The 55,512-nt window shown below is 72.3% G+C and carries 51 protein-coding genes (1 of these 51 cut by a window edge); 25 read left to right on the top strand and 26 right to left on the bottom strand.

Going from position 1 to position 55,512, the window contains the following annotated elements; genetic code table 11:
- Positions 1 to 11 precede the first annotated feature (11 nt).
- Positions 12 to 941: a Gfo/Idh/MocA family protein gene (locus tag ACFQSB_RS00975; RefSeq protein ID WP_380823766.1), complete on the top strand. Its 930-nt coding sequence runs from the start codon at positions 12 to 14 to the stop codon at positions 939 to 941.
- A gap of 83 nt (positions 942 to 1,024) precedes the next feature.
- Here the strand turns inward: ACFQSB_RS00975 and ACFQSB_RS00970 are convergent, their stop codons facing one another.
- From ACFQSB_RS00970 to ACFQSB_RS00950, 5 genes are all read right to left on the bottom strand, one after another.
- The gene (locus ACFQSB_RS00970) at positions 1,025 to 1,285 is read right to left on the bottom strand and encodes a hypothetical protein (RefSeq protein ID WP_380823765.1); all 261 of its coding nucleotides are present in this window, start codon (positions 1,283 to 1,285) and stop codon (positions 1,025 to 1,027) included.
- Positions 1,282 to 1,554: a hypothetical protein gene (locus ACFQSB_RS00965; RefSeq protein WP_380823764.1), complete on the bottom strand. Its 273-nt coding sequence runs from the start codon at positions 1,552 to 1,554 to the stop codon at positions 1,282 to 1,284. The genes ACFQSB_RS00970 and ACFQSB_RS00965 overlap by 4 nt, the downstream gene beginning before the upstream one ends.
- A gap of 241 nt (positions 1,555 to 1,795) precedes the next feature.
- Positions 1,796 to 2,806, bottom strand: a complete 1,011-nt coding sequence (locus ACFQSB_RS00960) for an acetamidase/formamidase family protein (RefSeq protein ID WP_380823763.1) — start codon at positions 2,804 to 2,806, stop codon at positions 1,796 to 1,798.
- Positions 2,803 to 4,254 (bottom strand): APC family permease, encoded by a 1,452-nt coding sequence (locus ACFQSB_RS00955; RefSeq protein WP_380823762.1) that lies wholly within the window; start codon positions 4,252 to 4,254, stop codon positions 2,803 to 2,805. The genes ACFQSB_RS00960 and ACFQSB_RS00955 overlap by 4 nt, the downstream gene beginning before the upstream one ends.
- 246 nt (positions 4,255 to 4,500) lie before the next feature.
- Positions 4,501 to 5,595, bottom strand: coding sequence for a substrate-binding domain-containing protein (locus tag ACFQSB_RS00950; RefSeq protein WP_380823761.1), 1,095 nt, complete (start codon positions 5,593 to 5,595; stop codon positions 4,501 to 4,503).
- A 97-nt stretch (positions 5,596 to 5,692) separates the two neighbouring features.
- On the opposite strand from ACFQSB_RS00950, the gene ACFQSB_RS00945 reads away from it, so the two are divergent.
- Both ACFQSB_RS00945 and ACFQSB_RS00940 read left to right on the top strand, forming a co-directional pair.
- A complete protein-coding gene (locus ACFQSB_RS00945; RefSeq protein WP_354834819.1) occupies positions 5,693 to 6,211 on the top strand; it encodes a MarR family winged helix-turn-helix transcriptional regulator in 519 nt (172 codons plus the stop codon).
- Positions 6,212 to 6,386: 175 nt separating this feature from the next.
- Positions 6,387 to 7,967 carry an alkaline phosphatase D family protein gene (locus tag ACFQSB_RS00940; RefSeq protein WP_380823760.1) on the top strand — a complete coding sequence of 527 codons (1,581 nt, stop codon included), beginning with the start codon at positions 6,387 to 6,389 and terminating at the stop codon, positions 7,965 to 7,967.
- A 167-nt stretch (positions 7,968 to 8,134) separates the two neighbouring features.
- Here ACFQSB_RS00940 and rocD read toward each other — a convergent pair whose 3' ends face one another.
- Together rocD and ddaH are read right to left on the bottom strand one after the other, a co-directional pair.
- A complete protein-coding gene (gene rocD / locus ACFQSB_RS00935) occupies positions 8,135 to 9,436 on the bottom strand; it encodes an ornithine--oxo-acid transaminase (protein ID WP_380823759.1) in 1,302 nt (433 codons plus the stop codon).
- Positions 9,433 to 10,233, bottom strand: a complete 801-nt coding sequence (ddaH, locus tag ACFQSB_RS00930; protein ID WP_380823758.1) for a dimethylargininase — start codon at positions 10,231 to 10,233, stop codon at positions 9,433 to 9,435. The genes rocD and ddaH overlap by 4 nt, the downstream gene beginning before the upstream one ends.
- Positions 10,234 to 10,703: 470 nt before the next feature.
- Between ddaH and ACFQSB_RS00925 the strand changes: the two genes are divergently transcribed.
- A complete protein-coding gene (locus ACFQSB_RS00925) occupies positions 10,704 to 11,354 on the top strand; it encodes a hypothetical protein (RefSeq protein WP_380823757.1) in 651 nt (216 codons plus the stop codon).
- Positions 11,355 to 11,377: 23 nt separating this feature from the next.
- Here the strand turns inward: ACFQSB_RS00925 and ACFQSB_RS00920 are convergent, their stop codons facing one another.
- The gene (locus ACFQSB_RS00920) at positions 11,378 to 11,845 is read right to left on the bottom strand and encodes an Lrp/AsnC family transcriptional regulator (protein ID WP_354834798.1); all 468 of its coding nucleotides are present in this window, start codon (positions 11,843 to 11,845) and stop codon (positions 11,378 to 11,380) included.
- A 93-nt stretch (positions 11,846 to 11,938) separates the two neighbouring features.
- Between ACFQSB_RS00920 and ACFQSB_RS00915 the strand changes: the two genes are divergently transcribed.
- Together ACFQSB_RS00915 and ACFQSB_RS00910 are read left to right on the top strand one after the other, a co-directional pair.
- The gene (locus ACFQSB_RS00915; protein WP_380823756.1) at positions 11,939 to 12,700 is read left to right on the top strand and encodes an ABC transporter ATP-binding protein; all 762 of its coding nucleotides are present in this window, start codon (positions 11,939 to 11,941) and stop codon (positions 12,698 to 12,700) included.
- Positions 12,697 to 13,422, top strand: a complete 726-nt coding sequence (locus ACFQSB_RS00910; RefSeq protein WP_380823755.1) for an ABC transporter permease — start codon at positions 12,697 to 12,699, stop codon at positions 13,420 to 13,422. Before ACFQSB_RS00915 ends, ACFQSB_RS00910 begins: the two co-directional genes overlap by 4 nt.
- A gap of 83 nt (positions 13,423 to 13,505) precedes the next feature.
- On the opposite strand, the gene ACFQSB_RS00905 is transcribed toward ACFQSB_RS00910, so the two are convergent.
- Together ACFQSB_RS00905 and ACFQSB_RS00900 are read right to left on the bottom strand one after the other, a co-directional pair.
- Positions 13,506 to 14,225: a DUF5941 domain-containing protein gene (locus ACFQSB_RS00905; protein ID WP_354834789.1), complete on the bottom strand. Its 720-nt coding sequence runs from the start codon at positions 14,223 to 14,225 to the stop codon at positions 13,506 to 13,508.
- Positions 14,222 to 15,799, bottom strand: a complete 1,578-nt coding sequence (locus ACFQSB_RS00900) for a CDP-alcohol phosphatidyltransferase family protein (protein ID WP_380823754.1) — start codon at positions 15,797 to 15,799, stop codon at positions 14,222 to 14,224. Before ACFQSB_RS00900 ends, ACFQSB_RS00905 begins: the two co-directional genes overlap by 4 nt.
- Before the next feature lie 302 nt (positions 15,800 to 16,101).
- On the opposite strand from ACFQSB_RS00900, the gene recO reads away from it, so the two are divergent.
- Complete coding sequence (gene recO / locus ACFQSB_RS00895; protein ID WP_354834783.1) at positions 16,102 to 16,830, top strand: DNA repair protein RecO; 729 nt, start codon at positions 16,102 to 16,104, stop codon at positions 16,828 to 16,830.
- A 98-nt stretch (positions 16,831 to 16,928) separates the two neighbouring features.
- Positions 16,929 to 17,702 (top strand): isoprenyl transferase, encoded by a 774-nt coding sequence (locus tag ACFQSB_RS00890; RefSeq protein WP_380823753.1) that lies wholly within the window; start codon positions 16,929 to 16,931, stop codon positions 17,700 to 17,702.
- A 121-nt stretch (positions 17,703 to 17,823) separates the two neighbouring features.
- Here the strand turns inward: ACFQSB_RS00890 and ACFQSB_RS00885 are convergent, their stop codons facing one another.
- A complete protein-coding gene (locus ACFQSB_RS00885; protein ID WP_380823752.1) occupies positions 17,824 to 18,372 on the bottom strand; it encodes a CGNR zinc finger domain-containing protein in 549 nt (182 codons plus the stop codon).
- A gap of 208 nt (positions 18,373 to 18,580) precedes the next feature.
- Between ACFQSB_RS00885 and ACFQSB_RS00880 the strand changes: the two genes are divergently transcribed.
- The 4 genes from ACFQSB_RS00880 (at position 18,581) to ACFQSB_RS00865 (ending at position 21,700) form a co-directional block, all read left to right on the top strand.
- Entirely contained in the window at positions 18,581 to 19,573 is a 993-nt protein-coding gene (locus tag ACFQSB_RS00880) for a metal ABC transporter substrate-binding protein (protein WP_380824046.1), read from the top strand.
- The gene (locus ACFQSB_RS00875; RefSeq protein WP_380823751.1) at positions 19,573 to 20,403 is read left to right on the top strand and encodes a metal ABC transporter ATP-binding protein; all 831 of its coding nucleotides are present in this window, start codon (positions 19,573 to 19,575) and stop codon (positions 20,401 to 20,403) included. Before ACFQSB_RS00880 ends, ACFQSB_RS00875 begins: the two co-directional genes overlap by 1 nt.
- Entirely contained in the window at positions 20,400 to 21,233 is an 834-nt protein-coding gene (locus ACFQSB_RS00870) for a metal ABC transporter permease (protein WP_354834772.1), read from the top strand. The genes ACFQSB_RS00875 and ACFQSB_RS00870 overlap by 4 nt, the downstream gene beginning before the upstream one ends.
- A 77-nt stretch (positions 21,234 to 21,310) precedes the next feature.
- A complete protein-coding gene (locus ACFQSB_RS00865) occupies positions 21,311 to 21,700 on the top strand; it encodes a Fur family transcriptional regulator (protein ID WP_354834769.1) in 390 nt (129 codons plus the stop codon).
- A 17-nt stretch (positions 21,701 to 21,717) separates the two neighbouring features.
- Here ACFQSB_RS00865 and ACFQSB_RS00860 read toward each other — a convergent pair whose 3' ends face one another.
- On the bottom strand, positions 21,718 to 22,176 hold the full coding sequence (locus ACFQSB_RS00860) for a DUF6703 family protein (RefSeq protein ID WP_380823750.1): 459 nt from the start codon (positions 22,174 to 22,176) through the stop codon (positions 21,718 to 21,720).
- An 80-nt stretch (positions 22,177 to 22,256) separates the two neighbouring features.
- Here ACFQSB_RS00860 and ACFQSB_RS00855 point away from each other — a divergent pair, with 80 nt between their 5' ends.
- The gene (locus ACFQSB_RS00855) at positions 22,257 to 22,541 is read left to right on the top strand and encodes an antibiotic biosynthesis monooxygenase family protein (protein ID WP_354834763.1); all 285 of its coding nucleotides are present in this window, start codon (positions 22,257 to 22,259) and stop codon (positions 22,539 to 22,541) included.
- Positions 22,542 to 22,731: 190 nt separating this feature from the next.
- Positions 22,732 to 24,120, top strand: a complete 1,389-nt coding sequence (locus tag ACFQSB_RS00850) for a glycine--tRNA ligase (RefSeq protein WP_354834760.1) — start codon at positions 22,732 to 22,734, stop codon at positions 24,118 to 24,120.
- Positions 24,121 to 24,253: 133 nt separating this feature from the next.
- On the opposite strand, the gene ACFQSB_RS00845 is transcribed toward ACFQSB_RS00850, so the two are convergent.
- Positions 24,254 to 26,239, bottom strand: a complete 1,986-nt coding sequence (locus tag ACFQSB_RS00845) for an N-acetylmuramoyl-L-alanine amidase (RefSeq protein ID WP_380823749.1) — start codon at positions 26,237 to 26,239, stop codon at positions 24,254 to 24,256.
- Between the two features lie 263 nt (positions 26,240 to 26,502).
- On the opposite strand from ACFQSB_RS00845, the gene ACFQSB_RS00840 reads away from it, so the two are divergent.
- From ACFQSB_RS00840 to ACFQSB_RS00830, 3 genes are all read left to right on the top strand, one after another.
- Complete coding sequence (locus tag ACFQSB_RS00840) at positions 26,503 to 26,844, top strand: ArsR/SmtB family transcription factor (protein ID WP_354834754.1); 342 nt, start codon at positions 26,503 to 26,505, stop codon at positions 26,842 to 26,844.
- Positions 26,841 to 27,287, top strand: a complete 447-nt coding sequence (locus ACFQSB_RS00835; RefSeq protein WP_354834751.1) for an SRPBCC family protein — start codon at positions 26,841 to 26,843, stop codon at positions 27,285 to 27,287. Before ACFQSB_RS00840 ends, ACFQSB_RS00835 begins: the two co-directional genes overlap by 4 nt.
- Positions 27,288 to 27,413: 126 nt before the next feature.
- Positions 27,414 to 28,007, top strand: coding sequence for a TIGR03086 family metal-binding protein (locus ACFQSB_RS00830; RefSeq protein ID WP_380823748.1), 594 nt, complete (start codon positions 27,414 to 27,416; stop codon positions 28,005 to 28,007).
- A gap of 57 nt (positions 28,008 to 28,064) precedes the next feature.
- On the opposite strand, the gene ACFQSB_RS00825 is transcribed toward ACFQSB_RS00830, so the two are convergent.
- On the bottom strand, positions 28,065 to 29,108 hold the full coding sequence (locus tag ACFQSB_RS00825) for a DUF2293 domain-containing protein (protein WP_380823747.1): 1,044 nt from the start codon (positions 29,106 to 29,108) through the stop codon (positions 28,065 to 28,067).
- A 288-nt stretch (positions 29,109 to 29,396) separates the two neighbouring features.
- Between ACFQSB_RS00825 and manA the strand changes: the two genes are divergently transcribed.
- From manA to ACFQSB_RS00810, 3 genes are all read left to right on the top strand, one after another.
- A complete protein-coding gene (gene manA / locus ACFQSB_RS00820; protein WP_380823746.1) occupies positions 29,397 to 30,482 on the top strand; it encodes a mannose-6-phosphate isomerase, class I in 1,086 nt (361 codons plus the stop codon).
- A 12-nt stretch (positions 30,483 to 30,494) separates the two neighbouring features.
- Positions 30,495 to 31,028 carry a hypothetical protein gene (locus tag ACFQSB_RS00815; RefSeq protein ID WP_380823745.1) on the top strand — a complete coding sequence of 178 codons (534 nt, stop codon included), beginning with the start codon at positions 30,495 to 30,497 and terminating at the stop codon, positions 31,026 to 31,028.
- A gap of 162 nt (positions 31,029 to 31,190) precedes the next feature.
- Positions 31,191 to 31,928, top strand: a complete 738-nt coding sequence (locus ACFQSB_RS00810) for a sulfite exporter TauE/SafE family protein (protein ID WP_380823744.1) — start codon at positions 31,191 to 31,193, stop codon at positions 31,926 to 31,928.
- Positions 31,929 to 31,958: 30 nt separating this feature from the next.
- Here the strand turns inward: ACFQSB_RS00810 and ACFQSB_RS00805 are convergent, their stop codons facing one another.
- The 3 genes from ACFQSB_RS00805 to ACFQSB_RS00795 form a co-directional block, all read right to left on the bottom strand.
- The gene (locus tag ACFQSB_RS00805) at positions 31,959 to 33,146 is read right to left on the bottom strand and encodes a VIT1/CCC1 transporter family protein (protein ID WP_380823743.1); all 1,188 of its coding nucleotides are present in this window, start codon (positions 33,144 to 33,146) and stop codon (positions 31,959 to 31,961) included.
- 124 nt (positions 33,147 to 33,270) lie between these two features.
- Entirely contained in the window at positions 33,271 to 33,705 is a 435-nt protein-coding gene (locus ACFQSB_RS00800) for a Fur family transcriptional regulator (RefSeq protein WP_380823742.1), read from the bottom strand.
- A 124-nt stretch (positions 33,706 to 33,829) separates the two neighbouring features.
- Positions 33,830 to 34,744, bottom strand: coding sequence for a LysR family transcriptional regulator (locus tag ACFQSB_RS00795; protein ID WP_380823741.1), 915 nt, complete (start codon positions 34,742 to 34,744; stop codon positions 33,830 to 33,832).
- A gap of 106 nt (positions 34,745 to 34,850) precedes the next feature.
- Here ACFQSB_RS00795 and ACFQSB_RS00790 point away from each other — a divergent pair, with 106 nt between their 5' ends.
- Positions 34,851 to 35,711, top strand: a complete 861-nt coding sequence (locus ACFQSB_RS00790; RefSeq protein ID WP_380823740.1) for an aldo/keto reductase — start codon at positions 34,851 to 34,853, stop codon at positions 35,709 to 35,711.
- Positions 35,712 to 35,766: 55 nt separating this feature from the next.
- Here the strand turns inward: ACFQSB_RS00790 and ACFQSB_RS00785 are convergent, their stop codons facing one another.
- Complete coding sequence (locus tag ACFQSB_RS00785) at positions 35,767 to 37,914, bottom strand: hypothetical protein (RefSeq protein ID WP_380823739.1); 2,148 nt, start codon at positions 37,912 to 37,914, stop codon at positions 35,767 to 35,769.
- Between the two features lie 178 nt (positions 37,915 to 38,092).
- On the opposite strand from ACFQSB_RS00785, the gene ACFQSB_RS00780 reads away from it, so the two are divergent.
- Together ACFQSB_RS00780 and ACFQSB_RS00775 are read left to right on the top strand one after the other, a co-directional pair.
- Entirely contained in the window at positions 38,093 to 38,572 is a 480-nt protein-coding gene (locus ACFQSB_RS00780; RefSeq protein WP_354915073.1) for a pyridoxamine 5'-phosphate oxidase family protein, read from the top strand.
- 292 nt (positions 38,573 to 38,864) lie between these two features.
- Positions 38,865 to 39,650, top strand: a complete 786-nt coding sequence (locus ACFQSB_RS00775; protein WP_380824045.1) for an SAM-dependent methyltransferase — start codon at positions 38,865 to 38,867, stop codon at positions 39,648 to 39,650.
- Positions 39,651 to 39,739: 89 nt separating this feature from the next.
- On the opposite strand, the gene ACFQSB_RS00770 is transcribed toward ACFQSB_RS00775, so the two are convergent.
- Complete coding sequence (locus tag ACFQSB_RS00770) at positions 39,740 to 41,260, bottom strand: M1 family metallopeptidase (RefSeq protein WP_380823738.1); 1,521 nt, start codon at positions 41,258 to 41,260, stop codon at positions 39,740 to 39,742.
- A 655-nt stretch (positions 41,261 to 41,915) separates the two neighbouring features.
- On the opposite strand from ACFQSB_RS00770, the gene ACFQSB_RS00765 reads away from it, so the two are divergent.
- Complete coding sequence (locus tag ACFQSB_RS00765) at positions 41,916 to 45,035, top strand: glycosyl hydrolase family 95 catalytic domain-containing protein (protein ID WP_380823737.1); 3,120 nt, start codon at positions 41,916 to 41,918, stop codon at positions 45,033 to 45,035.
- 81 nt (positions 45,036 to 45,116) lie between these two features.
- On the opposite strand, the gene aceE is transcribed toward ACFQSB_RS00765, so the two are convergent.
- From aceE to ACFQSB_RS00750, 3 genes are all read right to left on the bottom strand, one after another.
- A complete protein-coding gene (gene aceE, locus ACFQSB_RS00760) occupies positions 45,117 to 47,786 on the bottom strand; it encodes a pyruvate dehydrogenase (acetyl-transferring), homodimeric type (RefSeq protein WP_380823736.1) in 2,670 nt (889 codons plus the stop codon).
- Positions 47,787 to 48,153: 367 nt separating this feature from the next.
- Positions 48,154 to 48,792: a GntR family transcriptional regulator gene (locus tag ACFQSB_RS00755; RefSeq protein WP_354834704.1), complete on the bottom strand. Its 639-nt coding sequence runs from the start codon at positions 48,790 to 48,792 to the stop codon at positions 48,154 to 48,156.
- A gap of 193 nt (positions 48,793 to 48,985) precedes the next feature.
- On the bottom strand, positions 48,986 to 49,477 hold the full coding sequence (locus tag ACFQSB_RS00750) for a MarR family transcriptional regulator (RefSeq protein ID WP_380823735.1): 492 nt from the start codon (positions 49,475 to 49,477) through the stop codon (positions 48,986 to 48,988).
- A 101-nt stretch (positions 49,478 to 49,578) separates the two neighbouring features.
- Between ACFQSB_RS00750 and ACFQSB_RS00745 the strand changes: the two genes are divergently transcribed.
- Positions 49,579 to 50,919 (top strand): FAD-dependent oxidoreductase, encoded by a 1,341-nt coding sequence (locus ACFQSB_RS00745; protein WP_380823734.1) that lies wholly within the window; start codon positions 49,579 to 49,581, stop codon positions 50,917 to 50,919.
- 109 nt (positions 50,920 to 51,028) lie between these two features.
- Here ACFQSB_RS00745 and ACFQSB_RS00740 read toward each other — a convergent pair whose 3' ends face one another.
- The 4 genes from ACFQSB_RS00740 to ACFQSB_RS00725 form a co-directional block, all read right to left on the bottom strand.
- Complete coding sequence (locus ACFQSB_RS00740) at positions 51,029 to 52,096, bottom strand: HAMP domain-containing sensor histidine kinase (RefSeq protein ID WP_380823733.1); 1,068 nt, start codon at positions 52,094 to 52,096, stop codon at positions 51,029 to 51,031.
- A gap of 44 nt (positions 52,097 to 52,140) precedes the next feature.
- On the bottom strand, positions 52,141 to 52,812 hold the full coding sequence (locus ACFQSB_RS00735; RefSeq protein ID WP_380823732.1) for a response regulator transcription factor: 672 nt from the start codon (positions 52,810 to 52,812) through the stop codon (positions 52,141 to 52,143).
- A 16-nt stretch (positions 52,813 to 52,828) separates the two neighbouring features.
- The gene (locus tag ACFQSB_RS00730; RefSeq protein ID WP_380823731.1) at positions 52,829 to 53,533 is read right to left on the bottom strand and encodes a hypothetical protein; all 705 of its coding nucleotides are present in this window, start codon (positions 53,531 to 53,533) and stop codon (positions 52,829 to 52,831) included.
- Positions 53,534 to 53,599: 66 nt separating this feature from the next.
- A protein-coding gene (locus tag ACFQSB_RS00725) for an AfsR/SARP family transcriptional regulator (RefSeq protein WP_380823730.1) crosses the window boundary here: on the bottom strand, positions 53,600 to 55,512 show its 3' portion. It continues 1,030 nt past the right edge of the window; the window shows 1,913 of its 2,943 coding nt (coding positions 1,031-2,943); its start codon lies off the right edge, out of view — the gene reads right to left on this strand; the stop codon is at positions 53,600 to 53,602.

Genomic DNA, 55,512 nt, shown 5'->3' with positions numbered 1-55,512 from the left:
AGTCTCTCGGCATGGATCGGACGCGCGTGGCGATGATCGGGCTCGGGGACATCGCGGAGAAGGCCTACCTGCCGGTGCTGTCGGCCACACCCGGCCTGGAACTGCTGCTGTGCACGCGTGACCGGGGCAGACTGGACCGGCTCGGTGACGCCTACCGCGTTCCGGCGCGGTTCACCTCGGTCGAGCAGGTGGTCGCGGAGGGCGTCGAGGCGGCGTTCGTCCATGCCGCGACCGAGGCGCACGTGGAGATCGTGGAGGCGTTGCTGCGGGCCGGGGCGCACGTGTACGTGGACAAGCCGATCGCGTACGACCTCGCCGGGGCCGAGAAGGTCGCGCGCCTGGCCGAGGAGCGCGGGCTCTCGCTCATGGTGGGGTTCAACCGCAGGTACGCGCCCGGGTACGCGGGGCTGCGGGACCTGCCGCGCGACCTGGTCGTCATGCAGAAGAACCGCACCGGCCTCGCGGACGACCCGCGCCGGGTCGTCTTCGACGACTTCATCCACGTGGTGGACACCCTGCGATTCCTGGCGCCGGGCGAGATCTCGGAAACGTCGGTGGACGTGCGCGTGCGGGACGGCCTGCTGGAGCACGTGGTCCTGCGCCTCACCGGGGACCGTCCGCCCATCGCGGCTCACGGTGGGGGAGGGTTCACGGCGATCGGAATGATGAGCCGGGTCAGCGGGGCGGTCGAGGAGACCTGCGAGGTGATCGGCGGTGGCGTCAAGCGCCGGGTGGTGAACCTCGGCGACGTCGTCGACTTCGACGGCGGAGAGACCCTCGCGCGCAGGCCCGACTGGACGCCGGTCGCCCGGCAACGCGGCATCGAGCAGGCGTGCCAGGACTTCCTCGCCGCCGTCCGCGAGGGACGCCTGATCACCGCCGACGACGCCCTGCGCACCCACGCCCTCTGCGAACAGATCGTCGCCGCCGCCACACTGTGACGTTCGCCAGGCCCGCGGCGCCGTGACGTTCGCCCGGTACGTGCTGCCGCGACGTTCGCCCGGTACACGAGGCGGCCTGGCGGTCACTCCTTCGCGCGGAGGCGCATCCGGGTGTCGTTCGGTTCGACGGTGTGGCGTTCGGCGATGGCGGTGAGCCGTTTGTTGGTCTCCTCGGGGTCCAGGTCGTGAGGCAGGTCGGGGACGTCGATGGTCCCGAGTTCCTCGCCGGGGGCCAATGCCATTCCCGGAACGGCCCCGCCTTCCGGGGCGGTGGCCATCGACTTGATGTTCCCGGCCGGGTCGTACACCACGACGACGCGCATTTCCGTCCCGCTTTCGGTCATGGGGATATCACGCTGGTGTGGACGTAGAAGCCGCCGACGGTTATGGGTCCGTTGTTGGTGACGACGATGTCCAGATAGAAGCGGCCCGCGTAGTCGCCCCGGGTCGCGAGCTGGGTCACCTCGAGATATCTCTCCGGCGCGTAGGTCGCCACGGCGGTGACGGTGACCGCGCCCCTGCCGAACAGGGGGCTCTCCAGCCAGAAGTAGACGTGGCCGTCCGGCCCGCGCGGCGGGATCGTCCAGGCGAAGTCATTGCGAAAAAGTGTCACGGTCGGCATCCGCCACCCCGTTCGCTCCGTTTTGGAGTATTTTGTCCGACGAGCGTGGCCGGAGGTCGGGCATGACGCGGTGGTCATCCGAGAACCGGTTGTTCGTCTGCTCCACTAATACAGCGGCCCGCCCGCCGGGAAAAGACGGCGGCCGGGTCCGTGGCCGCTCGGAAAGAGAAATGTTCCGTCGCGGCCACGCCCGGCCGAATAAGAGAAATGTATTCACATAATCGCGCGCCCCTCAGCGGGAGGCGAGGTACCGCTCGCCGAGGGTGCGGAGGCGGGAGTGGGCGCCTTCGTAGATGTCGGGGGTGCCGAGGTAGGCCTTGGGGAGCTTGGCGACCATCGTGTAGTTGGTGTCGCAGACGTTGCCGACCGGGGCCTCGCCGCCCTGGCTGACGAGCTGGTAGGCGTCGAGCAGGTCGAGGCCGGTGAGCGTGGAGGTCCAGGTCACCAGGTCGTGCTGGCTGATGCGGTAGGCGTCCTCCAGGGGTCGCGCCGACCCGGTGGACATCAGGTGGGCGTCGTCCTCCAGCCGGGGCCACGGCGTGGGCACGCCCTTGATCAGCTCGACGGCGACGACGGTGTTCATGGCGGCCTCCACCGCCGTGCCGCACACCTCGCCGTGCCCCTGCCGGCAGTGGCCGTCGCCGACGGCGAACAGCCCGCCCTCGACGTTGACGCCGAGGTACACGGTGACGCCGGCCCGCAGTTCGGGGGTGTCCATGTTGCCGCCGTGCGCGTCCGGGGTGATCGTCATGCGGGCCTCGGAGGCGCCCGGCGCGACGCCGACGGTGCCGTGCATCGGGTCGAGCGGCATCTCCACGGTGAAGTCGCCGCGCCGCGCCCGGTAGGTGACGGTGCGCCGCTCCTTGTCCACCTCGTACATCCACACGACCTCGTCCAGCGGCGGCTGGAGCATCGCCGTGGTGTGGGTGCCGGTCAGCGCCCCGAAGTGCGGGAACGTCGTGGAGACCGCCCAGTCGCGTGCCGGTTCGATGGAGATGAAGTGCAGGGCGAGCGTGTCGCCCGGCTCGGCGCCCCGGACGTGGAAGGGGCCGGTGACCGGGTTGAGGTAGGGGAACTCGCAGACCGCGGAGGGCAGGTCGTCCACGCCGCGCACACGTCCGCCGAAGCAGTCCTCGGTGTACAGCTCGAGGACGGTGCCGGGCTCGACCGTGCCGACGGCGGGGCGCCCGCCGAAGGTGTAGGACAGCTCGTCGGCGGCGGGACGGTAGGAGACGACGTTCACTCGGAGACCTCCGTGGTCATGGCGGGCAGGGTGGGACGCCGGCCCACGCGGTAGGAGTAGGCGAGGATCGCCAGGCCGACGAGCAGCCAGACGAACCCGAGCACCTGGGCGGCGATGTTGGCGTTGATGACGACGTAGAGCAGGATCAGGAAGCCGATGGCCGGGGCGATGACGTGGCGCCACCAGTCGCGGCTGCCCTGCCGGATCACGTAGTGGACGATGACCGACACGTGCAGGGCGAGGAAGGCCGTCATCGCGCCGAAGTTCACCAGCGAGGTGAGCACCTGGATGCCGTCGGCGAGCCGGCTCATGAAGATGCCGAAGACCAGCGAGACGGCGGCGACCACGAAGGTGGCGTTGACCGGGATCTTGTGCTTGGGGTGGATCCTGGCGAGGAACTTCGGGAGCTGCCCGTCGCGGGCCATCGCGAACAGCAGGCGGGAGGTGGCCGCCTGCGCGACCAGGGAGTTGGCGAAGCCCCAGGCCACGGCGGTGGCGACCGCGGTCAGCACGCTCAGCCAGTGGCCGCCCGCGTACGCGGCGGTGTCGTAGAAGGCGGTGCCGGCCGGGTCGCCCTTGGTGAGCAGGGTCGAACGGTCGGGGGTGAGCAGGGCGGCCACCCACGTCTGGACGACGAACAGCACGCCGGCGAGGGCGAGCGCGGCGACCATGGACCGGCCGAGCCTGCGGGTGTCCTCGCGGCTCTCCTCGGCGAGCATCGAGATGCCGTCGAAGCCGAGGAACGACAGCACCGCCACCGACACGGCCCCGAACACCAGCGGCCAGGAGAAGGTCGAGGAGTCGTACAGCGGGCTGAGCAGGTCGCCGTTGCCCTTGCCCTGCGCCAGGGCGGTGATCCCGATGACCAGGAAGATCGCCAGGACGATCAGCTCGGCCACCAGCATGATCTTGTTCATCCGCGCGGTCATCTCGATGCCGAGGTAGTTGACGGCCGTGTTGAGCACGATGAAGCCGATCAGCCACGCCCAGATCGGGATGGCGGGCACGAACGAGGCCATGGCGGCGCTGGCGATGAGGTACAGCAGGGCCGGCACGAGCACGTAGTCGAGCAGGATCACCCATCCGGCGAGGAAGCCGACCGGCGCGGCGATGCCCCGGCCGGCGTAGGTGTAGACCGAGCCGGCCATCGGGAACGCCTGGGCCATCTGCGCGTAGGACAACGCGGTGAAGGCCATGGCGATCATGCCGATGATGTACGCGAGCGCCACCATGCCGCCCGAGCCCTGGAAGACGCCGCCGAAGATGCCGAACGGGGCGATCGGCACCATGAAGATCAGGCCGTAGATCAGCAGGTCGGCGAAGCTCAGTGAGCGTTGCAGCTCCTGTTTGTAGCCGAAACGCTCGACGCCGGCGGCCGGGGTCGAATCGGACGCGCCGCCGAGCGGGGCGCCGGAGGGGGACGGCGACGTTCCGGACGGGGAGGACATGGACGGCTCCTTCACATGCGGGGGCAGAGCCGTACGATAGAGCTATTCCTTGAAAGTGAAAAGATTTCTATGGAAAGATTTACGACGGCCGCCACACCGTTACGCGCGCGTCACACGAGACGGCAGGTCGTCGAAGCCGGAACACCAGGCTGAGGGATCGGAGCGGGCGAAGGAGGCGGGCGCCGCACGAGCGAGTGTCGCGCTCCCGGCGCGGACCGGCGCGACTCACATGGAGGTCACGACATCTCACATGGAGGTCACGACATCGAAGTCCAGGCCATCGGCGCGTCCCACGTAGACGCGTTGCCGCGCGTGGCGGTCGTGCAGCGTGAGCCGGCCGCGGCCTCCGATGATCGAGGTGCCGTCGGCGACCGCCTCGCTGGCCGGCACGGCCGTCGAGCCGGCCCGCCGGATCAGCGCCGCCAGCATCAGCACGCCCTCGTAGCAGCCGTGCCCGTGCCCGTTCAGCAGCGGCGCCGCCGAGCCGAACCGGCGGGTGTAGCGCTCGGCCAGGGCGAGGTTGGCGTCGGTGGCCAGGCTGCCGAAGTACCCCATGGCGGCGTACAGCTCGCCCGAGACGTCGCCGCCGATGGCCAGCAGGCCGTGTTCCTCCAGCGCGCCGCACAGCCGCGCGCAGTCGAGCCCGCCGGCCCTGAACGCCCGGTTGAACGCCACCAGGTCGCTGCCGATGAGGTTCAGCAGCACCGCGTCGGGACGCGCCGCGGCCAGTTCCTCGATGAGCGGCCCGAAGGCGCGGGTGCCGGAGGGCAGCAGCCGCTCGCCGACGACGGTCGCCGACCGCCTTCGCAGGTGCCGGCGCGCCGAGGCGTGGACGAGGCGGGGCCACACGTAGTCGTTGCCGAGGAGGAACCACCGCCGGGCCCGCCTGTGCTCGACCAGCCAGTCGAGCCCGGGGCCCACCTGGCGGGAGGCGGGCTCGCCGAGGAAGTAGACGCCCGGGTGCCGGACGCCGCCCTCGTACGGCGGGGTGTACACCAGCGGGGCGGCGCCGCCCAGTGCGCGCTCGATCGCCGCCCGCACGTCGCTGGCGTGCGTGCCGACCAGCCCTTGGACGGCTCCGGCGTGCACCAGCCCGGCCACCTCACGGGCGACCTCGCGGGGTGGGCGGCCGCCGTCGACCAGCACCAGTTCGACCGGCCTGCCGAGCAGCCCGCCGGCCTCGTTGATCTCGGCCGCGGCCAGCACCGCGCAGTTGATGGCGCACGGCCCGAGCAGCCCGAGCACGCCGGAGACGGGCACCACCAGGCCGACGCGCAGGGCGTCCGCCCACAGCAGGTGGGCCTCGAGCGGGTCGATGACCAGGGCGACAGGTTCGGCCACGTGGAAGAGTATCCTCCTGGCGCGTTCGCGGACGAAGGGAGCCCTCAGTGGTGACGGCGGCAACCGCTCTGCCGGAGGACGGACGGACAGGCCCGTGGTGAGCGGCGCCGACGAGGGCGGGACGACCGCGAGGCCCGCCGTGCCGGCCCAGGCCCCGGCGGCCACGCGGGAGGTCCGGGACGCGGAGGCGGGGGGCGGGCTGGGGGCGTCGCTGGCGTACCTGCTCAGTCGCGCCGAGCGGAGCGTCAACCGGGGGTTGTCGGCGGCGCTCGCCGCCGAGGAGGTCACCGTCGAGCAGTGGCGCATCCTCCAGGCGCTCGCGGACGGGCGCGGCCACTCGATGGGCGATCTGGCCGGGGCGGCGCTGATGCCGCACCCGACGTTGACCAAGGCCGTGGACCGGCTCGTCGAGCGCGCCGTCGTCTACCGGGGGCACGATCCGGCCGATCGTCGCAAAGTGGCGGTATTCCTTGCAAACCGGGGCAGTGAGCTTCTCAGCCGGTTGGAGGCCGGCATCGCCGAGCACCACCGGGCGATCCTCGCGACGTACGGCGCCGTCCGCACAGAACGGCTCATGCGAGACCTGGAACACCTGGTGCGCTCGCTCGACGGCTGACCTCCGCGCGTTCGCCGAGGTGGACGCGGCGCGTGGCGACCGCTCCATGGGGGGGCATCCGCGCCGTGGCCGCTCGGCGGGCCCGGGTCATCGCCGTGCCATTTAGGCAGGCCGTCCTCCACCACCGGATGAGTTGAGCATATGGTTCATAACGCTGCTCAAAAGGGGAGGTAACGTGCCCGACTTGCTGGTAGGGCCGATGCTGCGCTACGTCGATGAGACGAGCGCGTCGATATGGGTGGAAACGAGCGATCCGTGCGAGGTCGCCATCGAGGTGGCGGGCGCCCGGGCCACCGAACGCACGTTCACCGTGCACGGCCACCACTACGCCATCGTGGACGTCGAGGAGACCGGCGCGTACTCCGTCGAGCTGGACGGGCGAAGGGTGTGGCCCCTGGAGGGCTACCCCGACAGCAAGATCTGCCCGCTGGCCGAGATGAACCGCGTGATGTTCGGGTCCTGCCGCACCAGCGTGCCGCACGACGCCGTGCACGAGCGCACGCACGGCAAGGACGTGCTGCGCGAGTTCGGCCTGCGCCTGCTGGACGGCGAGGACCTGCCGAGCCTGCTGATCTTCCTCGGCGACCAGGTGTACGCCGACGAGCCGTCCCAGGAGATGCTGGACTACATCCGCTCCCGCCGTCAGGACGGCCCCGACGAGATCGTGGACTTCGAGGAGTACGCCGAGCTGTACCGGCAGGCGTGGAGCGACCCTGTGGTCCGCTGGGTGCTGTCCACCGTCCCCACCGCGATGATCTTCGATGACCACGACGTGCGCGACGACTGGAACACCTCGATGGCCTGGCGGCGCACCATGGCCGAGGTGCCGTGGTGGCCGACGCGCGTGCTGTCCGCGCTCGGCGCCTACTGGGTGTACCAGCACCTGGGCAACCTCTCGCCGTCCGAGCGCAAGGCCGACCCGATGTACGCCGAGATCCGCGCGGGCGACGGGGACGGCGGAGCGGCGCTGGACGCCTTCGCCAAGAAGGCCGACGAGGACCCCTCCTCCATGCGGTGGAGCTATACCCGCGACGTCGGCCGCACGCGGCTGGTCATGCTGGACACGCGGTGCGCCCGCGAGCTGGAGCCCAGCCGCCGGCGCATGCTCGACGACGCCGAGTGGGAGTGGTTCACCGAGGTGGCCACCGGAGACGTCGACCACCTGCTCATCGGGTCCTCGGTCCCGGTGTTCCTGCCCAGCGGCATCTTCGACGTCGAGAGCTGGAACGAGGCCGTCGCCGGCGGGGCGTGGGGACCCCGCGGAGTGGTGTGGGGCGAGAAGATCCGCCAAGCACTCGACCTGGAGCACTGGGGGGCGTTCCGCCGGTCGTTCGAGGAGCTCGGACGCCTGCTGGTGGACGTCGCCGCGGGACGGCGCGGCAGGGCCCCGGCGACGATCGTGCTGCTGTCGGGGGACGTCCACTACTCCTACCTGGCGGCCGCCGGCCCGGCGTCGGCGGACCTCGAGTCCGCGCGCATCTACCAGGCGGTGTGCTCCCCGATCCGCAACCCCCTCAGCCGCAGCCTGCGACTGGCCAACGTGATCGGGTCGTTCGGCGTGGCCAGCCTGGTCGGCGGCATCCTGACCCGCACGGTGCGCCTGCCGCGGCGGGCGCTGCGGTGGAAGATCACCAACGGGCCGTGGTTCCCGAACGCGCTCGCCTCGCTCGACCTCGACGGCCGCTCCGCGAGCGTCCGCTGGCACACCGCCCGCCCGGACTTCCAGGAGATGACCCGCATCACGCTCGCCCCCTGAGCCCTCCGCCCGCACCCGGGCCGCCACCGTCGGTCACACGATGGGCGACCCGGGCGGCGCGGGAAGGGATCCCGGCGCGCCGGGAACTCCGGCGTCCTCGGAGCCGGCCCCTCTCAGGTCTCAGCGGCCGGAGAGCTCCGGCGTCCGCAGGGACGGTGCCTCGGGTCTCAGCGGCCGGAGAGCTCCGGGGTCCGCGGGGACGGAACCGGGGCCTGCTCCGCGGCCTCCGCGGGCGCGGCCGTGCCGGACAGCTCGTCCAGGACCTCGGTGAGCCGGTCGACGGCCCAGTTGAGGTCCTCCTCCGAGATCACCAGCGGCGGCGCGAGGCGGATGGTCGAGCCGTGGGTGTCCTTGGCCAGCACCCCGCGCCGCATGAGCGCCTCGCAGACCTCGCGCCCGGTGGCGATGGAGGGGTCGATGTCCACTCCGGCCCACAGTCCGCGTCCCCGCACCGCGACGACGCCGTGGCCGCCCTCGCCGGCGGGCCCGATGAGGGCGCGCAGCCGCTCGTGCAGGAGCGCGCCGAGCTCGCGCGCCCGAGCCTGGTACTCGCCGGTCTTCAGCAGGTCCAGGACGGCGCCGCCGACCGCGCAGGCCAGCGGGTTGCCGCCGAACGTCGAGCCGTGCTGCCCCGGCTTGATCACCCTGAGGACGGAGGCGTCCGCGACGACGGCGGACACCGGGACGACGCCGCCGCCGAGCGCCTTGCCCAGCACGTACATGTCCGGGACCACGCCCTCGTGCTCGCAGGCGAAGGTGTCGCCGGTGCGGCCGAGGCCCGACTGGATCTCGTCGGCGATGAACAGCACGTTGTTCTCGGTGCAGATCTCCCTGACGCGGGTGAGGTAGCCGGCCGGGGGCACCAGCACGCCCGCCTCGCCCTGGATGGGTTCGAGCAGCACCGCGACCGTGTCGGGGGTGATCGCCTCGCGGACCGCCTCGGCGGAGCCGTACTCCACGATCGTGAAGCCGGGCGTCGCGGGGCCGAAGCCGTCGCGCGCGTCGGGATCGGTCGAGAAGCTGACGATCGTCGTGGTGCGGCCGTGGAAGTTGCCGTCCATGACGATGATCTCGGCCCGGCCGGGGGCGACGCCCTTGACCTCGTACCCCCACTTGCGGGCGACCTTGACCGCGGTCTCGACGGCCTCGGCACCGGTGTTCATCGGCAGGACCATGTCCTTGCCGCACAGGTCGGCGAGGCCCGCGCAGAAGTCGGCGAACCGGTCGTGGAAGAAGGCGCGGCTGGTCAGTGTCACCCGCTGGAGCTGCTCCTGGGCGGCGTTGAGGATCGCCGGGTTGCCGTGGCCGAAGTTGAGGGAGGAGTAGCCGGCCAGGCAGTCGAGGTAGCGCCTGCCCTCCACGTCGGTCACCCACGCGCCGCGCGCCTCGCTGACCACGACGGGCAGCGGGTGGTAGTTGTGCGCGCTGTGCCGCTCGCTCAGCTCGATGATCTCGTCGGTGGTGCTCATACGCGGATCTCCAGGGTGCAGCACTTCGGACCGCCGCCGGCCTTGCGCAGTTCGCTGAGGTCGACGGGGATGACATTGAGGCCGCGGCGCTTCAACTCAAGGGCCAGTTCGCCCGCCTCGACGTTGATCACCACGTTGTGCCCGTCGCTGACGGCGTTGAGGCCGAGCACCGCCGCGTCCTCCGCCGAGGCGAGCACGGCGTCGGGGAACATGTGGCGGAGCACCTCGCGGCTGCCCGCCGAGAACGCCCCCGGGTAGTAGGCCACGTTGCGCCCGTCGATCGGGAACAGCGCCGTGTCCAGGTGGTAGTAGCGGGGGTCGACGAGCTGGAGGGTCACCACCGGGCGGCCGAGGAACTCCTGGGCCTGCTTGTGCGCGGTGATGGCGGTGCGGAAGCCGGTGCCGGCCAGGATCACCTCGTCGAGGGTGAGGAAGTCGCCCTCGCCCTCGTTGGTCTCGGTGGGCTCCATGGCCGTCGCGAAACCGTTGTCGGTGAACCAGCGCAGGTAGGCGGGGCCCTCGGCGGCGCGCTCGGCGTTCGCGAACCGCGCCCCGTACACCCGCCCGCCGACCACCAGGGCCCCGTTGGCGGCGAACACCATGTCCGGCAGGCCGTCGATCGGGTTGATCAGGCTGACCTTGTGCCCCAGTTCCTCATAGGCGTCCTTCAACCCCTCCCACTGGCGCACGGCGGTGGCGGCGTCGGCGCCGGCCTCCGGGTCCATCCAAGGGTTGATCGCGTACTCGACCGCGAAGTGGTCGGGACGACACATGAGGTAGTGCCGGCTGTGCGCCATCTATCACTCCGTCGGGAAAACGGCTGGTCAGGGATGGCATCAGCCTAGAAACGACGATCGCCGGGAACCAGGTGCGGAGCTTGCGCGCCCACGTGGATCGGTTGCGTGCTGGGCCCGGTTCGCGGCGATCCGTTGCGGCGATCCGCATGGTCTGTTTTAGATCTCCTCTCCGTCCCGCCCTCCGGGGCCCGCTATGTTTCGCCGCCGTTTCGGCATGGTGTCGACGGTGTGACGTCGCGCGGGCCGTCCTGGTGCCGCGGTCATGCCCGCGATCACCTGGCCGGCGGGCGGCGGTCCGCTGAGCGGACCGGGACGTCGCTCCGCCGCCCGGCCCTGACGAAGATGTGACGACGATAGGCAGGTAGGGGTGAATTCCGGACATCGGTGGGGGAAGCCTGATGCGTCGTCGATCTCGTATGCCCGTGTTCGCGGCCGGCCGTTCCGTCACGGTCAGCTTTCTGATCGTTCTCGTGTCGCTCTGCCTCCTGGCCACGTCATGTCCGGACGAGGACTCCGGCGGAGGCTCGAACGCCACGGAGACCGAGCAGGGGCAGGTCCACAAGCCGAAGCGGAGCAAGAAGCCCAAGGGGCCGGTCTGCCCGCAGCCGGGGCCGCTCACGCGCTCCCAGCTCCCCGGCTTCCCGTCGGCGGACGGGGTCAGTGTGATCACGCAGAACCCCTGCGTCAGCATCGCGGGCCTGGCCGAAGAGGTGGTCGGTTTCATCCCCGAAGGGGAGTCGGAGAAGTTCAGAGAGTTCCGGGGCGGGCTCGAACGGTTCATCTCGCGGGTGAACGCGGTCAACGACGCGGCGGAGTGCGCCTATGAGACCGACCACCTGGCGGTCGGGGTGTACCACCACGACGCCACCCCGTGGTCGATCGGCATGGTCGCGGTCGTCCGGGGGGACATCGACGCGCTGGTCGACAGCGGAGTCTGCTGGCTGCTGAAGAGGTTGCCGTTCGACGTCCCCACGCAGATCGCGCCCGAGGAGATGAGCCCCGCGTTCTGCGCCGAGGCCGTCACCAGGAGAGTCGGCGGTGAGCGCTTCACGATCCTGTGGATCGGCTCGTCGAACGTCATGTGCGGAAGCCTCGCCACCCTGTACACCGGCACGTCATAGGCACCGCGGGCGCCGGGCGACGGTCAGGAGGACTGCGGCATCGCGTCGCGGGCGTGCGGGGTGTCGATCAGGCGGGACAGCACGATCGCGCTCTTGGTCCGGATGACGAACGGCTCGGCGGCCACCCGTTCGATGACCTGCTCGACGTGCCGGACGTCCTTGGCGCGGATGTGCAGCAGGGCGTCGGCCTCGCCGGTGATCGTGCAGGCGGAGATCACCTCCGGGTGGCGGGAGACGGCCAGGCCGATCTCGGCGGGGGAGGTCTTGCCCCGGCAGAACAGCTCCACGTAGGCCTCGGTGGTCCAGCCCAGGGCGGACGGCTCGACGCGGGCGGTGAAGCCGGTGATGGCGCCGCTGCTCAGCAGCCGGTCGATGCGCCGCTTGACCGCGGGGGCCGAAAGACCGATCTGATGCCCGATTTCGGCATAGGTCGACCGGGCGTCCTCGACCAGGGCCCCCACGATCGCACGATCAAGCGCGTCCAACTCCACGGAGACCTGTATACAGCCGGACCGTATTCCGCACACAGTCCGGGGTCACTCCAATCTTTAAGTGACACCAATTTTGGTGTTACTGTGCTCGACATGATTCACGCCAGAGGTCTCCGCAGGACCTACACCTCCAAGGCCGCCACCGTGGACGCCGTGCGCGGCGTCGACCTCGACGTCTCCCCGGGCGAGATCGTCGGCTTCCTCGGCCCGAACGGCGCGGGCAAGACCACGACCCTCCGGATGCTCACCACGCTGCTGCGCCCCACCGGAGGCACGGCCACCGTCGCCGGCCGCGACCTGCTCGCCGAGCCCGCCGAGGTCAGAAGGCGCATCGGCTACGTGCCCCAGGGCGGCACCGTGGGCCCCGCCTCGCGGGTCGGCGACGAGCTGCGGCTTCAGGCACGGCTGTACGGGATGGACGCGGCGGCCGCCCGGTCACGGGTGGAGGCACTGCTCGGCCGGCTGGAACTGGCCGGCATGGACGCCCGTCCCGCCGCGTCGCTCTCGGGCGGTCAGCGGCGCCGCGTCGACATCGCGATGGGGCTCCTCCACGAGCCCGCGCTGCTGTTCCTGGACGAGCCGACCACCGGCCTGGACCCGCAGAGCAGGGCCGGCCTGTGGGAGCACGTCAGGCGGCTGCGCGCCGAGCACGGCCTGACGGTGTTCCTGTCCACCCACTACCTGGAGGAGGCGGACGCGCTGTGCGACCGCGTCCTGATCATCGACGGCGGGCGCATCGTCCGCGAGGGCGCGCCCGCGGCGCTGAAGGCCGAGATCGGCCCCGGGGCGACGCTCGACGAGGTCTTCCTCGCCGTCACCGGCCGCGAGCTGCGCGAACAGGGGGCCGCCGCGTGACCGGCCTCATCCTCGCCCGGCACTACGTGCGCGAGGTCATGCGCACCAAGCTCGCCCTGGTCTTCGGCGCGCTGCAGCCGGTGCTGTACCTGACGCTGTTCGGCCCGCTGTTCGCCCGCAGCGGCGTCGGCTCGTGGGAGGTGCTCGTCCCCGGCCTGCTGGTGCAGCTCGGGCTGCTGAGCGCCGGCATGAGCGGGTTCGGCGTGGTGTTCGACCAGCGCGCGGGGGTGCTCGAACGACTGCGCGTCACGCCCGCGAGCCGCATGTCGCTGCTGCTCGGCCGGGTGCTGAAAGACGTCCTGGTGCTGCTGGTGCAGGCCGTCGCGCTGGTCGCCCTCGGATGGGCCTTCGGGCTGCGCGCGCCGCTGCCGGGCGTGCTGCTCGGCCTGACGCTCATGCTGCTGCTCGCGGCCGGTCTGTCGGCGTTGTCGTACGCGCTCGCGCTGACGCTGCACCCCGACCTGTTCGCGCCCATCATGAGCACCGTCCTGGTGCCGCTGCTGCTGCTGTCAGGGGCGCTGCTGCCCATGTCGCTGGCGCCGGCGTGGCTGGACGCGCTGTCGCGGCTCACCCCGTTCCGCTACGCCGTGGAGGGGCTGCGCGCGTGCTTCGCCGGGTCCTACACCTCGGGCGCCGCGCTGCTCGGCGCGGGGGTGACGGCGCTGTTCACGGTCGGGTGCCTCATCGTCGGCACCCGGCGCTTCCAGGCCGAGAACGCCTGACCGCACCGCCCGATGCACGAGGGGCCGGGAACACCCGGCCCATGACCGGCGGGCGCCCGCCTCGTGGGGCGGGCGCCGTGCCGCTAGGCCTTCTCGGCCTCGCCGGTGGCCTGCTCCAGGGCGTCCTCGGGGGAGGCCTCCAGGTCGTCGGACGCCTGGGCGAGCGCCGTCTGCTTGTCCAGCCGCACCCAGCTCGTGATGCTCTCGATGGCGAACAGCACCCCGAGGTACACCGACATCACGGCGACCACCCAGGTGAGCACGCCGAGCGCGGCGCCCACGCCGAGCAGCAGCAGCCGGACCTCCCAGCCGAGCCCGGCCTGGAACACCCAGGGGGCCGGCCAGATGCTCTGCCGCGTCCGGTACACCGTGTCGTAGGTGTGGTAGCCGATCACGTAGATCAGCACGAACAGCAGCCACTTGGGCATGCCGGAGGCCAGGCCGAGGACGATGATCGCGAGGAACTCGGTGCCCCTGATCAGCGGCGGGACCAGCCAGTCGAAGCGCCCGAGGTGGTCGCGCGGGGCGGTGGGCACCATCAGCAGCACCATCACCAGCACCGGCAGCAGCATGATCGCGCCGCGGCCGGCGGACAGCACGCCCGTCGCGCCGATGGCCGCCACCGCCAGCAGCGTGGCCAGCCCGGCCGGGACCGGCGGCAGGCCGGGGCCGAGCTTGCCGCGCACCAGCGCGACCAGCGGCCCGTCGTCACGGTAGGCGAGCAGGCGGGCCGTCTGGATGCGGCGGCGCTCCTCGTCGGGGTCGGGGACGGGAACGGATGCGGCCTGCGGGTGGGTGATCATGCGAGCGACCTCATGAGACGTCCGGTGAGGGTGTAGGCGGCCGCCACGCAACCCCAGATCACGAGCGTGAGGAACGTGACCCGGGGCTCGAACAGAGCCGCGGTGATCGCGATGGCGGCGAACCGCTCACCGATGGGGAAGACGATCATCTTGCGGGCCCAGTGCACGGCGCGGAACCGCCCGGCCCTGGTCCACATCTTCAGCAGGCCGCGCACGCCGCCGGTGCGCGAGGCCTTGCGCTTCTCCAGCGCGTCGCGCAGCGGCCGGTCGTCGGGGACGGTCAGCGCCAGGGTCGGCAGCGGGTTCGGCGGCCTGCGCCTGCTGGCCGCGCCGTAGGAGAAGTCGAGCAGGTGCCGCACCGACTGCACCGACAGGGCGATCAGCGCCAGCGTCCACACGTCGCCCTGACCGGCCACGGCCGAGCCGACGGCCAGGCCGAAGAACACGACGTACTCCTTGGCGCGGTCGAAGGTGGCGTCCAGCCACGCGCCGAGCACGCCGAACTTGCGGGCGTACCGGGCGACCTGGCCGTCCACGCAGTCGAAGACGAAGGCGAAGTAGATGAGCAGGCCGCCCGTCACCGCGCCGGCCCGCGTGCCGGTGGCGAAGGCCACCGCCGACAGCACGCCGAGGGCGATCGAGATGAGCGTGACCTGGTTGGGCGTGAGGCCGCGCCGCGCCGCCCACCGGGCGATGAAGCGCGAGTACGTGCTGACGAAGTAGGTGGTGAAGAACCCGTCGGCGCCCTTGACCGCGTTGTTCAGGCGCGCGCGGTCCTCGTCGTAGGTCGCCATGACGGCCACGGCCTCGTCGGCCTCGGCCTGCGTGCCGACGCGGCTGAAGAACAGGTCTCTGCGGCCGCGGCTGCCGAGCGAGACGCCCTTGCGCACCAGGCCGAGCGCCAGCAGTTGGACCAGGTCGTCCTCGGGGCCGAACAGGTGGGCAAGGTCGGCCAGCTCGCGGGCCGCCTCGGCGAGCGTCGCCGCGTGGCGCTGGTGCAGGTGGAGCGGGCCGAGCAGCACCGAGTTGGGGCGGGTGACCGCGTGGTGGGCCGAGCCGACCGAGATGATCCGGGAGCGGCCGACGCGCGCGCGCACCGGCAGCCCCTCGTAGATGTGGTCGCCGATCTCGGGCTCGGCCTCCTCGATCGGGATCTCGTACCCGACGCGCTCGCCGTTCTCGTCCTCCGGGCGCGGCTCCCTGGCGATGAGCGCCAGCGCTCCGCGCTTGGCCTTGGTGATCTGGTAGATCAGCTCGTCGTGGATCACGACGCCGGCCGGGATGAGGAACAGGTTGTCGGTGGCCTGCTCGGCGGCGTCCGCCAGCGCGCGCAGGTCGGCCGCGAGGTCGGCGGACTCCACGACCTGGCCGGGGAAGCGGCGGTGGTCGCCGGCCTCCTCGGGGCGCACGATGGCGATCGGGTCGGGGTCCATCGCCGTGACCTGGCCGTACAGCCGGTCCAGGACGGTGGGCGAACCGGGCAGCGACGTCAGCGCCAGGCGACCGGGCGGGACGTGTGGTTCAGGGGAACCGATCGGGCCGGGCGAGGCGCCCAGCAGGACCACGCGGGTCATGTCACCCTTTCAGGCAGCGTGCAGGGGGCGGAGGCGATTTTCAGGGGGTGTCGCCAGGGGGCAAAGTTTAGTGACTGTTCTTCCTAAGGATGCCATCCAGGGTTGACCCGAGATCGATTCGTCGCTTCCGGGAGGCGCATCCGGATTTACGAGTCTCATGGGCGCTCGCCCGATTTGCCCGCGCGATGCGCCGCCTCCCGACCCGCGACCGTTCGGTTCCACCCTCCCACGCGCCGGCCGGCGGCCGGCGAGCGCGTCCGATTCGTCCATCGGAGGTGTCGCGTCGTCCCTAGACTGGGCGGGTGAACCTGTACCGCGACGAGGGCATCGTGCTGCGCACCCAGAAGCTGGGCGAGGCCGACCGCATCGTCACGGTCCTGACCAAGCGCACCGGCAAGGTCCGCGGGGTCGCCAAGGGCGTGCGGCGCACCAAGTCGAGGTTCGGCGCGCGGCTGGAGCCCTTCACCCACGTCGACCTCCAACTGCACACCGGGCGCTCGCTCGACGTGATCACCCAGGCCGAGACGCTCCGCCCGTACGGGGAGGGTCTGGTCTCCGACTATCCCCGCTACACCGCCGGCACCGCCATGCTCGAGACCGCTGACCGGCTCACCGTGGGGGAGAAGGAGCCCGCGCTGCGGCAGTTCCTGCTGCTGCTCGGCGGCCTGCGCACCCTGGTCGAGGGCGGCCACGAGGCCAGGCTCGTCCTGGACGCCTACTTCCTGCGCTCCCTGGCCGTGGCCGGATACGCGCCGGCCCTCGAGTCCTGCGCCCGCTGTTCGACCCCCGCGATCAGGGCCTTCGCCATCGCCGCGGGCGGCGTGGTGTGCGGCGGGTGCCGCCCGCCGGGCGCCGCCGTCCCGGCCGCCGAGACGATCGGCCTCATGATCGCGCTGACCCGCGGCGACTGGGCCTCCGCCGACGCCTCGGAGTCCCGCCACCGCGCCGAGTGCAGCGGGCTGGTCGCCGCCTATCTGCAATGGCACCTGGAACACGGAATACGCTCGCTACGGCACGTCGAACGCGTCTGAAGGCCGGCGCGCCCAGGCGCGCCGCCGCCGGACCGGGCACGACGGCCGGCTCCGCGGCCGCGCGCCTTTCCGACACACACCCACAGGAGAAGCAGACCGTGAGAGTCCGCCCGCCGACCCCGCACCCCTCAGGCGCCGTCCCGCCGCCGATCCCCCGCGATCTGGTCCCCCGGCACGTCGCCATCGTCATGGACGGCAACGGGCGCTGGGCCAAGGCGCGCGGGCTGCCGCGGACCGAGGGGCACAAGGCGGGCGAGGCGTCGCTGTTCGACGTGATCGAGGGCGCGATCGAGCTCGGCGTCCCCAACCTCTCCGCCTACGCCTTCTCCACCGAGAACTGGCGGCGCTCGCCCGACGAGGTCCGCTTCCTCATGGGGTTCAACCGGGACGTCATCCGCCGCCGCCGCGACGAGCTGCACGCCATGGGCGTGCGGGTGCGCTGGGCCGGCCGTCCCGGGCGGCTGTGGAAGAGCGTCATCAAGGAACTGCAGGACGCCGAGGAGATGACGCGGGACAACCGCACGCTGACCCTGCAGTTCTGCGTCAACTACGGCGGCCGGGCCGAGATCGTCGACGCCGCCGTGCGGCTGGCCCAGGACATCGCCGCCGGCCGGGTCAGGCCCGACAAGGTCTCCGAGCGCACCTTCGCCCGCTACCTCGACGAGCCCGAGATCCCCGACGTCGACCTGTTCCTGCGCTCCTCCGGCGAGCAGCGCACCTCCAACTTCCTGCTCTGGCAGTCGGCCTACGCCGAGATGGTGTTCCTCAACCAGCTCTGGCCCGACTTCGACCGCCGCGACCTGTGGCAGGCCTGCGAGATCTACGCCAAGCGCGACCGCCGCTACGGCGGCGCCCTCCCTAACCAGGTCTGACCTCCCCAACCAGGTCTGACCTCCCCAACCAGGTCTGACCTTCCCAATCAGGTCCGACCTTCCCCAACCGGGTCTGGCCGCCTCCAACCGGGTCTGGCCGTGCCGCCCGGGCCCGCCGCGATCAGGCCCGGCGGCGGGCCCGGTAGGCGGCGACGTGCATGCGGTTTCCGCAGGTGCGGCTGTCGCAGTAGACGCGCGAGCGGTTGCGTGACTCGTCCACGAAGACCCGCTCGCAGTCGGGGGCCGCGCAGGTGCGCAGCCGCTCCCACTCGCCGTCGACCAGCAGGTGGGCCAGGGCCACCCCGAGCTCGGCGGCCAGGTGCTCGGCCACCGGCGCCCCCTTGGCGAAGTAGTGCACGTGGAGGGGGTAGTCGTCGTGCTCGGTCAGGTGGGCGGTGATGCGCGTGCGCTCGAGCAGCACGTTCAGCAGCGCCACCGCCGAGGCGGAGTCGGGAGCGGCGAAGATCGCGAGGAAGGTGGCGCGCAGGGCGCGGACCTCCCGCAGGTCGCCGTCGCCGACGCCTTCGACGCCGCTCAGCTCGTTGCGCCGGACGTAGGCGTCCAGCTCCGCGACGCTCGTGAGCCCGTCGAGCCCGCCCGTCTCGGGAGCGGTGTTGACCAGGTCGGCCACGGCGGCCAGCGAGCACACCATGTCATGGCTGAACGGCATGTCGTCTCCTGCCGGGCCGGTCGTGGACAGGGCGCGGGTCACCGGGGCGCGGCGCGGACGGCATCACATCCCGGTCTCCACCGCCAGGGAAGCGTATCCCGTGACCCGCCGCCACGGGGACACTCCCTACGCGCGGGGTGGGTGGACGCGCGAAGGTGGCGGACGGTTTTGACAACGGTTTTCATTTTGCGCGATACTCGGCAGTGTGATGCCCTTTTCGTCCAGTTACGATCACTGTGCACGATCGACATATCCCCGCCGCCCCACCACCTTCCTGAGCGTCCTCGCCGCCCTGGCGGCCCTACTCGCCGCCGCCGCGTGCGCTCCCGCCGACTCCGCCTCCACGCGGAGCGCGGGCCCTTCCGGCGGCCCCAAGGTGCTCGCCGCCTTCTATCCCCTCGAATGGCTGGCGACGCGCGTCGGCGGGCCGGACGCCGCGGTCACCGGCCTCACGCGGCCCGGCGTCGAGCCGCACGACCTGGAGCTGACCCCGCGCCAGATCGCCGACATCCAGCGGGCCGACCTGGTCGTCTACATCAAGGGCGTCCAGCCGGCCGTCGACGAGGCCGTCCAGCAGCAGGCGCCGGACAAGGCGTTCGACGCCGCCTCCCTGGTTCCCGTCCTCACCGGCACCGGTGAGCAGGAGCACCAGGAGCAGGCCGGGGGAGGCGAGGCGCACGAGCCGGTGCCCTACGACCCCCACCTCTGGCTCGACCCCGACCGCCTGGCCACGGTGGCCGCCGACCTCGGCAAGAGGCTCGGGCAGGCGGACGGCGCGCACGCCTCCGCGTACACCGGCAGGGCGAACACCACCGCGGGGGAGCTCAGGGCTCTGGACGAGGAGTTCCGCGAGGGGCTCGCCACCTGCGCCGGCCGCACGATCGTCACCTCGCACGCCGCGTTCGGCTACCTGTCGAACCGGTACGGCCTGAAGCAGGTGGGCATCAGCGGCCTCGACCCCGAGGCCGAACCCTCCCCGGCGCGCATCGCCGAGGTGGCCGCGGCGGCCCGGCGGGAGAAGGTGACCACCATCTTCACCGAGGAACTCCTCAGCCCCAAGGTCTCCGCGGTCCTCGCCAAGGAGGTCGGCGCCACGACCGCGGTCCTCAACCCCATCGAGAGCCGCCCGGCGTCGGGGGACTACCTGTCCGCCGCCCGCCAGAACCTCTCCGTCCTCCGCACCGCGCTTGGATGCTCATGATGACCCGATCAGCACAGGCGGCCGGCGTCTCCGGGCCGGCGCCGCGGACCGCCGGCCCGCCCGCCGCGTTCGCCATGACCGACGGGCACGTCCATCTGGACGGGCGGCCGGTCCTGCGCGGGGTGAACCTGCGCATCGAGGCCGGGGAGGTGGTCGCGATCCTCGGCGTGAACGGCTCAGGTAAGTCGACGCTCGTCCGCGCCCTGCTCGGGCTGACCCCGCTGTCGGCCGGCTCCGCCGAGCTGTTCGGCGTGCCGCCCGGCCGCTTCCGCGAATGGTGGCGCGTCGGGTACGTCCCGCAGCGGCTCTCGGTCGGCGGCGGCGTCCCCGCCACGGTTCGCGAGGTGGTGGCCTCCGGCCGCGTCGCCCGGCAGCGGCGGCTGCGTCCCGCCGGCCGGCAGGACCGCGCGGCGGTGGCGGGCGCGCTCGACGCCGTCGGCCTGACCGGCCGCGCCGGCGACCCGGTGGCCTGGCTGTCCGGCGGTCAGCAGCAGCGGGTGCTCATCGCCCGCGCGCTGGCCGGTGAGCCCGACGCCTTCGTCATGGACGAGCCGACGGCCGGCGTGGACGCCGAGAGCCAGGCGGATCTGGCCGGCACGCTCACGACCCTGGTGCGGCAGGGCAAGACCGTCCTGCTGGTGGCGCACGAGATCGGCCCGATGGCCCCGCTCATCACCCGGTCGATCGTCCTGCGGGACGGCAGGGTCGCCCACGACGGGCCGGCGACCGGCGGTGGCACGGGGTGCCACCCGCGTCCGGGCCACGAGCGGGAGCGCCCGCCCGCCTACGACGTGGCCGGCGGCCCGATCGGTTCGGGGACGACGCAATGATCGAGATCTTCCAGTACGACTTCATGGTGCGCGCGCTGATCGCCGCGCTCCTCGTCGGCCTCGCCGCCCCGGCGGTGGGCACCTTCATCGTCCAGCGGCGGCTCGCCCTGCTCGGCGACGGCATCGGCCACGTGGCGCTCACCGGCGTCGCGCTCGGGTTCCTCACCGGCACCGCCCCGGTGCTCACCGCGGTGCTGGTCTCCATCCTCGGGGCCGTCGCGATCGAACTGGTCCGCGCCCGGGGCCGCACGACCGGTGACGTGGCGCTGGCCCTGCTGTTCTACGGGGGCATCGCGGGCGGCGTGATGCTGATCGGGCTCGCCCCCGGCGGCAGCAACGCCACGCTGACGTCGTACCTGTTCGGGTCGATCAGCAGCGTCACCACCGAGGACGTGTGGGTGATCGCCGTGCTGGCCGCGTTCGTGCTCGGCGTGGTGGCGACGTTCGGCCGCGAACTGTTCGTCCTGTGCCAGGACGAGGAGGTCGCCAAGGTCAACGGGCTGCCGGTGCGCTTCCTCAGCCTGCTCGTGGCCGTGACCGCCGCGCTGACCGTCGTGATCGCGATGCGCGTGGTGGGGCTGCTGCTGGTCAGCGCCCTCATGGTGGTCCCCGTGGCCACCAGCCAGCAGCTCACCCGCGGCTTCCGCACGACGATGGCACTGGCGATGGTCCTCGGCGTCGTGGCGACGGTCGGCGGGCTGACCTCGGCGTTCTACGCGAGCGTCGCGCCGGGCGCGGCGATCGTCCTGCTGGCCCTCGCCGGCTTCGTCCTGGCGCTCGGCGCCGGTCGGCTGCTCCGGCGGAGCCGCGCCCGCGAGGCCGCTCCATGACCGGCGGCCGCGTGCTCACCGCACGCGAAGACGGGGACCAGGCGGACAAGGCACACACGCGACGAGGAGGTGCGCCGATGACCACCCGACGGGCCGCCGTGCGGGAGATTCTCACCCACAGCGACGGTTTTCGCAGCGCCCAGGACATCTACGCCCAGATGCGCGCCGACGGCGCGAAGATCGGGCTGACCACGGTGTACCGGACGCTGCAGACGCTGACCGAGTCCGGTCAGGTCGACGTCCTGCGCACCGACGACGGCGAATGCGTGTACCGGGCGTGCGCCACCGGCACACACCACCATCACCTGGTCTGCCGCGACTGCGGCCGCACGGTCGAGGTGGCCGGCCCGGACGTCGAGCGCTGGACGGAGGTCGTCGGCGCCGAGCATGGCTTCACGGCGATCACCCACACCCTGGAGATCTTCGGCACCTGCGCCTCCTGCGCCACCACCACCCCCACCGGCTGACCGTCCCCCGAGACGCGTCAGAAGAGGCCGAAGCGGCTGGCCGCCATGGCGATGAGGAAGGCGGCCATGGCCACCCGCATCAGCCGTGCCCAGTGCCCGAGTGACGGCCACGACATGTACGCCAGCCACACCACGAAACCGAGGACGGGCAGGACGGCGATGCCGCCTCGCCAGTCGGCGACGGCGAAGCCCACCAGCAGCAGGATCACCAGGACGACAGGGATGATCCAGCGCGGCAGTCCGTACAGGAACACCAGCGGCACCGCGCTTTTGCGCTCGACCGCTCTTCGCAGGCCCGTCGCGCCGGGAGTGAGGAACTGCTCGCCCGGGGGCAGCGGCCGGGGCGCGGGACGCCGGTCGCGCGCCAGCGGGTGGGCGGGGACGGCACGCCCGCGCGCCGCCGAAGATGACGCCGGAGAGGACGCCGAAGAAGACGAGGAGCGCGAGGAGTCACCGCGCGTGTGCTTGTCGGCCACGGTTCGAGCCTAACGGCGAACGCCCCCGGCCTGCAGGCCGCCGTCCGCCGCATCCCGCGGCGGCTGGCATGCTGGGCGGCATGCTCGCGCTCATCAGGTATTCGGTGCCCGGCTCGCAGGCCGGGGAGTTCGTGGACGGCGCCAGGACGATCCTCGCCACGCTGGCCGCCCAGACCGGGTTCCTCGGCGGCCACATCGGCAGGTCGGTGGACGAGCCCGACCTGTGGGCGCTGGTCAGCGAGTGGGAGGGGGCCGGCTACTACCGGCGCGCCCTGTCGGCGGCGCGCATGGACATGTACCCGCTCATGACCCTGATGATCAACGAGCCCAGCGCGTTCGAGATCATCGCCAGCAGCCCGGAATGACCGTCCTGCGGTAGCCCGGGAAGCCTCGCCGGGGGCCCCCGGGGCCGTCCGCGGGCAGGCTCCCCGGGGCGCGCGGGGGATTGTGGGCTGGTCGCGTCGGCGGTTCCCCTAAGCTTGGAGTGATCGGGCAGGTGACGCGCCCTCTGATCGACCAACCCAACCCCGACCGCCAGCCGGATGGAGATTCTTGATGGCCCGCCGTACCGACATCATGGACACGATCGTCAGCCTCGCCAAACGCCGCGGACTCGTCTACCCGTCGAGCGAGATCTACGGGGGTCTGCGCGCGTCCTGGGACTACGGCCCGCTCGGCGTCGAGCTCAAGAACAACGTCAAGCGCGAGTGGTGGAAGTCCATGGTCCAGGGCCGCGAGGACGTCGTGGGCCTCGACTCCTCGGTCATCCTGGCGCGCGAGGTCTGGGAGGCGAGCGGCCACGTCAGGGAGTTCGTCGACCCGCTGACCGAGTGCCAGTCGTGCCACAAGCGCTTCCGCGCCGACCACCTCGAGGAGGCCTACGCCGAGAAGCACGGCGGCAGGGCCCCCGAGAACGGCCTGGCCGACCTCACCTGCCCCAACTGCGGCACCAAGGGCGCCTTCACCGCGCCGCGCATGTTCAACGGCCTGCTCAAGACCTTCCTCGGCGCCGTCGAGGACGACTCGGGCCTCGCCTACCTGCGCCCCGAGACCGCGCAGGGCATCTTCATCAACTACCTCAACGTGCAGCAGTCGTCCCGCAAGAAGATCCCGTTCGGCATCGGCCAGATCGGCAAGTCGTTCCGCAACGAGATCACCCCGGGCAACTTCATCTTCCGCACGCGCGAGTTCGAGCAGATGGAGATGGAGTTCTTCGTCAAGCCCGGCACCGACGAGGAATGGCACCAGTACTGGATCGACACGCGCCTGCAGTGGTACATCGACCTGGGCATCAACCGCGACAACCTGCGGCTGTACGAGCACCCCAAGGACAAGCTGTCGCACTACTCCAAGCGCACGGTGGACGTCGAGTACCGCTTCAACTTCACCGGCTCCGAGTGGGGTGAGCTCGAGGGCGTGGCCAACCGCACCGACTTCGACCTCACCACGCACGCCGCCGCCTCCGGCACCGACCTGTCGTTCTTCGAGCAGGACAGCGGCGAGCGCTACGTGCCCTACGTCATCGAGCCGGCCGCCGGCGTCGACCGCTGCGCGCTCACCTTCATGATCGACGCGTACACGGTCGACGAGGCCCCGAACGCCAAGGGCGTCATGGAGCAGCGCACGGTCATGCGGCTGGACCACCGCCTCGCGCCGGTCAAGGTGGCGGTGCTGCCCCTGTCGCGCAACAGCGACCTGTCGCCCAAGGCCCGCGACCTGGCCACCCAGCTCCGCCGCCGCTGGAACGTCGAGTTCGACGACGCCGGGGCGATCGGCCGTCGCTACCGCCGCCAGGACGAGATCGGCACGCCGTTCTGCGTCACCGTCGACTTCGACACCCTCGAAGACCACGCCGTGACGATCCGCGAACGCGACTCCATGGCCCAGAAGCGCATCGCCCTCGACCAGGTCGACTCCTACCTCCGCCAGCACCTCAACGACTGACCCCGCCCGCACGCCCGAGCATGGCGGCCGCCCCCGCGGCGGCCGCCTCCGGGGATGCGTCAGTGCAGGGGCTCCCGCGTGCCGGCGGACACCTGCGGTAGATCGGCGGCGGCGCGCGTCCTGGTGGGACGCCTCAGCCGGGTAGGTCGGTGGTGGAGGGCATGATCTCCACGTCGTCGGCCTTGACGAAGGCCACGCGGTGGCCGAGTTGCACCTGGTAGTACATCGTGCGGCCGCGGACCAGCCGGTGGGCCTTCTCGTCGAAGGAGGTCGAGTGGTAGTACTCGCCGTGCGTCGCCAGGCCGACCGCGTACCGCTGCCCCTGCTGGATGGTGTACTGCAACGGCACGATCGGCTGCACGGGCACTCCCTTCGGGTACGCCTGGGGTTCGGGGTAGGCCCTGCCGTACACCGGCACGCTCGCGCGCCCGGGTCCGGGCGTGACGACCAGCCCGGTGGCGTTGACGGCGGTCGGCGCGTCGTCGGGGTCGTGGAACCACGCGCGCCGGCCGAGATACCAGATGGCCGTCCAGTCGCCGCTGCGACCCGCCACGGCGAACTGCTGGCCGGTGGTCGCCCGCGCGCCGTGGTCGTGGACGTCGTGGGTCGACGCGGCGTCCGACCTGCGGCCGACGTCCCTGACCAGCGGGGCGTCGTCGCTGGGCGCGGTGTGCAGCCAGACCGATGACGACCCGTGCGGCGGGCACGGCTCGCCCGGCTCCGCACATCCGGTGTAGCGCGGGTGGTGGCGCGCGTAGTCGGTCCTGATCGTCACCAGGCCGCTGCGGTCGCCGCCGGTGGACCTGATCGGGCTGCCCAGCAGCTCGAAGTAGTGGCCCCAGTCCCAGTAAGGCCCGGGGTCGACGTGCATCGCGGCGACCGTGCCCGGCACGGTGCCCGGGACGTTGTCGTGGCCCAGGATGTGCGCGCGGTCCAGCGGGATGCCGTACCGGCGGGCCAGGTAGCGCACGAGCCGGGCGGAGGCGCGGTACATCGCCTCGGTGTACCAGGCGCCCGCCTTGGCCATGAACCCCTCGTGCTCGATGCCGATGGCCTTGGCGTTGAAGTACCAGTTCCCGGCGTGCCAGGCGACGTCCCGGGCGCGGACGTGCTGGGCGATGTGCCCGTCGGAGGAGCGGATGGTGTAGTGCCAGCTCACGTACGCCGGGTCGTCCACCAGCCGCAGCGTCTTGCCGTAGGTCTCCTCGGTGTCGTGGATGACGATGTAGTCGATGCGGTGCCGGCGCGGCCGGTCGGACCGATCGTGGTTGCCGTAGCCGCCGCCGGGCAGTTCGCGGTACGGCGCCGGCAGCCACTCACAGGCGAGGCCCTTCGGGCACTCGGCCCTCCCGGCCCCGGCCTCGGGCGGCCCCTCGCGCTCGACGTGCTCCATGCGCGGAGCGATCTCCGGTGCGGCGGGCAGCCAAACCTGCCGGCCGTCGTCGGTGACCCGGCCCGCGCCCCGCTCGATCAGGGCGAAGACCTCGCGGGCGAACCGGTGGGCGCTGCCGGCCTCGGTGGCGCCCGAGTACCGGGCGACGGCGTCGAACCAACCGGCCGGGTCACGGCTCGCGGGCCGGCCGAGCGCCTTCTGGTGGCGGGCGAGCAGTGCGGCGCCGCCCAGCACGTTGGCGTCCGGGTCGCGGACGAGCCGGTCGGCCGGGATGCCGGTGAGCCGGGCGGCCCGTTCGGCCGTCCCGGGCCCGTGACGGCCGTGCAGGGCGAGGCGGGGGTCGGTGAGGTGCATCGGCCCGTATCCGCCGGAGGTGCTGGGCAGTCCCTGGTTGGCGTCCCAGCGTGACTCCAGGTAGGAGACGCCGAGCAGGATCTGCTCCGGGACGCCGTACTTGGCCGCCGCGACCTGGAACGCCCGCTGCCGCGACAGCGCGGCCCCGGACGCCTCCTGCCGGAACCGGATGGGCGTGGCCCCGGACGCCTTCTGTCCGGACAGGGCGGGTGCGGCCTCGGACGGCTTCTGCTGGGACCGGGCAGGCGTGGTCCCGGAGGCCTGATGCCGGGACCATGCGGGCGCTGGAGCGCTCCAGGCGGGTGGGGAGGCGGGGCCGGCGAGGACCAGCGAGGCCGCCAGCGGGACGGCGGCGGCCGGCGTTCTGCGCATGGAGGACCCTTTCTCAGGCAGTCACGCGGGCAGTGCGAACGCTCCTGCGGGACTGCGTGAGCCCGGGATATCGACGGTCACCTTACGACTTGCCGTCGCCGGATCCACTGCTTGTCATGCGGCGTGTCAAAGACCGCCTTCACCTGGCGAGGTCTTCTGCACTCCTATGTGACGTTCATGCGGAACGCCGCCCCGCCCGGCATCAGCGGCGCCGACGCGGGCCGGGATGACAGGTAGGAAATATCCTACGTATAGTGGGGCGCATGCCACCCACACACGCTCCGGCCGAGGACCTGGTCTTCGCCGCGCTGGCCAGCCCGGTGCGGCGCGAGGTGCTGCGGCTGCTCAGGGACGAGGGGCCGCAGCCGGTGCAGCGGCTGGCCGGGAACTTCACGATGGCCCGCCCGAGCTTCTCCGAACACCTGCGGGTGCTGCGCGAGGCGGGGCTGGTCGCCGAGCGCAAGGTCGGCCGCCAGCGGCTCTACCGGCTCGAAGCGGTGCCGCTGAACGAGGTGCAGCAGTGGCTCAGCCCCTTCGAGCGGTTCTGGCGCGAGCGGCTCGCCGGGCTGCGCGACCTGCTCGACCAGATGGACGACGAGCGATGACCGGCGACGACCCGGCCGTCGTCCACCTCGACGAGTTCCTGCCGCATCCGCCCGCCAAGGTGTGGCGGGCCCTGACCGAGCCCGACCTGCTCGCCCGGTGGTTGATGCCCGGCGACTTCCGGCTCCAGGTCGGCCATCGGTACACCATGCGGGCGGTCCCCATGCCGGGCACCGGCTTCTCCGGCACGGTCCTGGCCGAAGTGCTCGCCTTCGAGACCGGCAGGATGCTCCGCATCGGCTGGCGGGACGCCGACCCCGGCAACGACGCCGACTGGACGATCACCTGGACGCTGGAGCCGGAGGGCAGGGGCACCCGGCTGTTCCTCCTGCACGAGGGCTTCGACCCTGGAAACCCGCTCCAGCAGCGCGCCCGCCGGATCATGGGCGGCGGCTGGCGATCAGGCGTCCTGCGCGGCCTGCGAGCCGTCCTCGACCGCATGTGAACCCACGCCCTCGTGCGGACCGTGACCGCGTGCGAAGCCCCCTGCCCTCGGTGAGTCTCCTGCTCGTGGTGTAGGTCGCGACCTCGAAAGCCCTTCTTATCCCGATATCAACGATTGGATTCAGCTATGTCCGAGATCGCCGAGCGGTTCGATCGCCTCGCGGGCGACTTCCTGGCACGCGTCGAGGCGACGCCCGCCGACCGATGGGACCGGGTCACGCCCTGCTCGGGCTGGACGGCCCGCGACCTGGTGGGCCACGTCGTCAACGGGCACCGCGGCATCATCGCGGTCGTCCGCGGCACCCCGCCCCGGCCCTCCCACGGCGTGGGCGTGTCCGGCATGGCCGACGCGCCGCGAATCGAGCCGGACGCGGACCTCGCCGCCGCCTACGCCGAGGCCCGGGCGGAACTGCGCGCCGTCCTCACCGATCCGGAGCTGGCCGCGACGCCCCTGCCCTACAGCCCGCTCGGGCCGGTCGCGGTGGCGGAGGCGGCCGACAGAGTGGGGGCCATGGAACTGCTCGTCCACACCTGGGACCTGGCCCGCGCCGTGGGCGGGGACGAGACCCTGGACCGGGACGCCGTCGTCAGGACGCACGAGAAGCTGCGCCCGCACTACGCCGCCCTGCAGAGCACCGGCGCCTTCCAAGGGGAGGTCACGCCCCCCGGCGACGCCGACCCGCAGACCGCGTTCCTCTGCTTCACCGGACGCCGCCCCTGACGTCCCCGGACGGCCTGCCACAGAGCAGACCAGAGGCGGACAGGGCGGCGTGGGAGGTCAGGGGCGCCAGGTGGTCAGGATCTGGTCGACGCGGGAGCGGATGCGCTCGCGGGCGGTCATGCGCGGGACGCCCGACATCAGCAGCTCGTCGTAGTCGGTGTCCAGGTGGCGCACGCTCGCGACCACGGCCAGGGTGATCGCGTTCTCGTCCAGCACGCGGGCGGCGGCGGTGCGTCCCACCCGGCCGCTGCCGCGCACCGCGGCGTGGCCGGCGATGGCGCTCGCCCGCTCGGCCGGGCAGCCGGGGAACAGGCGGCGGATCTCCTCGGTCATCCTCGCCTGGAAGTCGGCGTCCTCGCCGGCCCGCCGCTCGCGGTCGCGTTCGCGTCGGCGCAGCCGCACCTCCTCGTCGGCCAGGCACTGCTCCTCAGCGCGTGCCAGGGCCTCTTCCTCGACCAGCACGCCGAGCCGCTCGTACCGCTTGCGCCGCCGGTTGAAGTGGACGACGACGGCCGAAAGGCCGCTGGCCTTCTTCGCGCGGCGGCTCAGCGCGGCGTTGCCCGCGGGAAGGAAGACCAGATGGTCCATGTCCACGCACGTCAGGCAGTGCGGCTGCTCGTCTTCCATGATCAGGTAGGGCCCGGTGTCCCCGCATCCGGCGCAGGACCACTCCTTTTCGGGCATCACGGCCACCAGGTCGGGGGCCTTGTTGTGCCGTTCCTCGATCTGCCTGCGCCGCGGCTCGCTGAGCTCCGGCGAGATCCAGTGGACGCGGAACCGGCGCTCGGTGTCCTCGTCGCCGTCGGCGGTGAAGCGCAACGGCCGCCGGTCGCGGCCGGCCGCCGCGTACGCCGCCTCGCTCTCGACCAGGCCGCGGGCGAGGGCCCATTCGCGCAGGTGGGAGAGGGCCTGTTCCATTCTGGGGCGGTCCACGGGCGCCAGCCGTTCCAGGTTGTCGGCGCGGCCCTGCCGCCACGTCTCGACGTGGCGGACCGCCAGCCACCCCAGGCCGGTGAGGACGTCGATGGCGGTCACGTGCCGGCGGGTGGCGAGGGCGACCTCCGCCGCCTGGGCCACCCGGCCGCCGAGCTTGCTGCGCACGCGTCCAACCCTGCCGCACGCGGGCACGTGCGTGTGCCGGTTCGCCGCTCTCGGGTCGTCCCGGTCATGCGGCGCATCGCGGCCGGGTGAGCCATTGACATTCGAGGGGCGGTCACCTCGATGTCCCCGAAGGGTGAAATGATGCGGGCGGGCCCACCACGTTCCGCCCGTTGGAGTTCGGACGCGTCCCCCGGGTCGGCCGTGCTCACACGGGTCGCCGCCGGGCTCGATCGGGCACCAGGCCGAGGGCGCCGCCGCGCGGCGCCCGCATCCGACCGAGGAGCACATGTGCACCTGCTGACCAACCCCGTCAAGGACTACGCGTGGGGATCGCGCACGGATATCGCCGAGCTCACCGGCAGGCCCGTCCCCGCGCCGGGTCCTGAAGCGGAGATGTGGCTCGGTGCCCATCCCTCCGGCCCGTCGCGCCTCGGCGGCGACGACGGCCGGACCCTGGCCGATCTCATCGGGGCCGACCCGCGTGCCGGACTCGGCGATGCCACGCTGGAGGCGTTCGGCGAGCGACTGCCGTATCTGCTGAAGCTCATCGCCGTCGCCCAGCCGTTGTCGCTTCAGGTCCATCCGTCCGCGGAGCAGGCCGTCGACGGCCACGCCCGCGGGGTCTACGGCGACCCGTGGCCGAAGCCGGAGCTGGTGTGCGCGCTCACGCCGTTCACCGCGCTCGCCGGGTTCCGCCCGCCGGAGCAGGCCGCGATGCTCGTCGACCGGCTCGGCGTCCCCGACCTGAAGGACGTCGTGTCCCTGCTGGAGGGCGGGGAGTCGCTCGGAGCGCTGGAGGCCCTGCTCGGCAAGCGGCAGGCCGCCGAGCAGATCGTGTGGGCCGCCTCGGCGGTGCATCACCCCGACTACGAGCTGGTGGTTCGCCTGGCCAGGCGCTACCCGGGCGACCCCGCGTGCCTGGCCCCGCTGCTGCTGCGCCGGCACGAGCTGGCCCCCGGCCAGGCCCTGTTCCTCGGCGCCGGGGTGCTCCACTGCTACCTCAAGGGCTTCGGCGTGGAGATCATGGGCAGCTCCGACAACGTGATGCGCGCCGGTCTCACTCCCAAGCCGCTCAACGTCGCCGAACTGCTGCGCATCACCGACCCCGCCACCGCGCCGCTGGCCCTCGCGGCCGGTCCCGGCGGGGTGTACGACACCCCGAGCCCGGAGTTCCGCCTGCGCCGGATCGACGGCGCGGGCGCCGAGCAGAGCCTTCCCGCGGGGGTGCCGCGCATCCTGCTGGTCACCGAGGGGACGGCGACGGCCGGGACGACCGAGCTGCGCCAGGGGGAGTCGGTGTTCGTCCCGGCCGCCGGGCCCGCGCTCACCGTCCGCACGACCGGCACCGTCTTCGTCGCCGAACCCGGCATCTGAGCGAGGAGGCCCATGAGCGTCGACCTCGGGGTCTGGTACGCGCGTCCCCCGCTCACGCCCGAGGAGGCGGCGCGCAGGTACGCGGCCTGGCGCGCCGGCAGGACCACGCCCGCCTCGGACGCCCGGGAACCGGCCTCTGAGCCGGTATCCGAGCCGGCCTCAGAGCCGATCCCTGAGCCGGTCGCCGAGGCGACCTTGGAGCTGATTCCGGCGCCGGTCCCGGATCCCGTGCGCGAGCCGGTCCCCGAGCCGGTCCCGGATCCCGTCCGAGAACCGCTCCCCGAGCCGGTCTCCGAACCGGTCTCGGGGCCGGTTCCGCAGGTGGCCGCCTTCTACGACGCTCTGACCGAGGAGTTCCCCGACCTCACCGACGGCGACTACGCGACCTCGCCGTGGGCGACGCCGCTGACGGTCGGCGACGAGTTCGTCGTGATGTCCATCGTCTTCCCCCGTGCCGCCGAGGTGTGCCGCACCGTCCTGCGCCTCGCCGACCGGCACGACCTGGTCTGCTTCGACCCCCACCCCGACGAGCTGTTCTCCGGCTGACCGCGACTCGCCGCCCGCCGCCCGACAAATCCGCACCTGCCCGTATTCTGCCGTGGTGCTGGAGTTCAGACTGAAAACCGCGGCGCGCGGCCGCGGAGGACCGACGCCTCGCACCCACCACCTTCCGCGTACCGTGGGGCGCGCGGGCCGGAGACGGGGCTGATGCCGGCGCTCGACCTGGCCCAGTGGGCGGTGCTGGTGCTCGCGCTCGTCCTGGTCGGCTTCTCCAAGACCGGGATCTCCGGCGCGGGGACGGTGGCGGTCGCGCTGTTCGCCCTGGTCCTGCCGACGAAGAGCTCGACGGGGATGCTCCTGCCCCTGCTGCTGGTCGGCGACGTGGTGGCGGTGGTCTCCTACCGCAGGCACGCCGACTGGCCGAGGCTGCTCAAGCTGTTCCCCTGGGTGGCCGCCGGAGTGCTGGTCGGCGCCGTGGTGGTGCGCTGGGTCGACGACGCGCAGATGCGGCGGATCATCGGGGCGATCCTGCTGGTGATCATCGCGCTCAGCCTGTGGAACCGGCGGCGCGGATCGGACGCCTCGCTCGCCAACCGGCCCGCGGTGGCGGCGTTCGCGGGAGTGTTCGCCGGCTTCACCACGATGACGGCCAACGCCGCCGGGCCCATCATGGCCCTGTACTTCCTGGCGGCGGGCCTGCCGATGCTCGGCTTCCTCGGCACGACCGCGTGGTTCTTCCTGACGATCAACGCCTTCAAGGTGCCGTTCAGCGTCGCGCTCGGCCTGGTCACCCCGGCCACGCTGGTCTTCGCCGCGGCCACCGCCGCCGCCGTCGTCGTGGGAGGCGGGGCAGGGCGCGTAATCGTCCGGCACATCAACCGGACCTGGTTCGAGCGCATCACCCTGGCCCTCACCTTCCTGGCCGCCGTCCGGCTGATGTTCTGACCTCCCGCGACCGGCGCGCGGCCCGGAGGGTCAGGCGCCTGTGGCGCCGATGGCGTGGCCGATGACGTACACGACGACGGCCGCGCCCCCGCCGACGAGCAGTTGCCTGCCGCCCGTGCGCAGGGCGGGCCTGCCGTTGAGCAGGCCCAGGAAGGCGCCCACGGCGAACAGGGCGAGCCCGGCCAGCAGCACCGCGGTCACCAGCGCGGCCGTCCCGTCCGCGAACAGGTACGGGATGACGACCACGACGGCTCCTAGGGCGAAGGCGACCAGGCTCGACAGCGCCGCCGACCACGGCGAGCCGAGCTCCTCGGGATCCAGTCCCAGCTCCTCGCGGGCCATGGTCTCCAGCGCGGTGTCGTGGTCCTTCATGATCGTCTTGGCGACGCGCTCCGCCTCCTCGGCGTCCAGGCCCTTGGCCCGGTAGATCAGCGCCAGCTCCTCCTCCTCGGCCGCGGGATCGTCGCGCAGTTCCTCCGCCTCCAGCGCGATCTCCCGCTCGTAGGCCTCGCGCTGGCTGCGCATCGAGATGTACTCGCCGACGGCCATGGAGAACGCGCCGGCCAGCAGTCCCGCGAGCCCGGCGAACAGGATGGTGTGCCCGGCGGCTCCCGAACCGGCGAACCCCATGGCCAGGGAGGTGTTGGACACCAGGCCGTCGTTGACGCCGAACACGGCCGCGCGCAGCGTGCCCGACCGGTCGCTGCGGTGCCAGCGTTCGCGCCGGGCCACGCCCCGGCCGCCCACCACCGGCAGGCCCTCTCCGGCGTCCGCCCGTTCCCCCTGGCGTAGCCGGGTCAGCACGCGGGCGTGCGAGCGCTCGTCCACGGCCATGCCGGGATCGGCGTCCGGGTCGGCGTCGTACAGGCCCGCGTCGGCGTGCTCGGCGCGCTCGACGAACGGCAGCACCGCGCCGACGGAGTACCGGCGGGCCAGCCAGGACAGCGCCCGCGTGCGCAGGCTGGGCCGGCTCGGGTCGGGCACCTTCTCGCCCAGGCCGGCGAGCTTGCCGGCCCAGTGCGCGGCGTGCCGTTCCTCCACGGCGGCCAGCTGCAGGAAGACCTCGCGCCGCTCTCCCTCGGCGCCGGCGGCGAGCCCGCGGTACAGGACCGCGCTCTGCCGCTCGGCCTCCAGGGCGCCGCGGTAGCGGGCGGCGGCCTGCCGGTCCCCGCGGGCGCCACGGGGCTCGTTTCGGGTGTTGCCGGTCTCGGCGCTCATCGTCCACGTCTCCTGCCCGGTCACCGCGCGTCCGACCACGCGGCGCCGATCATCACTGGTCCGGGTCTGGTCGCCGCGGGAGGATCCGCTCGTCTCCAGGGCTCTGGGGCGCCGGCCGCGGCGCTCAGTCCGGTGCGCTCCCGCCGAGGCAGGCGCGGCAGACCCCCCGGAAGATGACCTGCGCCTCGTCCACCTCGCCCAGGTCGTCACCCGGGGTGAGGCAGGGCTTGGCGTCCACGACGCAGGCGACGTCGCTGACCTTCCCGCACCGGCGGCAGACGAAGTGGTGGTGCCACCGGTCGGCCACCTCGTACACCGCCGCGCCCGGTCCGACGTCGGCGCGCAGCACGACCCCGAGCTCGGCGAGGGTGACCAGCGAGTTGTAGACGCTGGTGCGCGGCAGCGTGATCCCGCGCCCCGCCAGGTGCGCGTGCACGTCGTCGGCCGTGCGGTGCCCGCCCATCGAGCGCAGCGCCTCGGTCACGGCGAGGCGGGGCCGCGTCGCCCGCAGCCCGGACGCCCGCAGCGACGCCACGGTGTCGTCGGCGAACTCACCCACCGGCTCCTCCGGCCATCGGCCCAGTCTTATATGGATATTGTGCAAATAAGTCTACATCGCCGGTACAAGTGTCGGTATGTCGGTCCTACGGCGTCCGCCGCCGGCCCGGCCGGCCTCATGCCCGTCAGCCGGCGGCGACGGAGACGGCGGGAACAGGGGGAGCGGCGGGGGAGCCCTCTGCGGCGACCTCGCGGAGCAGGGCCGCGGCGGCGGCGCTGGTCGGGTCGCCGGTGACGGTGACGATCTCCCAGGGCGGCACCGCGCCGGCGAGCGGGACGAACCGCACGCGGTCGGTCTTCGCCGAGAACGACCGCGGGACGAGCGCCACGCCCAGCCCGAAGGTCACCAGGTCCAGCAGCGAGTGCACGTCGGTCACCTCCAGCGCCACCCGGCGCTCCACCCCCGCGCCGGCCAGCACGCTGTCGGCCAGGTTCCTGCTGACCCAGTCGGCGGGGAAGTCCACGAACCGCTCGGCGCCCAGTTCGGCCAGGCCGACCTCCGCGCGGGAGGCCAGCGGGTGGTCCGATGGGCAGGCCAGGACGAGCGGCTCGCCGGCGAGGGGCGTGGCCACGACGTCGCCGGGGCACCGGGCCGGGCGGGCGACGAACGCCACGTCCAGCCGGCCCGTCCGCACCTGCTCGACGAGCTCGCCGGAACCGCCGTGCCGCAGGCTGACCTCCAGGCCGGGATGCGCGGCCACGAACCGGGCGAGCACCGCCGGCAGGTGCACCACGTGCAGGCACTGCAGCGAGCCGATGGCGAGGCTGCCCCGCAGCAGGCCCTGCACCGCCGCCACGGCGTCCACGGCCGCGCCGGTCGCCGCGAGCGCCCGCCGGGCCTCCACCAGCAGCGCCCGGCCCGCCGGGGTCAGCTCGACCTGCCGGGTGCTGCGCAGGAACAGCGGGGCGCCCAGCTCGCGCTCCAGCGACCGGATCGAGGCGGACAGGCCCGACTGGGCGACGCGCAGCCGCTTGGCGGCCCGGGTGAAATGGCAGTCCTCGGCGACGGCCACGAAGTACTCGAGCTGCCGGAGCTCCATGATCTATCACCATCGCTGCTCAATGAGATCAGTTTCTTCTGTTGGACAGCTTAATCGTGGGCAGAGGAGACTGCGAAGGACAAGACATCTCCGAGGAGGAACTCTCATGCAGACTCGCCGCATCGGCGACGTCCAGGTCGGCGCGATCGGTCTGGGCGGCATGCCCATGTCCATCGAGGGGCGCCCCGACGAGCAGCGTTCCATCGCGACCATCCACGCCGCGCTCGACGCCGGCGTCACGCTCATCGACACGGCCGACGCCTACCACCTGCTCGCCAGCGACGTGGGCCACAACGAGGCGCTGATCGCCCGCGCCCTCGCGAGCTACGGAGGCGACACCTCCGACGTGCTGGTCGCCACCAAGGGCGGCCACCTGCGCCCCGGCGACGGCTCCTGGACGCTGAACGGCTCGCCCGACTACCTCAAGAGCGCCTGCGAGGCGTCGCTCCAGAGGCTCGGCGTGGAGGCCATCGGCCTCTACCAGTTCCACCGGCCCGACCCGCGCGTGCCCTACGCCGACTCCGTCGGGGCCGTCCGCGACCTGCTGGACGCCGGGAAGATCCGGATGGCCGGCATCTCCAACGCCGACCCCGGCCAGATCCGCCAGGCGAACGAGATCCTGGGCGGGCGGCTGGTGAGCGTCCAGAACCAGTTCTCGCCCGCCTTCCGCTCCAGCGATCCCGAGCTCGAACTGTGCGCCGAGATGGACATCGCCTTCCTGCCGTGGAGCCCGCTCGGCGGCATCGCCCGGGCAGGAGAGCTCGGCTCGCGGTTCGACGTCTTCGCCGAGATCGGGCGCGAGCACGGTGCCAGCGCTCAGCAGGTCTGCCTCGCGTGGATGCTCGCCAAGGCCCCGGTCGTCATCCCGATCCCCGGGTCCTCGCGTCCGGAGACCATCCGCGACTCGGCCGCCGCGGTCGACCTGAAGCTGTCGCCCGAGGAGCTGTCCCGCCTCGACGCGGCCTGACCGCGAGCGGTCCCGGGTGGCCGTCCGCCGATGGACGCCACCCGGGCGCGCGCGGTCAGTTGGTCCGGGTGTTGGGCAGGTGCGCGCCGAGGTAGCCGACGTAGACCTTGCCCGTGGCGCCCCCCGAGTCGTCGTGGAAGTGCATGCGCGGCGCCGGGTACCCGACCGCGCGTAGCTTGATGTGGGCCTCCATGAGGATCTCGCCGCGCGGGTCGACCTCGGTCGGCACGGGGAAGGTCCGCGGGTCGCGGAACTTGTCGCGGCTGGTGACGCTCTTGGACTCGCGCATGACCAGCATCCCGGTCGGCACCCTGTAGCGTCCGGGCTCCCCGACGGCGCACCAGTCGTAGAACCCGCCGGCGAACTCCCCGCTGGAACGGGCGCGGGCGAAGTCGTTCAGCGCGTGCAGCGCGTCCCACGCCTTGCCGGCCCAGCTGCGGCGCAGCCCCGGGTAGACGACGTCCAGCCGCGCGGCGGGGGAGTCGGTGTCGCCGATCACCACGTGGGTGAGCCGGGACCTGGCCTCGACCAGCGCCTCGGCCAGGCTGCCGGGCTGGAACACCTCCTCGGGGACGGCGACGCCGTACATCGGATGGCCGAGCGCGGCCAGCGCGCCCTCCAGCCAGCGCACCCGCTCGGCGAGCGTGCGCGCCGAGTCCACCGCGTCGGCGTACTCCTCCTGCAGCAGCCGGTAGGCGACCCGCGGGTCCTCCGGCTCGTCCGGCGGGGCCGGGTCGTCGATGACCAGGTCGCGCAGGGCGTCCAGCCGCAGGCCCAGTGTGCGCACCTCGCGCAGGAGCCGCTGGCCGGAGTCCATGCCCGCCGCCAGCCCGAGTGCCGTCTCCAGTTCCTCGCGCACCTCCTTGACCACCAGCTCCGCCACCTCGTACGCCAGCCCGGGGGGCGCCTCCCCGGGCGCGTTCATCTCCGCCCGCGCGCCCTCGTCCGCGCGCCGGTCCGTCCCTGCCTCCCCGCTCGCGTTTGCCGCCGCTTTCCCGCTGCCGCCCGCCGCCGCCTCTCCGCTCGCGTCCGCCGCCGGTTCCCCGCTCGCGTCCGGCGCGGCCGAGGGGGGCAACGGCACGACGGGACGCCGGGGCGCCGGGACGGCCCCGGGCCCCGGCACGGGTGTGTCCCCTGGTCCGGGGGCGGGCGCGACGCCAGGGACGGGTACGGCGCCGGGGATGGGCGCGGCGCCGGGACGGGGGAGGGGCGTCGCCGCTGAGCCGGGACTCGGCGGGAAGGGCGCGCCCGCCGGTCCGGGACGCGCGGGCGGCGGCATCAGCCGGCGTCGCAGTGCCTCGCGCGCCGGCCCGGAGGGCGCCAGGCGGGGGTCCAGCGCGCCCGCCAGGTCGCCGGACGGCGAGCGACCCACCAGCACCCGGTGGACCACCGGCAGGGCACGCCGCACCTCCTCGGGCAGGTCGGCGCCCGCGGACCGGCCGATCATGCCCTCGACGATCTTGCCGAGCGCCGCCTCCCCTTCCTCGCGCAGCTTGGCCGGGCGCATCGGCGGATGACGGTAGCTGTGGCGCTCGGTGGCCGGATCGAACGGCGCGGCGTAGGTGCGGATCGCCCCGCCGTACACCCCGAGATCCCGGCCGATCGCCTGGTTGAACAGGTCTTCGGTGGGTTTGTCGGCCAGCCGTACCACCACCCCGGCGCCGGCGACCGCGGCCGCCAGCCACTCCGCGCGCCCGGCGCTGCCCGGGTCGGGGGTCACCACGGCGATGGGCACGCGACGGCGCGGCTCAGTGAGCATATGGACGAAGTGCGACACTTCCTGCTCGGCCAGGACGACCGGCGCGTCCTCCAAGTGGACCGCGCCGTCGGTGATGCGATGGGTGCGCAGGTAGGCAGGGAGGAACCCCGGCGCGTGCGCCGTCCCCGAATGCCCGCCGCCGGATCGCTCCACGGTCACCACGACCCAGCCCGGCACCCGGTCGGTCCCGTCCAGGAAGACCGCTTCGGTGCGCAGTGTGCCGCCGTCGCACGGCTCCTCAAGGACATACCGGCCGCACTCGTCACGACGCTCCATGGTCAGCCGCGCCCCGCCCACCTCGTGCCGCGTCCGCTGCCGCGCGGCGTCGGCGGCCGGGAAGCCCTTCTCCTCTCCCCACCGCGAAAAGGTGCGATGCAGCCGGACCCAGATGGGCCTCGCGCCGTCTCGCAATACAGCCTGGTACAGCCGTGTCGTGGACCCCACTGTCTGCCCTTCGGTCGGTCAATGGTGAAAGGTACGGCCAGGTCCCCCGTTCCTGTTGGACGCGAGCACCGCCGCGCCGGATGTCACGCACGGCCTACATGTTCACTCCGGAGAGTGATGCCTGGGCGGGAAACGCCAGAAGAGGGAACTGTCGGGGCCGTTCGGCACGATGGGAGGCATGGCTTCATGGCAGGAGATCGAGAAGGCCGTCCCCGAACTGGCCGCCCGCGTGACCGAGGTCATGGGCAAGGGCAAGCACAAGACGATGGCCACCCTCCGCAAGGATGGCTCGCCGCGCATCAGCGGCATCGAGGTCGAGTTCAAGCAGGGCCAGGTGTGGCTCGGCTCCATGCTCGGCGCCGTCAAGGCCCTCGACCTGCGCAGAGACCCCCGCGTGGCGATCCACAGCCCTACCAGCGATCCCGACGAGGCCGATCCGGGGCGCTGGAGCGGTGAGGCCAAGCTCGCCGGGAGGGCCGTCGAGATCACCGACGAACGGGTCCGCGAGGCGTACGGCGCGCCGCCCGGGCACGACTTCCACCTGTTCCGCGTCGAGGTCGCCGAAGTCGTCTTCACCCGCGTCGACGCCGACGGGCGGCATCTGGTGATCGAGATGTGGCACGAGGCCACCGGCCACCGCGTCGTGCGCCGCGAATGATCCGGCGCGCGGGGCCGCCGGGCCGTCGTCGCCCTTCCGGCGGGCGGGACCGGGTGCGATGATCTCGGGTACGCGCCGGCGGACGTCGCGTAGCCGCAGTGCAGGAGAGTGCCCGGTGACAGACCACGCGACGCCCTTCGACCGGCCCCGGCCCTCTTCCCGCGACACCGCGCTCGACGAGGTCGCCGTGTCCCCCGGCGGGCCGGCGGAGCGGCCCGGGGCCGACGCGGCCCCCGGCGCGGCGTCGGCCGGTGCGCACACCTCGGACGGAACGCGGCCCGGTCTCGACGCGGTGCCGGCCGGGGTCGACACCTCGGTGCCGCACGCGGCGCGCATCTGGAACTTCTGGCTGGGCGGCGAGGACAACTACCCGGTCGACCGCGCGGCCGGCGAGCAGACCATGCGGGTGCTGCCCGAGATCGTGGACATCGCCCGTCACTCCCGGGCGTTCCTCGAACGGGCCGTCCGCCACCTGGTCGCCGAGGCGGGCATCCGTCAGTTCCTCGACGTGGGCGCCGGCCTGCCGACCGTCGACAACACCCACGAGGTGGCCCAGCGGGTGGCGCCCGAATGCCGGGTCGTCTACGTCGACAACGACCCGCTGGTGCTGGCGCACGCCCAGGAGCTGCTGACCAGCACTCCCGAGGGCATGACCGGCTACGTCCACGCCGACGCGCGCGACCCGGAGGCGATCCTGCGGGCCGCGGCCGCGACGCTGGACCTCACCCGGCCGGTCGGCGTGATCATGCTGGGCGTGCTGCCGTTCATCGGCGACGACGCCGAGGCCAGGTCGATCGTCACCCGCCTGCTGGACGCCGTGCCCGAGGGCAGCCACCTGGCCATCACCCACAGCACGAGCGCCGTCACCGGCGACCGGGTGATCGAGGCCGTCCGCCAGTGGAACGCGGTGGCGCCGGCCCCCTATCACCTGCGCACTCCCGGCCAGATGGCGGGCTTCTTCGACGGTCTCACGCTGCTGGACCCGGGCATCGTCTCCTGCCCCCGGTGGCGCCCGGACCTGATCTCCCTCCACGGCCTGCCCGAGATGGACGAGTTCTGCGCGCTCGGCCGCAAGTGAACCGGCCGCACCGGCGGCCGGCGTGCGCGTTCCCGGGCGGCGGTGCGGCTCAGAAGGTGTCAGCAGGTCTCGGGAGGTGTCAGGAGGTGTCAGGAGGTCTTCTGGGCCTGCGGCGCCGTCCAGTCCGGATGCCCCGGCATGGGCGGCACCGTGTCGCTGTAGAGCCACCCCTCGATGTAGGCGGTGAGGTCGCGCCCACTGATCTTGTTGGCCATGTCGATGTAGTCCCGGGTGGTCGCCGACGTGCCGCGGTACCGGTCGAAGAACGCGCGCTCGATGCGCGTGAAGACGGCGTCGCCGACCTGCTGGCGCAGCCCCGCGAGCATCAGCACCCCTCCGTTGTTCCCGCCGGTCAGCACGTCCGCCGCCGTCTTCAGCCGGGCGGGGGGCCCGGATTCCACTCGCTTGCCGAACTCGAACTCATACCGCTGCTTGAGGATGTCGTCCAGCCGGTGGTATCCCTTGTCCACCGAATAGAGCAGCTGGTAGTAGTCGGCGTGACCCTCGCTGATCCACATGTCGTTCCAGTTCCGCACCGAGACGGCGTCGCCGAAGTACTGGTGGGCCAGCTCGTGGATCATCGTCGGGGCGATGTCGGGAGCCGGGCGCGTCAGCCCTTCGACGCTGAAGGTCGACAGCGTCGCCGACTCCAGGGCGACCCCGTCGTAGTCCCCCGGCACCCCGAGCACCCCGTAGGCCGTGTAGGGGAACCTGCGGCCGAGCCGCTTCTCCATCCACGCGACCTGGCCGGGGATGTCGTCCACCCGTGGCTTGGCCGCCTTGTACCGATCGGTCGCGATGTAGCTGCGGATCGGCAGGCCGTGCGGGCCGCGCGCCGTCGTCATCGTGAAATGCCCGACGGCCGCCTGAACGACGTGGGTCGGGACCAGGTCGCGGCCGGCGTAGGTGGAGGTGGTGCGGTCCCCGGTCGTGACACGTGATCGGAGGGTTCCGATGGCGACGGCCTGCAGGTTCTTCGGCGTGGTGATGCGGAAGGTGAACCGGGCCTTGTCGCTCGGCCGGTCGTCGCACGGGAAGAACATGTGGGCCCGGTCCGGCTGGCCCATGAGCGCGAACCCGTCGGGCTTGTTGATCCAGTGGTCGATGATGTGCGTGCCCGGAGGATAGGACGGCGACGGCGGGTTCTGGCCCCGGTCGACGCGGTAGGAGATCTCGACGCGGAAGCGCCGTCCCTCGCGCAGCGCGTGCCGGGGGGTGACCAGCAGCTTCTCGCCGGAGACTCTGAAGGCGGCCGGTTCGCCCTGCACGGAGACCGAGCCGACGTGCTCCACCGCCGAGTCCAGGCTGAAGCCGGACAGGGCCTGCTTCGCCGTGGCGGTGATGCGGACGGAGGAGTCCATCTTCAGGGTGCCGGGCCGGTAGTCGTACCGGATGTCGTAGGACTCGACGTCGTACCCGCCGTTCCCCAGGTACGTGAAGAGCGGGTCGCCGGCGGTGTGCGCTCCGGGCTTCGGCGCCTCGCGGCCCGGACCCGCCGCCCAGGCGGGGGAGAGCGCGGTGGACATCGCCAGCGTCAGCGCCGACGCGGCGGTCAGCCTGGTCAGCCTGGTGAGCCGTCTGGTGAGCCGGGGGTTGATGCTGGAGGACAAAGGACCGCCTTCGGGGTGTCGGGGCGCCGCTTCCGGCGCGCTCGGACCACTTTGGGCGAGCAACATGTCCGGCCCGTCGGAGCACGGCCTTCACCACCGCTCAGCCGTGTATCAACCGTGTACCGGCCGACGGACCGGCCTGGTGATGCGACGGGGCGGGCGAAAGTCGAGCCGGGACACATCGGACCTCTCTTAATCCGGACGTTCGCCTACTTGTTTGGATGTATAGCCCTAAAACGCCCAGGAGGTGTGATGGCATGGGATGGCATGTCCGGGATGTGCATGCACGAATCTCGCGAGACCCTATTGACGGGGAAATTCATCCGATGTTAACTGCGCCTAACGGTTCTGAGGGAGGGGCTGTGCACCGCCTGGTGCCGAGGCGGCGCATGGAAACCCCCTCCACAGGGCCGCGCTGTGGAACAGGCCCGCGGCGTGCACCGCCGGTCGCCGATCACCGGCGTGCACGTCCGGGCCTCTCCCACCGGCGACCTCGCGATCCTTCCCCCTGACCGCGCACCACCACCCCACCACCACCCCATCACCGGCCGGAACCCGGCCGCGTGACGATCGACCATGCCGCGATGCGTCCACCCGAGGAAACGAGGGGCGGCGACCACCACCAGGAGAACACCGAGAAAGGGTGATCATGGTGATGAGGTTCCTACGTTCGCTGCCGCTGCTCGCGCTCGCCGCGGGCCTGCTCGCCGGGGCGCCGCCCGCGCCGGCGGCGGCCTCGACGACCGACGCCGCCTTCGACCAGACGGCCGGGGCGCTGAACGTCGACTACGCGAGCTACCTCGCCAAGCACGACGTCGTCTACAACCGGCCCAACACCAACCCCCTGTACGGCCTGACCGTGGGGAACGGCAGAACCGGCGCCATGGCCTGGAGCCAGAACGGCCTCACCATGCAGACCTCGGGCGTGGACCTGTCCGAGCAGTCCGCGTACGCGGCCGGGCTGGTGAACCTGGCGACCACCCCGAGCATGGAGTCGGGGTACACCACCTTCCAGCAGCGGCTCTCGCTGTACGACGGCACGCTCGTCACCAAGTACGACGCCAACCGCACCGTCACCGTCCTCGGGTCGCCGAACTCCGAGGTGATGGGCATCCACGTGGACGACACGCGCGGCGGCGTCTCCGGCATCGCCCTCACGCTGAGCATGTGGGACCCGGCGAGCGTCACCAACAGCGCGGACGTCCCGGACCTGACCACCTGGAAGACCGTCTCGACCTTCGCCGCCGGCGCGGGCCTGAGCCGGGGGCAGGCCGACCCCCACGGCTTCGGCTACACGCTGGCCGCCACGGTCGAGGGCGCCGGGTACGCGACCCAGGTGGTGGACTCCCGGACGGTACGGCTGACCATCACGCCGTCCTCGAGCTACACGATCTGGTTCACCGCGGCCAGCCGGATCAACGCGCCGAACCGCGACTCGGTCGCCCAGGCCAGAAGCCAGCTCTCGTCGGTCAAGTCGACCGGGTACTCCACCACGCTGAACAACTACCGCAACTGGTGGCACGCGTTCTGGGCCAGGTCGTTCGTCCAGTACTCGGGCCTGTCCGGCGACGCCGACTACCTGGAGAACCTCTACTACCTGTCCACCTACATGATCGCCGCCGCCGGCTACGGCACCTACCCGGCCCACTTCATCAACGGCGTCTTCCGCGCCACGCAGGACAACACCAAGTGGAGCAACGCCTACTGGTACTGGAACCAGCGCGACGTCTACCTGTCCTTCCTGACCTCCAACCACGCCGAGCTGGCCGACCGGCACACCAACCTCTACAGCCGTAACTACAACGCGCTGAAGTCCTACACGCAGACGCGGTACGGCGTGGACGGCCTGTGGGTGCCCGAGACCATGGGCTGGGACGGCAACGCGCGCGGCACGGTCGGCAGCGACTACACCAAGAACATCCTGTCCACCGGGTACGAGGCCGCCTACAGCATGTACCTGCGGTACCGGTACACCAACGACGCCGGCTACCTGCGCGACGTGGCCTACCCGTTCATGCGCGAGACCGCGAAGTTCTACTCGGCCATGCTGTCCTACGACAGCGGCACGGGCACGTACTACATGGCCAACTCCAACTCGCACGAGACGTACTGGAACGTCCGCAACGCCATCACCGACCTGGCCGCCGTGCGCAGTATCTTCCCGCTCACCATCCAGGTGAGCCAGCAACTCGGCGTGGACGCCGGGCTGCGCGCCGGGTGGCAGAACGTCGTGGACCACCTGACCCCCTACGTCGTCTCCAACGGCGCCTACCAGCCGCACCAGCCGCCGATCTCCCAGACCCGCAACAACGAGAACGTCTCGGCCGAGCTGATCTGGCCCTACGACCTCACCGGCATCGGCTACCCCGACTACCAGACCGCCGTGAACACCTGGAACCAGCGGCCCTTCCCCTACGGCAACGTCTGGTCCAACGACGCGGTGCAGGCGGCCCGGCTCGGCCTCGGCGACCAGGCCTACAACGGCATGAAGACCATGCTGCAGAAGTACCAGAACTACCCCAACGGCATGACCGCCAACACCAACGGCGTCTTCGAGTACCTCGGCGTCCACCTCACCGCGCTCAACGAGTCCCTGCTGCAGAGCTACAACGGCAAGGTGCGCGTCTTCCCGGCCGTCCCGGGCGACTCCTCCTTCGTTGGGAAGTTCACACTCCTCGCCAAGGACGGCTTCCTGGTCAGCTCCGAACGCGAGGGCGGCGAGACCAAGTACGTCGGGCTGAAGAGCCTCTACGGCAAGCAGGCCACCGTGGTCAACCCGTGGAGCGGCCAGCAGGTGCGCGTCCGCCGGACCTCCGACAACGCGGTCATCACGACGAGCTCGGCCGCCGAGATCACCTTCGCCACCGCGTCCGGCGCGGTGTACGTGGTCGAGCGCACCGCCAAGCCGCTCGGCTCCTACACCTCCGCCCGCCTCACCGGCGCCGCCAACCAGGGCGTCAAGACCCTGCGCGACACCGCCTCCACCCTCGGCCTCGGCGCCCCCGGCCAGAGCGGCGGCCTGGTCAACGACACCGAGCTGACCTATGACGCGAACTGGTACCAGACCACCGGCCGCGGCTACGGCGACTACAACGACGACACCCACCACACGACCACGGTCGGCGCCACCGCCCAGTACACCTTCACCGGCACGGGCATCGACTACCTGTCCGAGCGCAACGGCGACATGGGCAACGTGGACGTGTACCTCGACAACGTCTTCCAGGCCAACGTCACCCTGTACGCCGCGGGCGCCCGCCAGGCGCAGCAGGTCGTCTACAGCAAGACCGGCCTGTCCAACGGGCAGCACACCATCAAGATCGTCAACAAGGCGACCTCCGTCGGCATGGTCGACGCCCTGCGCGTCCGCACCCAGGCCACCGGGACGCCCTCGGTGAGCCTGCGCGCCCGCGCCAACGGCAAGTTCGTGACGGCCGTGGACGGCTCCCCGCTGATCGCGGGCGCCTCCAGCGCCGGCACCGGCGAGCAGTTCGAGCGCGTGGACCTCGGCAACGGCGGCATCGCCCTGCGCGCCCGGTCGAACAACCGGTACGTCACCGCCGAGAACGGCGGCGCCGACCCCCTCGTCGCCGACCGGGACGCCATCGGCCCGTGGGAGACCTTCCAGCAGGTCGCCAACTCCGACGGCACCATCAGCCTGCGCGCCCAGGCCAACGGCAGGTACGTCTGCGCCGACAACGGCGGAGCCGCCCCCCTCATCGCCAACCGTGACGCCGTCGGAGCCTGGGAGTCCTTCGACCTGGTGACGACCTGACCCGCCCTGCCTCCGCGACCATCCCGCCGGCCTGCCCCGGCCGGTGGGATGGCCACACCGGCCGGCGTGACCCGCCTTGCGTCACAGCCCGTAGCGGGCGCGGGCCTCCTGGACGGTCTCCGGCTTGACCTCGCCGCGCCGGGTCAGCGCGGCGAGCGCCGCGACCACGATCGACTCAGGGTCGACCCCGAAGTGACGGCGGGCCGCTTCGCGGGTGTCGGACAGGCCGAAGCCGTCGGTGCCGAGCGAGTGCCAGTCCTGCCGCACCCACTGGCTGATCTGGTCGGGGACGGCCCGCATCCAGTCGCTGACGGCCAGCACCGGCCCGGGCGCGCCGTCCAGCGCGCGGGTGACGTACGGAAGGTGGTCCTCGCCCCTGAGCTGCGCCTCGTCGCACGCCAGGGCGTCGCGGCGCAGTTCGCTCCAGGAGGTGGCCGACCACACGTCGGCGGCCACGCCCCAGTCGTCGGCGAGGAGCCGCTGGGCCTGGAGGATCCAGTGAATGGCGGTCCCGGAGGCGAGAAGCTGCAGGCGCGGGGCGTCATCGGCCAGGCTCGGCGCCTGCTGGAAGCGGTAGAGCCCCTTGAGGATGCCCTCCTCCGCCCCCTCGGGCATGGCGGGCTGGACCTTCGGCTCGTTGTAGACCGTCAGGTAGTAGAACACGTCCTCCGCGTCCGGCCCGTACATGCGGCGCAGGCCGTCGCGGACGATCACTGCCACCTCGTAGGCGAAGGCCGGGTCGTAGGCCAGCGCCGCCGGGTTGGTGGAGGCGATCAGGTGGGAGTGGCCGTCGGCGTGCTGCAGGCCCTCGCCCGTCATGGTCGTGCGGCCGGCCGTCGCGCCGATGAGGAAACCGCGGCCGAGTTGGTCGGCCATCGCCCACATCTGGTCGGCCGTGCGCTGCCAGCCGAACATCGAGTAGAAGATGTAGAACGGGATCATCGGCTCGCCGTGGGTGGCGTAGGAGGTGGAGGCCGCCGTGAAGTCCGCCATCGAGCCGGCCTCGGTGATCCCCTCGTTGAGGATCTGGCCGTCCGCGGCCTCCTTGTAGTACATGAGCATGTCGCGGTCGACCGGGTCGTAGGTCTGGCCGAGCGGGGAGTAGATGCCGGCGCTCGGGAACAGCGACTCCATGCCGAACGTGCGCGCCTCGTCCGGGACGATCGGGACCCAGCGCCTTCCGGTCTCCTTCTCGCGCATGAGGTCCTTGACCAGGCGGACGAACGCCATCGTCGTCGCGATCTCCTGGCTGCCCGACCCCTTGGTGAGGGCTTCGAACGGCTTGGCCGCCGGCTCGGGCAACGCCACCGCGTGGACCCTGCGGGCCGGGGCGGGGCCGCCCAGAGCGGCCCGGCGCTCCTGGAGGTAACGCACCTCCGGAGAGTCGGCGCCCGGGTGGACGTAGGGGACCAGCTCCTCGTCCAGCTTGCTGTCGGGGATGGGCAGTTCGAGCAGATCGCGCATCTCGCGGAACTGCTTGCCGGTCAGCTTCTTCATCTGGTGGTTGGCGTTGCGCGACTCGAAGCCGGCGCCCAGGGTGTAGCCCTTGACCGTCTGGGCGAGGATCACGGTGGGCGCGCCGCGGTGCTCGACCGCCGCGCGGTAGGCCGCGTACACCTTGCGCGGTTCGTGGCCCGCCCGGGAGGTGCGGAAGCACTCGGCGATCTTCGCGTCGGTCAGCACCTTCGCCATCTCGGCCAGGGCGGGCTCGGCGCCGAAGAAGTGCTCGCGGATGTAGGCGGGCTCTCGGGTCGCGTACGTCTGGAACTGGCCGTCGGGTACCTCGCGCAGCCGTCGTACGAGCGCGCCGGTGGTGTCGAGCGCGAACAGCTCGTCCCAGGCCGAGCCCCAGAGGGACTTGACCACGTTCCAGCCCGCCGCGCGGAACTGGGCCTCCAGCTCCTGGACGATCTTGAAGTTGGCGCGTACCGGCCCGTCCAGCCGCTGCAGGTTGCAGTTGATCACGAAGGTGAGGTTGTCGAGCCCTTCGCGCCCGGCCAGGGCGAGCGCCGCGGTCGACTCGGGCTCGTCCATCTCGCCGTCGCCGAGGAACGCCCACACGTGCGAGCCGGAGGTGTCCTTGATGCCGCGGTGCTGCAGATAGCGGTTGAACCGCGCCTGGTAGATCGCCGCCAGCGAGCCCAGGCCCATCGACACGGTCGGGAACTCCCACAGCCACGGCAGCCGGCGGGGATGCGGGTAGGAGGGCAGGCCGTCGCCGCCCGTCTCCCGCCGGAAGCGGTCGAGGTGCTCCTCGGTGAGCCGTCCGTCGAGGAAGGCCCGGGCGTAGATGCCGGGGGAGGCGTGGCCCTGGATGAAGAGCTGGTCGCCCGAGCCGTCGGCCTCCTTGCCGCGGAAGAAGTGCTGGAAGCCGGTCTCGTAGAGCCACGCGGCGGAGGCGAAGGTGGCGATGTGGCCGCCGAGGCCCAGGCGGCTGCCCCGGGTCACCATGGCGGCCGCGTTCCAGCGGTTCCAGGCGGTGATCCGCCGTTCCATGGCTTCGTCGCCGGGGAACTCCGGCTCGGCCGCCGTGGGGATCGTGTTGATGTAGTCGGTCTCCAGCAGATGCGGCAGCGCCAGACCGGCCCGCTCGCCGTGCTCGAGCGTGCGGCGCAGGAGGTAGGCGGCGCGGCTCGGCCCGGCGGCCTCGGTGACGGCGTCCAGTGAAGCCGCCCACTCGGCGGTCTCCTCCGCGTCGCGGTCGGGGAGCTGGTCGAGAGGGCTCCGCTGGTCACGCAGGGGATCGCTCATGGGGGTCGCCTTCCAAGTGGCCCGCACCTCGGTGGAGGACGAGACGGTGAGAAAGGGCCCTGCCGGCCGGACAGGGCGGAGGAGCAGGTGAGCTCGCGGACCACTGTACGACTGATCGATGATCGATCAAAACAGGGGGTCCATTTTTCGCTAAACGAAAGGAAAGCGATATTTACCATCGCCGCCCGGCGCGGGGTCCCGGCGTCATGGTGCGGCGTCTGGGTTCGGTGTCACAGTTCGGTGTCCAGGTCTGGTGTCCAGATCTGGTGTCATGATGCGGCGTCCGAGTTCGGTGTCACGGTTCGGCGTCCAGATCCGGTGTCACGGCTTCGGCCGTGCCGGCGGCCGCCGCCGTCGGGGACGGGCCTCAGTCCCCGGCGGAGGGGCGGCGCGGTGCGCAGGCCAGGACGTGCTCCTTGACCAGCCGGCCCACCCCCGGATCGCGTCGCCGGAAGGCCGCGACGACCGCCTCGTGCTCCTCCGCGTAGGACTGCTGGTGGGTGCCCAGCCAGCGGATGGAGAGCGCGGTCCACACCTCGATGCCGAGCGACTCCCAGGTGTGCAGCAGGACGGCGTTCCCCGACGCCCGCACCAGCTCCCGGTGGAAGGCGACCGTGTGGCGCACCTGGGCCTCCGCGTCGCGTCCGCGGTCGGCCTCGTACAGCGCGGCCACCTGCGGCTCGAGGACCGAGACGTCCTCGCCCAGCCGGGGCGCGGCCAACTCGGCGGCGATCTGCTCCAGCCCCGCCCGCACCGGATAGATCTCCTCCAGGTCCGCCACGGTGAGGTCGCGCACCCGGACCCCCTTGTTCGGCGCCGACTCGATCAGCCGCAGCCCCTCCAGCTCCCGCAGCGCCTCCCGGACGGGGGTCTGGCTGACCTCGAGCTCGACGGCGACCCGCCGTTCGACGATGCGCTCGCCCGGCTTCCAGCGTCCACTGACGATGCCCTCCACGATGTACTCGCGGATCTGCTCGCGCAGCGAGTGGACGACGGGCGAGGCCATGAGTGCTCCTTGGAAGATCGCCGCCCGCCCGGTCCGTGTGCCCGGGACTCGCACCGTCGCGCCGGCGTCCGTACCGGTGGCCCGGCCGATGGGGATCGGTGAGCGGTCATCTGCCCAAAAGACTAGTACGCCCCGCCTCCCCGGCCAGGCGCGAGCCGCACCGTGCGCCGCCGGCCCCGCCGCCGGCGCCGGGTCAACGGACGCGCCGCCCGGCCTGGGGCATGCCGCGGACGCGGTCCAGGTGCCGTTCGTACAGCTCCCGCGAGCCGGTGAGGAAGCCGATGATCAGCTCCAGCTCGTCGGCGGTGTAGGAGGCCGCGATGGTCCGGGCGCCCTCCTCGGCGATCGGCCCGTAGATGTCCCGGCCTCGGCGCGTCGCGTCCGGTGTCACCCGCACGACGACCTTGCGGCGGTCGGTGGGATCGGGGGAGCGGGTCAGGTAGCCGAGCCTCTCCAGCCGGTCGAGCATCGCGGTGACGCTGCCCGTGGTGAGCCCGAGCGCCGAGCCCAGCTCGCTGGGCGCCGCCGCCTCCCGCTGCATCAGGTACTCCAGGCAGCGCAGGTCGGTGCGGTTGACGCCCAGGCAGGCGGCCGCCGCGTCGTCCAGCGCGTCCACGGCCGACTGGTGCGCCTGCGACTCCACGCCGAGCCGCTCTCTCAGACGGTCCGGATTTTCCCTTGACATTCAAGTACCTCGACTATCAAGCTAATATTCCCCTTGAACATCAAGATAGTCGACGTTCAAGGAACACTGCCTGCCTGTTCGTTGCCGGAGGAGAGCGTCTCATGAAGGTGATCATTATTGGGGCCGGTACGGGCGGAATGTGCCTCGCCCACGGCCTGAAACGCGCCGGCGTCCCGGTGGAGGTGTACGAGCGCGACCGCACGCGCGCCGACGGCCTGCACGGCTACCGGGTCGGCATCGACCCCACCGGCAACCGCGCGCTGAAGGAATGCCTGCCGCCCGAGCTGTTCGACGCCTTCGCCGCCACCTGCGCGCGGCCGCCCAGGTACTTCAACGTGTTCACCGAGCACCTGAAGCGGACCGCGTCCTTCCCGCTTCGCGAGGACACCGACCCGGTGAACAGCGAGCGGTCGGTGTCCCGGATGACCCTCCGCCAGGTGCTCCTCACCGGCATGGAGGACGTCGTCCGGTTCGGTAAGACCTTCACCCACTACGAACGGCACGCCGACGGCACGGTCACCGCGCATTTCGCCGACGGCACCACCGCCACCGGTGACGTGCTCGTCGCCGCCGACGGCACCAACTCCCGGGTCCGCCGGCAGTACCTCCCGCACGCCGAGGTGAAGGACGCCGGAGTCATCGCGATCTCGGCCAAGGTCCCCGTCACCGAGGAGACCCGGGCCTTGCTGCCACGCGAGGCGTTCCACGGCATCTCCCTGGTCTTCGCCCCCAAGGGCAGGTTCTGCATCTGGCACGTCATGGAGTTCGACCGGCACGACGCCGCCGGGACCGGCGTCGGCGGGAACGACGCCGAACTCATCGAGCGCCGGCCCGGCCTGCTGTACGACAACACCCGCGACTACATCAACTGGGGCTTCTCCGCCGCGGCCGGCAGGTTCCCCGGGAACGTCATGGAGATGCGCGGCGAGGAGCTGATGCGGCTGACCCTCGGCATGACCACCGGCTGGCATCCGGACATGCGCAGGCTGTTCGCCCTGGCGGACCCCGGCAGCTGCTTCCCGATCAAGATCCGCACCTCGGTTCCCGTCGAGCCATGGGAGACCACCACGGTGACCCTGCTCGGCGACGCGATCCACACCATGACCCCCGGCCACGGCGTCGGCGCCAACACCGCCCTGCGCGACGCCTCCCTGCTGTGCAGGGAACTGACCGCCGCGCACAACGCCGCCGAACCCCTGCTGGACGCCCTCCGCGCCTACGAGGCCGAGATGATCCCCTACGGCTTCGCACGGGTGGCCGACTCGCTGGCCCAGAACGGCACCAGCGGCCACGACCCCCTCCACAGACCCGTGATCGGCCGCGCCGTCCTCGCCCTGACCCGCGCGTACTTCTACCTCAGCAGCCGCATCCCGCCCCTGCGGGAGAAGTTCCTCACCGACCTGCACACCTACCGGGGCGGCGACGAAGCCGCCGCCCTCTGAGGCGGTGCGGGGAGCGGCGGACGGAGTCCCGCGCCGCCTCGGCGGAAGGCCGCCGGACCCGCCGCGCCGTCGCGGGGGAACGGAACGGCGCCCGGAGATCCGGCCGGGTTCAGCGGTGGAGGGTCAGGCGGAAGGCGCTGCCGTCGCCCGAAGGGGTGGGGGAGCGGACGGTGAGGGCGCCGCCGTGGGCTTGGGCGATCTGGAGGGCGATGGGAAGGCCGAGGCCGGTGCCGGGAAGGTCGCCGCGGCCGCGCCAGAAGCGTTCGAAGACGCGCTCTCGCTGGTCGGCGGGGATGCCCGGGCCGTGGTCGGTGACGGTGACCACGGCCATCGGCCCGGTGAGCGCGACGTCCACTTCGACCGCCGAGCCGGTGGGGGCGTATCTGACCGCGTTGTCCACCAGGTTCGCGACCGCCCGTCGCACGGTGGGTCCGTCGACCGAGCACGCGGCGGACGGCGGGCCGGTCAGCTCCAGGGAGATGCCCTTCGCCGCCGCCGGCACCCGCGCCTCGTCCAGGACGTCCCGGACGATGGCCGTCAGGTCGGCGGGGCGCCGTTCGATGACCCGTGCCCTTCCGCGGGCCTCCACGAGGAGCTCGCCGATCGTCGTCTCCAGCCGGGCGATCGCTTTACGGGACCGTTCGAGGCCCTGCCGGTACACCTCGACGGTGGGGGCCGGGTGGGCCAGGAGCACCTCGGTGTTGGTCATCAGCACCGACAGCGGCGTGCGCAGTTCGTGGCTGGTCTCCTCGACGAGCCGCCGTTGCGTCTCGGCGGCGAGCTGCAGCCGGTCGAGCATCGCGTCGAAACTCGCCGCGAGCGCCACGACCTCCGCCGGGCCGTGGTCCAGCCCGATGCGCAGGCCGAGGTCGGTGCCCTCGGTGCCTTCGATGTCCTCGGCGACCTCGCGCACGCGCTCGATGGGACGCACCGCCCGTCCCGCCCACCACCAGGCCAGGCCGGCGGCGGCCGGGCCGAGCGCGACGATCGTCCAGGTGACCCAGGCGGAGTGGTGGACGGAGGTGCGCCTGATCGTCTCGACGCCGTTGACCGCGTTCGCGGCCGTCTCGTCGTCGGTCAGCAGGATCACGCCGAACAGCAGCAGCACCGGCACGTAGATCGCCAGGAATCCCAGGGCCGCCAGCCGCACCCGCAGCGACCCGCGCGCGCGGGTCACGCGGGGTCCGTCAGCCGGGGGGCGCGGCGATCCGCGCGCGCGGGTCATGCCGGATCCGTCAACCGGTAGCCGGCGCCGGTGATCGTCACGATGGGCGGCGGCTCGCCCAGCTTCCTGCGCAGCCGGCTGAGGATCACCCGGACCGAGGAGGTGAACGGGTCGGCGTTGGCGTCCCACACGTGCTCCAGCAGGTCCTCCGCCGACAGCACCCGGCCGGGGTGGCGCATGAAGTACCGCAGCAAGGAGAACTCCCGGGCGGTCAGGCGCAGCTCGGCTCCGGACCGCCACGCGCGGTGCGCGGTGAGGTCCAGGGCCAGCTCGCCCACGCGCAGCGTCGAGCCGTGCTGGTCGCCACGGCGCGCCAGAGCGCGGAGCCGGGCGACCAGCTCGGCGAAGTGGAAAGGCTTGACGAGGTAGTCGTCGGCCCCGGCGTCGAGCCCGGCGACCCGGTCGGCGACGGCGTCGCGCGCGGTCAGGATGAGCAGGCGTCCGGGCCGGTGCAGGCCCGGGTCTCCCGCCAGGCGGCGGACCAGGGTCAGCCCGTCGCCATCGGGCAGGCCGAGGTCCAGGCAGGCGACGTCGTACTCCGTCGTCCCGAGCGCCTCCTCGGCGCCGAGGCAGGTGCCGACGACGTCGACGGCGTACGACTCGTTGCGCAGGCCGAGAGCGACGACCTCCGCGAGGTCGGGGTCGTCTTCCAGCAGCAGGATGCGCATGACCGGTCCCCCCAGGTCACCCGGCCGCCGGCGGGGTCGCCGCCCTGGCGGGGCGGGCGCTGGTGACCCCTGCCGGCCCGGAGATGGTGAGGCGACCCGCCTCGACCCCCACGGTCACCCGCGGGGCGGCGCCGGTGGGATCGTCGGGGTGGTGACGACCGTCGCCGGACGGGGCCAGCGTCAGCGCCGGTGGCCCGGCGGGGAACTCCGCCGCCCGGACGCCGCCCTGCTCGTTCACCGAGTACCAGCCGGTCAGCACCTTGTCCCTCGCGGTGACGGCGACATAAGTGCGCACGTCACCGCCGATGGCGGCCGTTCCGCCGAGCGTGAGACCGCTGATCGGCCCGAACGCCCGCTCGATGCCCGCGCGCTCTTCGCGCCCTTGCTTCGTACGCCCGTTGAGCAGCGCCAGCACGCGCCGCTCGTTCGCCCGGAGCTCGGCGGCGGGAACACCTCGGGGCGGGAACAGCGCCGCGACGGCGTCCGCGCCCCTCGCCGAGATCACGAGCCGCCCGCCGGTCGCGCTCACGTCGAACGAACCTCCCGTGTCCAGCGCGTAGGTTCCGACCATAGCCGCCGCGCCCGCCGCGCCCGTCCGACCGGCGCCGGCCGCGGCGGGCGGCGTGGCGGATCCGCCTCCCGGCATGCTCAGATGAGCGCCACACGCCACGCACAGGGCCACCACCGCGACCGCCAGTGATGTGACACACGACTTGTTCATGCGAGCGACCGTACGGACGTCCCTGCGAACCTGATGTGAACGGACCCGGCGGGCCCCCGGCGCCCCTCAGGCGGTCTCGCTGCCGAAGTGGCGGATGCGTTCGCGCAGTGCCGCGGCGTCGGCGTCGTTGAGCTCGTCGAGGATCGTCAGCGCGGAGCGCCACCGCTCGCGCGCCCGGCCGGGGTCGCCCGCCGCGGCGTGCGTGTCGCCGAGGTGGGTCAGGGCGGCGGCCTGGAACGAGCGGGCGCCGAGCTCCCTGAACAGGGCGAGGGCCTGCTCGAAGCAGTCGACCGCCTGGTCGTGGTGGCCGAGGTGGTGGCGGGCGTAGCCGATGCTGTCCAGCGTGCCCGCCTGGCCGTACCGCGAACCGATCTGCCGCTGCAGGACGAGACCCTGTTCCCCCGCGGTGAGCGCTTCGGCGTAGTCGCCCAGCCGGGTGCGGCACCAGCAGATCATGTTGAGCGCGTTGGCCTGCCCGGTGACGTGGCCCGCCGACCGGAACAGCAGCAGGGCCTGCGAGGCGTGCTCCAGCGCCGCGCGGTAGTCGCCCTGCCCCTCCAGGGCCAGCGCGAGGCTGATGTGCACGTTGGCGCGGACGCCGTCGTCGCCGTGGCTCGCGGCCAGCTCCAGCGCCTCCCCGAGGTGGGCCCGCGCCTCGCCGAACCGGCCGAGCTGCGCGCAGGCGGTGCCGAGAACGCGGAGCACGCGGATCTGGCCGGACCGGTCACCCAGACGCCTGGTCGCCTCCAGCGCCACGCCCTGGACGGCCATCCGGTCGGTCCAGTGCCCGCGGCGCTCCAGGAACTCCGCCACGGTCCAGGCGAGCTGCCAGGCATGGACGTCAAGGCCCGACCGGTAGGCGTGCCGCACGGCCGCGAGCAGGTTCTGGTGCTCGGCGGTGAACCATCGCGCCGCCCGCTCGGCGTCCGGCACCTCGCCGCGGGTCACCCCCGGTCCGGGCTCGGCCACCACCACCGGGTCGCGGTGCGGGTTGAGCGACATGGCCGCCGCCTGCGCGGTGTGCAGGTAATGGTCGAGCAGCCGCCGCGTCGCCGCGTACCCCTCGGGAGCGTCGTCCTGCCGGGCGAGTTCGGCGCTGTACGCGCGGAGCAGGTCGTGCGAGGTGAACCGGCCCGGCCGGTGCTCGACGGCCAGCCCCGCCAGGGCCAGTTCGGCCAGCAGGTCGCGCGCCTTGCCCGGGGTGAGGCCGGCGAGGCTCGCCGCGGCCGCCGTGGCGATGTCGGCCCCCGCGCTCAGCCCGAGCAGGCGGAACACGCGCGCCGCGGCGGGGCTCAGCGTGCGGTACGACCAGGACAGCACCGCCCGGACCTCGCCGGCCTCGTCACCGGCGCTGAGCTGGTCGAGCCGCCCGCGCTCGTCGCGCAGCTCCTCGGCGAACACCGCCAGCGGGAAGGCCGGACGCCCGGCGGCCCGCGCGGCCACGATCGCCAGCGCCAGCGGCAGCCGCGCGCACCAGGTGATGATGTCGTCCATCGCCTCGGGTTCCGCGGCGGCGCGTTCGGGGCCCAGGCGGCGCGCGAGCAGCCGCCGCGCCTCGGCGGCGTCCGGCGGGTCCACGGCGAGCGGATGGGCGCCTTCGACGGCGACCAGGCTGGTGAGCTGGGCGCGGCTGGTCACCAGCACCAGGCTGCCCGGCGCCCCGGGCAGCAGCGGCCGCACCTGCTCGGCGTCGCGGGCGTTGTCCAGCACCACCAGCATGCGCCGCCGGGCGAGCAGGCTGCGGTACAGCGCGGTCTGCGCGTCCACGTCGGGCGGCAGGCTCGCGACCGGCACGGCCAGGGCGTGCAGGAAGCCGCCGAGCGCCTCGGCCGGCGTCATCACCGTCCCGTCGGGGCCGAACCCGCGCAGGTTGACGTAGAGCTGGCCGTCGGGGAACCGGGCGGCGACCCGGTGCGCCCAGTGCACCGCCAGCGCCGTCTTGCCCACGCCCGCCGTCCCCGACAGCGTCGCGATGAGGA

The organism is Sphaerisporangium rhizosphaerae (assembly GCF_042665155.1).
GTDB classification, from domain to species: Bacteria; Actinomycetota; Actinomycetes; order Streptosporangiales; family Streptosporangiaceae; genus Sphaerisporangium; species Sphaerisporangium rhizosphaerae.
The sequence above is the reverse complement of the archived record's forward strand: the minus strand, read 5'-3'. Positions and strand labels throughout refer to the sequence as shown.

Excerpts from the sequence above, each read along its gene's own strand:
- ACFQSB_RS00975 (WP_380823766.1), top strand. The coding sequence starts at position 12 with ATGGATCGGACGCGCGTGGCGATGATCGGGCTCGGGGACATCGCGGAG.
- ACFQSB_RS00970 (WP_380823765.1), bottom strand. The coding sequence starts at position 1,285 with ATGACCGAAAGCGGGACGGAAATGCGCGTCGTCGTGGTGTACGACCCG.
- ACFQSB_RS00955 (WP_380823762.1), bottom strand. The coding sequence starts at position 4,254 with ATGTCCTCCCCGTCCGGAACGTCGCCGTCCCCCTCCGGCGCCCCGCTC.
- rocD (WP_380823759.1), bottom strand. The coding sequence starts at position 9,436 with ATGAGCACCACCGACGAGATCATCGAGCTGAGCGAGCGGCACAGCGCG.
- ddaH (WP_380823758.1), bottom strand. The coding sequence starts at position 10,233 with ATGGCGCACAGCCGGCACTACCTCATGTGTCGTCCCGACCACTTCGCG.
- ACFQSB_RS00915 (WP_380823756.1), top strand. The coding sequence starts at position 11,939 with ATGATTCACGCCAGAGGTCTCCGCAGGACCTACACCTCCAAGGCCGCC.
- ACFQSB_RS00905 (WP_354834789.1), bottom strand. The coding sequence starts at position 14,225 with ATGATCACCCACCCGCAGGCCGCATCCGTTCCCGTCCCCGACCCCGAC.
- ACFQSB_RS00900 (WP_380823754.1), bottom strand. The coding sequence starts at position 15,799 with ATGACCCGCGTGGTCCTGCTGGGCGCCTCGCCCGGCCCGATCGGTTCC.
- ACFQSB_RS00885 (WP_380823752.1), bottom strand. The coding sequence starts at position 18,372 with ATGCCGTTCAGCCATGACATGGTGTGCTCGCTGGCCGCCGTGGCCGAC.
- ACFQSB_RS00880 (WP_380824046.1), top strand. The coding sequence starts at position 18,581 with ATGCCCTTTTCGTCCAGTTACGATCACTGTGCACGATCGACATATCCC.
- ACFQSB_RS00875 (WP_380823751.1), top strand. The coding sequence starts at position 19,573 with ATGACCCGATCAGCACAGGCGGCCGGCGTCTCCGGGCCGGCGCCGCGG.
- ACFQSB_RS00870 (WP_354834772.1), top strand. The coding sequence starts at position 20,400 with ATGATCGAGATCTTCCAGTACGACTTCATGGTGCGCGCGCTGATCGCC.
- ACFQSB_RS00865 (WP_354834769.1), top strand. The coding sequence starts at position 21,311 with ATGACCACCCGACGGGCCGCCGTGCGGGAGATTCTCACCCACAGCGAC.
- ACFQSB_RS00855 (WP_354834763.1), top strand. The coding sequence starts at position 22,257 with ATGCTCGCGCTCATCAGGTATTCGGTGCCCGGCTCGCAGGCCGGGGAG.
- ACFQSB_RS00850 (WP_354834760.1), top strand. The coding sequence starts at position 22,732 with ATGGCCCGCCGTACCGACATCATGGACACGATCGTCAGCCTCGCCAAA.
- ACFQSB_RS00845 (WP_380823749.1), bottom strand. The coding sequence starts at position 26,239 with ATGCGCAGAACGCCGGCCGCCGCCGTCCCGCTGGCGGCCTCGCTGGTC.
- ACFQSB_RS00840 (WP_354834754.1), top strand. The coding sequence starts at position 26,503 with ATGCCACCCACACACGCTCCGGCCGAGGACCTGGTCTTCGCCGCGCTG.
- ACFQSB_RS00835 (WP_354834751.1), top strand. The coding sequence starts at position 26,841 with ATGACCGGCGACGACCCGGCCGTCGTCCACCTCGACGAGTTCCTGCCG.
- ACFQSB_RS00830 (WP_380823748.1), top strand. The coding sequence starts at position 27,414 with ATGTCCGAGATCGCCGAGCGGTTCGATCGCCTCGCGGGCGACTTCCTG.
- ACFQSB_RS00815 (WP_380823745.1), top strand. The coding sequence starts at position 30,495 with ATGAGCGTCGACCTCGGGGTCTGGTACGCGCGTCCCCCGCTCACGCCC.
- ACFQSB_RS00810 (WP_380823744.1), top strand. The coding sequence starts at position 31,191 with ATGCCGGCGCTCGACCTGGCCCAGTGGGCGGTGCTGGTGCTCGCGCTC.
- ACFQSB_RS00805 (WP_380823743.1), bottom strand. The coding sequence starts at position 33,146 with ATGAGCGCCGAGACCGGCAACACCCGAAACGAGCCCCGTGGCGCCCGC.
- ACFQSB_RS00795 (WP_380823741.1), bottom strand. The coding sequence starts at position 34,744 with ATGGAGCTCCGGCAGCTCGAGTACTTCGTGGCCGTCGCCGAGGACTGC.
- ACFQSB_RS00790 (WP_380823740.1), top strand. The coding sequence starts at position 34,851 with ATGCAGACTCGCCGCATCGGCGACGTCCAGGTCGGCGCGATCGGTCTG.
- ACFQSB_RS00780 (WP_354915073.1), top strand. The coding sequence starts at position 38,093 with ATGGCTTCATGGCAGGAGATCGAGAAGGCCGTCCCCGAACTGGCCGCC.
- ACFQSB_RS00765 (WP_380823737.1), top strand. The coding sequence starts at position 41,916 with ATGAGGTTCCTACGTTCGCTGCCGCTGCTCGCGCTCGCCGCGGGCCTG.
- aceE (WP_380823736.1), bottom strand. The coding sequence starts at position 47,786 with ATGAGCGATCCCCTGCGTGACCAGCGGAGCCCTCTCGACCAGCTCCCC.
- ACFQSB_RS00755 (WP_354834704.1), bottom strand. The coding sequence starts at position 48,792 with ATGGCCTCGCCCGTCGTCCACTCGCTGCGCGAGCAGATCCGCGAGTAC.
- ACFQSB_RS00750 (WP_380823735.1), bottom strand. The coding sequence starts at position 49,477 with ATGTCAAGGGAAAATCCGGACCGTCTGAGAGAGCGGCTCGGCGTGGAG.
- ACFQSB_RS00745 (WP_380823734.1), top strand. The coding sequence starts at position 49,579 with ATGAAGGTGATCATTATTGGGGCCGGTACGGGCGGAATGTGCCTCGCC.
- ACFQSB_RS00735 (WP_380823732.1), bottom strand. The coding sequence starts at position 52,812 with ATGCGCATCCTGCTGCTGGAAGACGACCCCGACCTCGCGGAGGTCGTC.
- ACFQSB_RS00730 (WP_380823731.1), bottom strand. The coding sequence starts at position 53,533 with ATGAACAAGTCGTGTGTCACATCACTGGCGGTCGCGGTGGTGGCCCTG.